The organism is Streptococcus sanguinis (assembly GCF_019929225.1).
Lineage (GTDB): Bacteria > Bacillota > Bacilli > Lactobacillales > Streptococcaceae > Streptococcus > Streptococcus sanguinis_J.
This window is the reverse complement of record NZ_JAHZPA010000004.1, coordinates 114,901-172,571: the sequence shown is the minus strand read 5'-3', so window position 1 is coordinate 172,571 and position 57,671 is coordinate 114,901. Positions and strand designations below refer to the sequence as shown.

General features: G+C 44.7%; 50 protein-coding genes (2 of these 50 only partly in view). 29 read left to right on the top strand and 21 right to left on the bottom strand.

Features of this window, described 5'->3' with window-relative positions:
- The 6 genes from K1I80_RS08185 to K1I80_RS12105 all read left to right on the top strand — a co-directional run.
- A protein-coding gene (locus K1I80_RS08185) for a MetQ/NlpA family ABC transporter substrate-binding protein (RefSeq protein ID WP_223313518.1) crosses the window boundary here: on the top strand, nucleotides 1-25 show its 3' end. The gene continues 848 nt to the left of window position 1, outside the view; the window shows 25 of its 873 coding nt (coding positions 849-873); its start codon lies beyond the left edge, outside the window; it ends in the stop codon at nucleotides 23-25.
- 136 nt (nucleotides 26-161) lie between these two features.
- Entirely contained in the window at nucleotides 162-1,229 is a 1,068-nt protein-coding gene (locus tag K1I80_RS08180; RefSeq protein WP_061589388.1) for a methionine ABC transporter ATP-binding protein, read from the top strand.
- Nucleotides 1,229-1,921, top strand: a complete 693-nt coding sequence (locus K1I80_RS08175; protein WP_002898357.1) for a methionine ABC transporter permease — start codon at nucleotides 1,229-1,231, stop codon at nucleotides 1,919-1,921. Before K1I80_RS08180 ends, K1I80_RS08175 begins: the two co-directional genes overlap by 1 nt.
- 137 nt (nucleotides 1,922-2,058) lie before the next feature.
- Nucleotides 2,059-3,330, top strand: a complete 1,272-nt coding sequence (locus K1I80_RS08170; RefSeq protein WP_223311852.1) for a TRZ/ATZ family protein — start codon at nucleotides 2,059-2,061, stop codon at nucleotides 3,328-3,330.
- A gap of 218 nt (nucleotides 3,331-3,548) precedes the next feature.
- Nucleotides 3,549-4,928: a CapA family protein gene (locus tag K1I80_RS08165; protein WP_223311851.1), complete on the top strand. Its 1,380-nt coding sequence runs from the start codon at nucleotides 3,549-3,551 to the stop codon at nucleotides 4,926-4,928.
- 177 nt (nucleotides 4,929-5,105) lie between these two features.
- Nucleotides 5,106-5,306 carry a RhtB family transporter gene (locus tag K1I80_RS12105; RefSeq protein WP_223313517.1) on the top strand — a complete coding sequence of 67 codons (201 nt, stop codon included), beginning with the start codon at nucleotides 5,106-5,108 and terminating at the stop codon, nucleotides 5,304-5,306.
- A gap of 152 nt (nucleotides 5,307-5,458) precedes the next feature.
- Here the strand turns inward: K1I80_RS12105 and K1I80_RS08160 are convergent, their stop codons facing one another.
- Nucleotides 5,459-6,331 (bottom strand): AraC family transcriptional regulator, encoded by an 873-nt coding sequence (locus K1I80_RS08160; RefSeq protein WP_061602599.1) that lies wholly within the window; start codon nucleotides 6,329-6,331, stop codon nucleotides 5,459-5,461.
- Between the two features lie 105 nt (nucleotides 6,332-6,436).
- Here K1I80_RS08160 and K1I80_RS08155 point away from each other — a divergent pair, with 105 nt between their 5' ends.
- The gene (locus tag K1I80_RS08155; RefSeq protein ID WP_317627768.1) at nucleotides 6,437-7,882 is read left to right on the top strand and encodes a glycoside hydrolase family 1 protein; all 1,446 of its coding nucleotides are present in this window, start codon (nucleotides 6,437-6,439) and stop codon (nucleotides 7,880-7,882) included.
- Between the two features lie 274 nt (nucleotides 7,883-8,156).
- Nucleotides 8,157-10,286: a transglutaminase domain-containing protein gene (locus tag K1I80_RS08150; RefSeq protein ID WP_223313515.1), complete on the top strand. Its 2,130-nt coding sequence runs from the start codon at nucleotides 8,157-8,159 to the stop codon at nucleotides 10,284-10,286.
- A 105-nt stretch (nucleotides 10,287-10,391) separates the two neighbouring features.
- Here K1I80_RS08150 and K1I80_RS08145 read toward each other — a convergent pair whose 3' ends face one another.
- The 3 genes from K1I80_RS08145 to K1I80_RS08135 all read right to left on the bottom strand — a co-directional run bounded on the left by K1I80_RS08145 (nucleotide 10,392) and on the right by K1I80_RS08135 (nucleotide 14,209).
- The gene (locus K1I80_RS08145) at nucleotides 10,392-12,116 is read right to left on the bottom strand and encodes an ABC transporter permease/substrate binding protein (protein WP_223313514.1); all 1,725 of its coding nucleotides are present in this window, start codon (nucleotides 12,114-12,116) and stop codon (nucleotides 10,392-10,394) included.
- Nucleotides 12,117-12,130: 14 nt separating this feature from the next.
- The gene (locus tag K1I80_RS08140; RefSeq protein WP_002898349.1) at nucleotides 12,131-13,321 is read right to left on the bottom strand and encodes a quaternary amine ABC transporter ATP-binding protein; all 1,191 of its coding nucleotides are present in this window, start codon (nucleotides 13,319-13,321) and stop codon (nucleotides 12,131-12,133) included.
- Nucleotides 13,322-13,567: 246 nt separating this feature from the next.
- A complete protein-coding gene (locus K1I80_RS08135; RefSeq protein ID WP_223313513.1) occupies nucleotides 13,568-14,209 on the bottom strand; it encodes a GntR family transcriptional regulator in 642 nt (213 codons plus the stop codon).
- Between the two features lie 184 nt (nucleotides 14,210-14,393).
- Between K1I80_RS08135 and K1I80_RS08130 the strand changes: the two genes are divergently transcribed.
- The 4 genes from K1I80_RS08130 to K1I80_RS08115 all read left to right on the top strand — a co-directional run bounded on the left by K1I80_RS08130 (nucleotide 14,394) and on the right by K1I80_RS08115 (nucleotide 19,754).
- Nucleotides 14,394-15,251, top strand: coding sequence for a Cof-type HAD-IIB family hydrolase (locus tag K1I80_RS08130; RefSeq protein ID WP_223313512.1), 858 nt, complete (start codon nucleotides 14,394-14,396; stop codon nucleotides 15,249-15,251).
- On the top strand, nucleotides 15,251-15,883 hold the full coding sequence (locus K1I80_RS08125; protein WP_223313511.1) for an SGNH/GDSL hydrolase family protein: 633 nt from the start codon (nucleotides 15,251-15,253) through the stop codon (nucleotides 15,881-15,883). The genes K1I80_RS08130 and K1I80_RS08125 overlap by 1 nt, the downstream gene beginning before the upstream one ends.
- A 312-nt stretch (nucleotides 15,884-16,195) precedes the next feature.
- Entirely contained in the window at nucleotides 16,196-17,971 is a 1,776-nt protein-coding gene (spxB, locus tag K1I80_RS08120) for a pyruvate oxidase (RefSeq protein ID WP_223313510.1), read from the top strand.
- 343 nt (nucleotides 17,972-18,314) lie between these two features.
- Nucleotides 18,315-19,754, top strand: a complete 1,440-nt coding sequence (locus K1I80_RS08115) for a 6-phospho-beta-glucosidase (protein WP_223313509.1) — start codon at nucleotides 18,315-18,317, stop codon at nucleotides 19,752-19,754.
- Between the two features lie 72 nt (nucleotides 19,755-19,826).
- Here the strand turns inward: K1I80_RS08115 and K1I80_RS08110 are convergent, their stop codons facing one another.
- From K1I80_RS08110 to K1I80_RS08080, 7 genes are all read right to left on the bottom strand, one after another.
- Nucleotides 19,827-20,774, bottom strand: a complete 948-nt coding sequence (locus tag K1I80_RS08110; RefSeq protein ID WP_223313508.1) for an alpha/beta fold hydrolase — start codon at nucleotides 20,772-20,774, stop codon at nucleotides 19,827-19,829.
- A 60-nt stretch (nucleotides 20,775-20,834) separates the two neighbouring features.
- Nucleotides 20,835-21,380, bottom strand: coding sequence for a hypothetical protein (locus K1I80_RS08105; protein WP_004188719.1), 546 nt, complete (start codon nucleotides 21,378-21,380; stop codon nucleotides 20,835-20,837).
- Entirely contained in the window at nucleotides 21,377-21,976 is a 600-nt protein-coding gene (locus K1I80_RS08100) for a TetR/AcrR family transcriptional regulator (protein WP_223313507.1), read from the bottom strand. Before K1I80_RS08100 ends, K1I80_RS08105 begins: the two co-directional genes overlap by 4 nt.
- Nucleotides 21,977-22,321: 345 nt before the next feature.
- The gene (locus K1I80_RS08095; RefSeq protein ID WP_223313506.1) at nucleotides 22,322-22,987 is read right to left on the bottom strand and encodes an HXXEE domain-containing protein; all 666 of its coding nucleotides are present in this window, start codon (nucleotides 22,985-22,987) and stop codon (nucleotides 22,322-22,324) included.
- 16 nt (nucleotides 22,988-23,003) lie between these two features.
- On the bottom strand, nucleotides 23,004-24,782 hold the full coding sequence (locus K1I80_RS08090; RefSeq protein ID WP_223313505.1) for a serine hydrolase domain-containing protein: 1,779 nt from the start codon (nucleotides 24,780-24,782) through the stop codon (nucleotides 23,004-23,006).
- Nucleotides 24,783-24,799: 17 nt separating this feature from the next.
- Nucleotides 24,800-26,581 carry a serine hydrolase domain-containing protein gene (locus tag K1I80_RS08085; RefSeq protein ID WP_223339030.1) on the bottom strand — a complete coding sequence of 594 codons (1,782 nt, stop codon included), beginning with the start codon at nucleotides 26,579-26,581 and terminating at the stop codon, nucleotides 24,800-24,802.
- A gap of 172 nt (nucleotides 26,582-26,753) precedes the next feature.
- Nucleotides 26,754-28,544, bottom strand: a complete 1,791-nt coding sequence (locus K1I80_RS08080) for a serine hydrolase domain-containing protein (RefSeq protein WP_223339028.1) — start codon at nucleotides 28,542-28,544, stop codon at nucleotides 26,754-26,756.
- Between the two features lie 259 nt (nucleotides 28,545-28,803).
- Here K1I80_RS08080 and K1I80_RS08075 point away from each other — a divergent pair, with 259 nt between their 5' ends.
- From K1I80_RS08075 to K1I80_RS08045, 7 genes are all read left to right on the top strand, one after another.
- Nucleotides 28,804-29,484 (top strand): response regulator transcription factor, encoded by a 681-nt coding sequence (locus K1I80_RS08075; protein ID WP_223313503.1) that lies wholly within the window; start codon nucleotides 28,804-28,806, stop codon nucleotides 29,482-29,484.
- Between the two features lies 1 nt (nucleotide 29,485).
- A complete protein-coding gene (locus K1I80_RS08070) occupies nucleotides 29,486-30,361 on the top strand; it encodes a sensor histidine kinase (RefSeq protein ID WP_223313502.1) in 876 nt (291 codons plus the stop codon).
- Nucleotides 30,362-30,405: 44 nt separating this feature from the next.
- Nucleotides 30,406-31,386 carry a Fic family protein gene (locus K1I80_RS08065; protein WP_223313501.1) on the top strand — a complete coding sequence of 327 codons (981 nt, stop codon included), beginning with the start codon at nucleotides 30,406-30,408 and terminating at the stop codon, nucleotides 31,384-31,386.
- A gap of 434 nt (nucleotides 31,387-31,820) precedes the next feature.
- The gene (locus tag K1I80_RS08060; RefSeq protein WP_223313500.1) at nucleotides 31,821-32,651 is read left to right on the top strand and encodes a CPBP family intramembrane glutamic endopeptidase; all 831 of its coding nucleotides are present in this window, start codon (nucleotides 31,821-31,823) and stop codon (nucleotides 32,649-32,651) included.
- Between the two features lie 275 nt (nucleotides 32,652-32,926).
- The gene (locus tag K1I80_RS08055; protein ID WP_209550621.1) at nucleotides 32,927-34,699 is read left to right on the top strand and encodes a serine hydrolase domain-containing protein; all 1,773 of its coding nucleotides are present in this window, start codon (nucleotides 32,927-32,929) and stop codon (nucleotides 34,697-34,699) included.
- Between the two features lie 59 nt (nucleotides 34,700-34,758).
- Nucleotides 34,759-35,592 (top strand): CPBP family intramembrane glutamic endopeptidase, encoded by an 834-nt coding sequence (locus K1I80_RS08050; protein WP_223313499.1) that lies wholly within the window; start codon nucleotides 34,759-34,761, stop codon nucleotides 35,590-35,592.
- A 109-nt stretch (nucleotides 35,593-35,701) separates the two neighbouring features.
- On the top strand, nucleotides 35,702-36,319 hold the full coding sequence (locus K1I80_RS08045) for a helix-turn-helix domain-containing protein (RefSeq protein WP_223311828.1): 618 nt from the start codon (nucleotides 35,702-35,704) through the stop codon (nucleotides 36,317-36,319).
- A 110-nt stretch (nucleotides 36,320-36,429) separates the two neighbouring features.
- On the opposite strand, the gene K1I80_RS08040 is transcribed toward K1I80_RS08045, so the two are convergent.
- The 8 genes from K1I80_RS08040 to pabB form a co-directional block, all read right to left on the bottom strand.
- A complete protein-coding gene (locus tag K1I80_RS08040; RefSeq protein WP_002910626.1) occupies nucleotides 36,430-37,152 on the bottom strand; it encodes a lantibiotic ABC transporter permease in 723 nt (240 codons plus the stop codon).
- The gene (locus tag K1I80_RS08035) at nucleotides 37,145-38,077 is read right to left on the bottom strand and encodes an ABC transporter ATP-binding protein (RefSeq protein WP_223311827.1); all 933 of its coding nucleotides are present in this window, start codon (nucleotides 38,075-38,077) and stop codon (nucleotides 37,145-37,147) included. Before K1I80_RS08035 ends, K1I80_RS08040 begins: the two co-directional genes overlap by 8 nt.
- 145 nt (nucleotides 38,078-38,222) lie before the next feature.
- Entirely contained in the window at nucleotides 38,223-38,918 is a 696-nt protein-coding gene (locus tag K1I80_RS08030) for an ABC transporter permease (RefSeq protein WP_223311826.1), read from the bottom strand.
- A 12-nt stretch (nucleotides 38,919-38,930) separates the two neighbouring features.
- A complete protein-coding gene (locus tag K1I80_RS08025; protein ID WP_223313498.1) occupies nucleotides 38,931-39,839 on the bottom strand; it encodes an ATP-binding cassette domain-containing protein in 909 nt (302 codons plus the stop codon).
- A gap of 144 nt (nucleotides 39,840-39,983) precedes the next feature.
- Nucleotides 39,984-40,676 carry an ABC transporter permease gene (locus tag K1I80_RS08020; RefSeq protein WP_223313497.1) on the bottom strand — a complete coding sequence of 231 codons (693 nt, stop codon included), beginning with the start codon at nucleotides 40,674-40,676 and terminating at the stop codon, nucleotides 39,984-39,986.
- Nucleotides 40,677-40,713: 37 nt separating this feature from the next.
- Complete coding sequence (locus K1I80_RS08015) at nucleotides 40,714-41,472, bottom strand: ABC transporter permease (protein ID WP_223313496.1); 759 nt, start codon at nucleotides 41,470-41,472, stop codon at nucleotides 40,714-40,716.
- Between the two features lie 16 nt (nucleotides 41,473-41,488).
- The gene (locus K1I80_RS08010; RefSeq protein ID WP_223311823.1) at nucleotides 41,489-42,397 is read right to left on the bottom strand and encodes an ABC transporter ATP-binding protein; all 909 of its coding nucleotides are present in this window, start codon (nucleotides 42,395-42,397) and stop codon (nucleotides 41,489-41,491) included.
- Between the two features lie 151 nt (nucleotides 42,398-42,548).
- Entirely contained in the window at nucleotides 42,549-44,270 is a 1,722-nt protein-coding gene (gene pabB, locus K1I80_RS08005; RefSeq protein WP_223311822.1) for an aminodeoxychorismate synthase component I, read from the bottom strand.
- Nucleotides 44,271-44,401: 131 nt separating this feature from the next.
- On the opposite strand from pabB, the gene K1I80_RS08000 reads away from it, so the two are divergent.
- The 10 genes from K1I80_RS08000 to K1I80_RS07955 all read left to right on the top strand — a co-directional run bounded on the left by K1I80_RS08000 (nucleotide 44,402) and on the right by K1I80_RS07955 (nucleotide 56,081).
- Nucleotides 44,402-44,773 (top strand): insulin activator factor, encoded by a 372-nt coding sequence (locus K1I80_RS08000; RefSeq protein WP_223311821.1) that lies wholly within the window; start codon nucleotides 44,402-44,404, stop codon nucleotides 44,771-44,773.
- Between the two features lie 87 nt (nucleotides 44,774-44,860).
- Nucleotides 44,861-45,958, top strand: coding sequence for an AI-2E family transporter (locus K1I80_RS07995; protein WP_223311820.1), 1,098 nt, complete (start codon nucleotides 44,861-44,863; stop codon nucleotides 45,956-45,958).
- A 39-nt stretch (nucleotides 45,959-45,997) separates the two neighbouring features.
- Nucleotides 45,998-46,981, top strand: a complete 984-nt coding sequence (locus tag K1I80_RS07990; protein WP_223311819.1) for a hypothetical protein — start codon at nucleotides 45,998-46,000, stop codon at nucleotides 46,979-46,981.
- 244 nt (nucleotides 46,982-47,225) lie between these two features.
- Nucleotides 47,226-49,478, top strand: coding sequence for a 5-methyltetrahydropteroyltriglutamate--homocysteine S-methyltransferase (metE, locus tag K1I80_RS07985; protein ID WP_223313495.1), 2,253 nt, complete (start codon nucleotides 47,226-47,228; stop codon nucleotides 49,476-49,478).
- A gap of 137 nt (nucleotides 49,479-49,615) precedes the next feature.
- Nucleotides 49,616-50,494: a methylenetetrahydrofolate reductase [NAD(P)H] gene (gene metF, locus K1I80_RS07980; RefSeq protein WP_002896521.1), complete on the top strand. Its 879-nt coding sequence runs from the start codon at nucleotides 49,616-49,618 to the stop codon at nucleotides 50,492-50,494.
- Nucleotide 50,495: 1 nt separating this feature from the next.
- Nucleotides 50,496-51,440: an AraC family transcriptional regulator gene (locus K1I80_RS07975; RefSeq protein WP_223313494.1), complete on the top strand. Its 945-nt coding sequence runs from the start codon at nucleotides 50,496-50,498 to the stop codon at nucleotides 51,438-51,440.
- Nucleotides 51,441-51,548: 108 nt separating this feature from the next.
- Complete coding sequence (locus K1I80_RS07970; protein ID WP_223313493.1) at nucleotides 51,549-53,786, top strand: alpha-galactosidase; 2,238 nt, start codon at nucleotides 51,549-51,551, stop codon at nucleotides 53,784-53,786.
- 245 nt (nucleotides 53,787-54,031) lie between these two features.
- Nucleotides 54,032-54,874 carry an HAD family hydrolase gene (locus tag K1I80_RS07965; RefSeq protein ID WP_223311816.1) on the top strand — a complete coding sequence of 281 codons (843 nt, stop codon included), beginning with the start codon at nucleotides 54,032-54,034 and terminating at the stop codon, nucleotides 54,872-54,874.
- An 11-nt stretch (nucleotides 54,875-54,885) separates the two neighbouring features.
- Entirely contained in the window at nucleotides 54,886-55,482 is a 597-nt protein-coding gene (locus K1I80_RS07960) for a histidine phosphatase family protein (RefSeq protein WP_223311815.1), read from the top strand.
- Nucleotides 55,479-56,081: a histidine phosphatase family protein gene (locus K1I80_RS07955; RefSeq protein WP_223313491.1), complete on the top strand. Its 603-nt coding sequence runs from the start codon at nucleotides 55,479-55,481 to the stop codon at nucleotides 56,079-56,081. Before K1I80_RS07960 ends, K1I80_RS07955 begins: the two co-directional genes overlap by 4 nt.
- A gap of 61 nt (nucleotides 56,082-56,142) precedes the next feature.
- Here the strand turns inward: K1I80_RS07955 and K1I80_RS07950 are convergent, their stop codons facing one another.
- Both K1I80_RS07950 and K1I80_RS07945 read right to left on the bottom strand, forming a co-directional pair.
- On the bottom strand, nucleotides 56,143-57,177 hold the full coding sequence (locus K1I80_RS07950) for a DUF4839 domain-containing protein (protein WP_009659602.1): 1,035 nt from the start codon (nucleotides 57,175-57,177) through the stop codon (nucleotides 56,143-56,145).
- A 159-nt stretch (nucleotides 57,178-57,336) separates the two neighbouring features.
- A protein-coding gene (locus tag K1I80_RS07945) for a hypothetical protein (protein ID WP_223310915.1) crosses the window boundary here: on the bottom strand, nucleotides 57,337-57,671 show its 3' portion. The gene runs 121 nt beyond the window's last position; only the last 335 of its 456 coding nucleotides appear in the window; its start codon lies off the right edge, out of view; its stop codon occupies nucleotides 57,337-57,339.

Genomic DNA, 57,671 nt, shown 5'->3' with positions numbered 1-57,671 from the left:
TGGCATGGATCAACCAGTTTGGTAATTTTTTACCGGCAGAAGGTCATTGTATTGAATAAATGAAATGATTAAGAAGGGCGGAGATTAGCTTCTCCAGCCCTTTATCTGCTATTATTGGACAAAATCTCATATTGGACAAATCAAGGAGTGAATCGGAAATTATGGGCAAAGAAATTATCAAATTGGATCACATTGATGTCGTTTTTAATCAAAAAAAGCAAAACATTAAGGCCGTAGAAGATGTGACCATTCATATTAATCAGGGAGATATTTATGGAATTGTAGGTTATTCTGGTGCCGGAAAATCTACTCTGGTTCGTGTCATTAACTTGCTGCAGGTGCCGTCTGCCGGTAAGATTACGGTGGATGATACGGTTTTCTATGATCATCATCAGGTTCAGCTTACTGCGGCTCAGCTACGTCAAAAGCGTAAGGATATCGGGATGATTTTCCAGCATTTTAACCTCATGGCTCAGATGACAGCCAAGGAAAATGTTGCTTTTGCGCTTAAGCATTCACCTTTATCAGCTGCTGAAAAAGAGAAGAAAGTTCACACTCTTTTGGACTTGGTAGGCTTAGCAGATCGGGCGGACAATTATCCTGCCCAGCTGTCTGGCGGTCAGAAGCAGCGGGTGGCCATTGCACGGGCCTTAGCCAATGATCCCAAAATCCTAATCTCGGACGAGTCCACATCCGCTCTGGATCCTAAGACCACCAAGCAGATTCTGGCTCTATTGCAGGATTTGAATCAAAAATTGGGTTTGACTATTGTCCTCATTACCCACGAAATGCAGATTGTCAAGGACATTGCCAACCGGGTAGCAGTCATGCAGAATGGTCGGCTGATTGAGGAAGGTTCAGTTCTGGATATTTTCTCTAATCCCAAGAATGAGCTGACCCAAGACTTCATTACGACTGCAACGGGTATCAACGAGGCCATGATCAAAATCAATCAGCAAAAGATTGTGCAAAACCTGCCGGAAAATTCCATTCTGGCCCACCTGAAATACTCAGGTGTGGTGACGGACACAGCCATTATAAACGATATTTACAAGCAGTATCACATATCTGCCAATATTCTTCACGCCAATATTGAGATTTTAGACCATGTACCAGTCGGAGAAATGGTCGTTATCTTATCTGGAGAGACCAAGCAACTGGCGGCGGTGCAGGAAAGTCTGCGCGAAGCAGGAGTAGAGCTGCATGTTCTGAAAGAAGGGAGTAACTAATGCTACAGCTGATTCAACAATTTATGCCCAATGTTTATAGAATGGGCTGGTCTGGGCAGGCTGGCTGGGGAACAGCTATTTACCTGACTCTGTATATGACTATCATTCCTTTCTTTATCGGAGGGATTCTAGGCTTTATCGCTGGTCTCTTGCTCGTCTTGACAGGGCCGAGAGGTATTTTGGAAAATAGACTGGTCTTTTTCGTCCTAGACAAGGTTACCTCTATCTTCCGGGCTATTCCCTTCATCATTCTCCTGGCCCTTATCAATCCTTTTACTCGGATTATTGTGGGAACTGGGATTGGACCGACTGCGGCCTTGGTGCCTCTTTCGCTGGCTGTTTTTCCTTTCTTTGCCCGTCAGGTTCAGGTGGTCTTATCCGAACTAGACCGAGGAGTCATTGAAGCAGCGCAGGCTAGTGGAGCAACCTTCTGGGACATTGTCGGTGTTTACCTGCGGGAAGGTCTGCCGGACTTGATTCGTGTGACGACTGTTACATTGATCTCTCTGGTTGGGGAGACTGCTATGGCTGGAGCGATTGGTGCCGGTGGACTGGGAAATGTTGCCCTGACTTATGGTTATCAGCGTTTCAACCATGATGTGACCATTCTTGCGACTATTCTTATTTTGCTGCTCATCTTCTTTATTCAGTTTGTTGGGGATTTCCTGACACGGAAGATTAGTCATAGATAATGATTGACAACTAGGGCCTCAGCTGGGGCTCTTTTTAATGCCATAATTTTATAAAAAGACTTGCGCAATTAGATTAGGCTTGTTATAATAGCTAAAATCTCTTGAAGCCAAGTGTTGGGAAAGTGAGGATATGGCGGATGAAAGCTTATACAAATGTCAATCTGGTGACCTGTGACAGCGCATTTCATGTTTACCGGGACGGGCTGCTGGTGGTTGAGGACGACCGCATTGCCTACTGCGGTCCCTATGATGAAAACTGGCTAGGGAAATGCAGTGAAACAGTGGATTATGAAGGGGCTTGGATCATGCCCGGGCTGGTCAACTGCCATACTCATTCGGCCATGACCTTGCTGCGCGGGATTCGTGATGACAGTAATCTGCATGAATGGCTAGAGGACTATATCTGGCCGGCAGAAAGTCAGTTTACAGCGGATCTAACGACCGAGGCTGTCCAGCTGGCTCTGGCTGAAATGCTGCTGTCAGGAACAACAACTTTTAACGACATGTATAATCCTCAGGGAGTAGAGATTGACCGGATTTATCAGACTGTGCGGCAGTCTGGTATGCGTTGCTATTTCTCACCAACCCTCTTTAGCTCAGAGGCGGAAACAGCAGAAGAGACTCTGGATCGTACTCGGACCATTATTGATAAAATTCTCTCCTATAATGATGAAGATTTTCAGGTCATGGTGGCGCCTCATTCGCCTTATGCCTGTGAAGAAGAGTTGCTCAAGGGCAGTCTTGAGCTAGCGCGTGAGCTGGATTTGAAGCTTCATATCCATGTGGCAGAGACCCAGGATGAAAATAAAATTATCCTTGAGCGCTATGGCAAACGGCCTCTGGCTTTCTTAAAAGGCCTGGGCTACTTGGAGCGGTCAGCCATTTTTGCTCACGGAGTTGAGCTGAATCCGTCAGAGATTACGGATTTGGCGGCTTCACAAGTCAGCATCGCCCACAATCCTATCAGCAACCTCAAGCTAGCTTCCGGTGTAGCTCCGGTGACAGACTTACTAGCTGCTGGGGTGATCGTTGGCTTAGCGACGGACTCTGTTGCTTCCAATAATAATCTGGATATGTTTGAAGAAGGTCGGACAGCTGCCCTCCTTCAGAAGATGCGGGCAGGCGATGCGACCCAGTTTACGATTGAGCAGTCTTTGAAAGCTTTGACTATTGAAGGAGCCAAGGCGTTGGGATTGGAGGACAAAATCGGTAGTCTGGAAACGGGCAAACAAGCTGATTTCATAGCCATTCAACCTAAGGGACGACTTCACCTCTATCCTTTGGAAAATATGCTGTCGCACCTAGTATATGCAGTCAAAGGCAGCGATGTTCAGGATGTCTACATTGCAGGGCAGCAGGTTGTCCGAAACGGCCAAGTGCTGACTGTTGATCTAGGAAGTTTTGTGTAAGAATGAAAGCTGAGTTTCAGCTCGGCAATCAGCTATTAGAATTGAAAAAATAGATAGTGAAGCAGGAGAATGGTGGAAGCATGCCGCAATTTGGAGATTGTAGCATGCTTCTCCCCGCTCCTGTTTTTTTTGCTTTTCTTTCCTTTTGGCGATAAAAATAGTACAATATAGTAAATGTTGATGCACTATTATCAAGTAAGAAAAAGCGGAGAAATGTGATGGATAAAAAATTTCTTTGGGAGAAGATTCAGACTTTTTTTCAGAAACTTTGGAAAAAGATATCTGATTTTGCTGCGGAGCATACTCTCCTGACAGATGCCTACCAAGCTTGGCGGGATTGGATTAAGAAGTTGCCGCTTCCTCGTCCTAAGTTCTTTCAAAAACAGCTTAGCAATCGCCAGTTTGTCGGAGTGCTTTTAACCGTAGTAGGGCTGTCAGCTGGATTAATTCTGCTGTCAGAGCATGTGCAGGATTTTACCTTTCTGTCTCCTAGTAAGAAAGAGCATCAGTCAGATTCCTCTCAGAATCAGACGGTTCGTATCATGGCGACTGGGGATTTGCTTTATCACGATGGCCTTTATCTGAGCGCTCAGAAAGAAGATGGCACTTATGATTTTTATGAGAATTTCCAATATGCTAAGGAATGGCTTCGGCAGGGAGATTTGGTCTTAGGGGACTTTGAAGGCACGATTCGGCCGGACTATCCCTTGAATGGCTATCCGCTTTTTAATGCTCCAGAAGCCGTAGTTCCAGCAATCAAGGATGCTGGCTATCAGGTGATGGACCTAGCTCATAATCACATTTTAGACTCTGGCTTGGAGGGAATTTTCACTACAGCTCAGGCTTTTGAAAAAGAGGGAATCACTCCCATCGGTGTTTATCCACATGAAAGCCGCAGTCAGGCACCACTCTTGATAAAGGAAGTTAAAGGCATTAAGATTGCACTGCTAGCTTACTCCTATGGCTACAATGGCATGGAAGGGCTTCTCAGTCAGGAAGACTATGATAATCGCCTGTCCGATCTGGATGAAGAAAAGATGCGGGCCGAGATTGAACGGGCGGAAAAGGAAGCAGATATTACAGTCGTCATGCCTCAGATGGGGATAGAGTACCAGCTGGAGCCAACCGAGGAGCAGATGGCCCTCTACCATAAAATGGTTGACTGGGGAGCAGATATCGTCTTTGGAGGGCATCCTCATGTGGTTGAGCCGGCGGAGATTTTAGAGAAAGATGGTCAGAAGAAGCTGATCATGTATTCTATGGGAAATTTCATTTCCAATCAGCGCATCGAAACTATGGAGGGAATTGAAAATGCTCATTGGACCGAGCGTGGAGTACTGATGGATGTTACCATTGAAAAGACAACAAAGGGCACGCAGATAAAAAGTGCTCAGGCTCATCCGAGCTGGGTCAGCCGAGTGGAAAAAGGCACTACTTCGGCAGACGGTCTACCTTTATACACTTATCAGACCTGGATTTTGGACGATTTTGTCGAAGGTGGCAAGTATCGAGACAAACTGGATCAAGAAACCAGAGCGAGGATTGATACCGCCTATCAGGAAATGAATTCTCATGTTGGATTGAATTGGCCGGGGTAATAAATTGCTTGAATATGATTTTAGCCAGATTGGATTTGCCAATCTGGTTTTTGCTGTTTTAAAATTGAGGACTTTGTTATAATTAAAAAGGATTATAGAACTGTTAGTGAATGAAACTGACCGCTTTCGAGCTCGTCTATTATGTTATTGGAAAGAAAATGAAATGCATTTTGGTTTGTGGCTGCTTTTGTATTTTATACCCATGTTTATCTTATTTTTGTTGCTAGTGTGCTCCCTGGTCTTGATGATTTTCTGCCTGTTTTTGCGAAAAAATTTCTTCAAGGAAAAGCAGGGACGCAATTTGTTGCTAGCTATCTTTTGGTTAGGACTCTTCAATCTCCTGCTGAACTTGCTAGTATAGAAATGATGAGTTCGTAAGGACAACAATCGAAACACTTAGGTCTTAGCTGACTTATATGTAAAAAGATACTATTATTTCTGTCCTTCTTGTGAAATTAGCATAAAAAACGAACACCTCAAAGTTCACTTAGCTTAGCAGGTATTCGTTTTTTATTTTCTAATTTAGCGCTTCATTTCTTCCGATACTGACTTGGTGTCATTTGGTAGTATTTTTTGAACTGGCGGTTGAAATTGGACAGGTTATTAAAGCCTGCTTGGCTGGAGATTTCCAGTACAGAGAGGTTGGAGTGTTGCAGGAGTTCGGCTGCCTTGCGCAGGCGGAATTGAATCAGGTACTCAATGCAGGAAACGCCCAGATGCTTCTTGAAGAAGTTCATGAAATGGGTGGAGCTGTAGCCACAGATGCTAGCCAGTTGGTCAATATTCAGGTCTTCTTGGTAGTGGGCATTGATGTAGTCGATGATGGAGCGAATCTTTTCTTCCTTGCGGTAGCCTTCTGGTGACAGGTCTTTGGAAATGACATAGCCATTCTCAAAGAGCAGGTAGAAGAGCTGGTTGAGCTGGGCTTTGAGTTGAAATTCGTAGTGAGATTTGCGGAAATAGCCTGTTTCCATAGCTGCTAAGAGGCACTGGCGAATCTCGGCATAGGCTGTATCCGTAGGCTTGATAACATGAGTCAAGTCCAACTGGCCATTGTAGAGGGGTTGCAGATAGTTGATGCTGGCCTGATCCATGGCAGAGTAGCCCATCAGATCCAGATGGAAATTAATGGCGTCCATATAATGGCGCTCGTCGTTGATGGGGTGGATGGAGTGCAGGGCATTGGGGCGAATCAGGATAATATCACCTTTTTCGCTGTTAAAGTAATCGTCGTCAATATGAAATTGTGCTTTTCCTTCGTGGACATAAATCATTTCAACATCGGTATGCCAGTGGAAAAGAATATCTGGATGACCATTTTCAGTGATGGTGCGGGTCAGAGAATAAGGGGTTCCTTGGTTTTTAAAAACGGTATTTTTATGTAGTTGGCCTAAATCAATCATGGGGACACTCTTTCGTAGAATAGTACAATTTATTAAGATAATTGTGTTAGAAAATATGTTTGACAACTATTATAATATAAATATAAAAAAAACGAAAGCGAGAAAATGCAAATGGGTAAATTTCCGCAGAATTTCCTCTGGGGCGGTGCAACTGCAGCTAACCAGTATGAAGGCGCCTATAATTTGGATGGAAAAGGCCTGTCTGTTCAGGATGTGACTCCAAAAGGCGGAGTGCCAGCCAAGCCAGGTGACCGCAATCCTTTGATTACCGAGGGGCCGACACCAGATAATCTCAAGCTGGAAGGGATTGATTTCTATCATCGCTATAAGGAGGACGTTGCTCTCTTTGCTGAGATGGGCTTCAAGGTCTACCGAACTTCCATTGCCTGGTCTCGGATTTTCCCAAACGGAGACGAGCCGGAGCCCAATGAAGCTGGTCTGCAATTCTACGACGATCTCTTTGATGAGCTGGCTAAATATGGCATTGAGCCTCTGATTACCCTCTCTCACTATGAAACGCCCCTGCATTTGGCTCGTCAGTACAATGGTTGGGCCAACCGCGATTTGATTGGCTTCTACGAGCGCTATGTCCGCACGGTTTTTACCCGCTACAAGGATAAGGTCAAGTATTGGCTGACCTTTAATGAAATCAACTCTGTTCTCCATGCGCCTTTTATGAGCGGAGGCATTGCCACGCCAGCTGAAGAACTATCCAAGCAGGACCTTTATCAAGCAGTTCATCATGAGCTGGTGGCGTCTGCCTTGGCAACGAAGATTGGTCATGAGATTAATCCTGATTTTAAGATTGGCTGTATGGTTCTGGCCATGCCGGCTTATCCCATGACGCCTAAGCCTGAAGATGTGCTGGCAGCTCGGGAATTTGAAAATCAAAACTATCTCTTCTCTGATATCCATGCGCGTGGGAAATATCCAGCCTATATCAATCGTTTCTTCAAGGAGAATGGGATTGAGATTCAGTTTGCGCCGGGCGACAAAGAGCTTTTAGCTGAAAATACTGTAGACTTTATTTCCTTCTCCTACTATATGAGTGTGGTTGCGGCTCATGATCCGGAAAATTATTCTTCCGGCCGAGGCAATCTTTTAGGTGGTATCCTAAATCCTCATCTGGCTAGTTCAGAATGGGGCTGGCAGATTGACCCAGTCGGCTTGCGCTTGGTACTAAATAGCTTTTATGACCGCTATCAGCTGCCTCTCTTCATTGTGGAAAATGGTCTCGGTGCCAAGGATGTCTTGGTGGAGGGTCCAACTGGCCCAACGGTTGAAGATGACTACCGCATTGATTATCTCAAACAGCACTTGCAGCAGGTAGGAGAAGCGCTGGAAGATGGCGTACAACTCCTTGGATACACGACTTGGGGCTGTATTGACCTGGTCTCAGCCAGCACGGCAGAGCTCAGCAAACGTTACGGCTTTATCTACGTTGACCGCAACGATGACGGTAGCGGAACTCTAGCCCGTTATAAGAAAAAATCTTTTGATTGGTACAAAGAAGTCATTGCGACGAATGGAGACAGCCTCTATCAGGATTGAATGACTTAAACAAAATAGAATGGCTCCTTATAGAAAGAACCAAGTCCTATCTGGCTTGGTTTTTTCTATATTTTAAGATGGGAATTTTGTCGACCCCTCTTGATTTTAAAAGCAACTAGAGGAAAAGCAGTGTTTTGAGGAAAGCTGTCTCTATAAAAAAGTAAGAATTTATTCTCAAAATTGCAGACATATGAATCCGTTTGCAAAAAACAAAGACGCCTCAAATAAAATATGGTATAATATGTTAAGAATATCTATTTCAGGAGGGAAAATCATGAGTAGGAAAATCCGTTTCATTTCTCTGCTTACTTTGTTGATTTGTTTTCTGATGGGCTGCAGTCTTTTTCAAAAGAACGGTGGCGGTCCAGGAGAGAAAGGCAGCCAATTTTCGGAAAGTGTTCGTAAGCTGAGAGAAAAATACAGCAAAAATACTCCTTATGATGTCCAAGAAAAGGTCATTCAGATCAAGGAAAATGAGCCTATTACATTTCCGACAGAGGTACAAAAGCCTAACGATTTTGAGACACTGCCACATGCAGGACAGACTGAGTTGATTTCTTCCTTTGAAATTTATGGAGACAGCAACTTACGAGCTATTTTAGGAGGTGACTTTAAGCTGAATGATAAGCGGCAGATAGTGATTGAGCCCGCTTATCATTTCTCTGCGACTAGAGTAGAGCCAAATGGAGAGCATACGGAATATGGTCTAGCCAAGCAAGGTGAGAGCTGGGGTGTCTTTGATACGGTCTATTTGCTGCAACGGGATGATGAGCGCACAGGTAAAAAGCTTAAAAAGCCAAAACTTTGGATCGTTAAGATAGATAAGAAAGGGCGCGATAAGCTAGCTCTGAAAACCAAGAGCAGTCTGCTCGGAGATGGTCGCTTGCAGCTGGAATGGACCGAAGTACCGGGAGCGGACTCTTATTCCATTATAAAAAGAGAGTATGTGACCATGCCTGGCAGCGATACGAAGACAGGTCTTTATAACTATAAAGAGGTCGATCGGGTCACTTCGACAGTGTATCGGACAGATTTGCCTACCCACTATGATAGCCGCAACGGCGGCCGTTCTGGTGATGATCCGATACTTGCCAGACAACGGTTGCTGCAGGCTTACGACCAGGATTACAGTAAGAAAACGGTTGAGAAAAAGCCTTATGAACTCCTTGTTGTTCCCCTTAAAGACAAAGAAGCTTTAGGAACTATCAGCAATCCTATCTCATCTGATAGCTTTGCGAAGCTGATGCCGAATCAAATCGATTTTCGGACTTTTTCTGACCAGGTTTCCGCCCTGCGGCAGAAGGGAAACATTCCTGAAGAAGCACCACTGCAGATGATGGATGGCCAGATTCAGAACTTTCCAATCGTCTATGAAAAAATTGAAAAAGAAGGTCGGGATGTCAGATGCCTGGTCTCTATCAAGGGCATGCCTACTGTCAAAACGGACTTTTTCATTGAACAGGCCAGTGTCGAAGAAGTGCAGCCTGTTGTAGATAGGCATAATGAAAAGGTCAATAAAGAGGAAAGTAAGTCTGGCGTTTCAGAGAAATATATCAGCGTAGAGCAGGCTGACTTGGATCTCAAGGGTAAAACAGTCGTTCATGATGTTAGTGATATTGAGGAAAGAGTGGCAGCCAGAAGTGCAGCGCAGGAATATTTTGCCAAGGCCCTTCTGTCCGATGCAGAATATGTTGATTACAGTGAGTTTCCAGAGCTGAGTGAAGGAGATGTCAGTGAATTGCTTCACGATGTTTTAGAGCAAAATCCAGTCATTCAGCAGGGAGTGCTCCCTACCATTGATGCTAAGCAACATGTGGTAAGTTTTAAATACGATGCTGATGAAACAGCCAAATATAAGAAGGCCCGAAAAAAAGTCAAAGAGATTGTTAAAGACATCATCAAAGACCAGATGAGCGACCGAGAAAAGATTGAGGCAATTAATCAGTATTTAATTGAGCATACTAGCTATGATAAAGCTGCTTACCAAGGCTTTTTGAATTACAAAAAATCTATTGAGAATAAAGAATCAGAAGAGGCTATTTCAAAAGCGTTTAAAGATATGCAGGACGGTATTCGCAAGTATGAATCTAGTTTTGATATTACTGGTCCACTATTTGAGGGTAAGGGAGTCTGTCAAGCTTATGCTGTAACCTTCCAGGCTCTAGCTCAGGAAGCTGGTCTCGAAACCATGTACGTGAGTGGAAATACAGATGATTTTGACCCGCATGCTTGGAACTTCGCAAAAGTAGATGGTCAGTGGCTGGCTTTAGATGTTACCTGGAATGACTCTGATGGAGACAGCAATAAAACAGAAAACGAATACTTGCTATTGGCCATGGATAATCCACTCTACGCACAGAGCCACTATGCCTTTGACAGATACGAAGATGCTATTAAAGAATGATGCTCCAAAAAGAAGCAATCATTAAAAGATGTTTAACCCTTGTAAGGAAAGGAAGAAGCCAATCAAAAACCCTGAGATAACAGTATCTCAGGGTTTTCTATGCTTTTATTTCTTCCAGCTTTCGACTTCTTTTTGGTGGTTTTTGATCCACTCTTTGGCTGCAGCTTCTGGTGAGCTGCCTTCGTTAATCTTAAGCATGACTTCTTCCATGTCCTTTTGGGTCCAGTTGAAGTTGTCTAGGACCTTGTTGACTTCTGGTAAGTCCTTGTCTAGATTTTTTCGAGTAATTGTGTGGATAGCTTCCTTGCCGCCCATGGTTCCCTTAGGATCCTTGAGGTATTTGAGATCGTACTTGGAGAACATCCAGTGTGGTGACCAGCCGGTTACGATGATATCTTCTTTATTCTTAATAGCCTGATCCAGAGCAGTGGTCATGGCTCCTGTTGAGGAAGAAGAAAGATTCCAGCCACTGAGATTGCTGTATTCTTGCATAGTCTTCTCAGTTGCGGTCATGATACCAGCGCCGGGCTCAATACCTGTGATGGTTTTCTTGGCTTGGTCTGACAGGTCTTCGATAGAGTCAGCATCCATATAACTTGGTACGACTAGCCCTGTCTTAACGCCCTCAAGGTTTGGCCCCAAGTCCACTAGCTTGTCCTTGTACTCTTCATAGAGAGCAGCGTGGGTGGTTGGCAACCAGGCTGAAACCATGGAATCGGCTTCGCCATTAGCAACGGACTTCCACATAACGGCATTGTCCAGCGGTGTGATGGTGACATCGTAGCCCATTTCCTTAAGAGCTTCCGCTACGACATTGGTTGAGGCAACTTCGGAGTCCCATTCAACATAGGCAAGGTTGACCCTTTCTTTTTTGCTTTGCTGAAGCTTGGTCATTTGATTTCCGACAAAGGCTGTCAGGATAACAGCAGCCAGAGCAGACCAGAGCATAATCTTGTTGCGTTTTTCCTTGGCAGTGACCGGTGTTTTTTTAGCCAGAGGCTGATTGAGCTTCTGGGTCAGGCGGTCAATGATAATGGCCAGGATAACCAGAGATACCCCATTGACAAAGCCCGAACCGATGTCGGCATGCTGCAGGGCAGAGAGGACGCCGCGGCCCAGTCCTGGCGCCCCAATCATAGAGGCAGTAACGACCATGGACAGAGCCAGCATGATGGTCTGATTGACCCCCGCTAGGATAGTATTTTTAGCCAGAGGCAGCTCGACTTTGAAGAGCTTCTGTTTGCCAGTGCCCCCGAAGGAATCTGACGCTTCAATCAGCTCGGTCGGAATCTGACGAATGGCTAGATTGGTAAAGCGGACAGTCGGTGGCAGGGCAAAGATGACAGAGGCAAAGACCCCAGGCACCATACCAATACCGAAGAAGGCCACGGCAGGTATCAGGTAGACAAAGGCCGGCATGGTTTGCATAAAGTCCAGCAAGGGCTTGATGACAGCTTCGACACGGTTGCTCTTAGCCATCCAAATCCCCAGTGGAATACCGATGATAATGGAAATGGCACTGGAGACGATGACCAAGGTCACAGTGTTCATAAGATTTTCCCAGAGGCCTTGGTTGTAAACAAAGAGCAGGCCTAGGAAGGTGAGCAGGGGCAGTCCCAGCTTACGCTTGGAAATCAAATAGGTAAAAATAGTGATGACTGCGATAAAGAGCAGGGGCGGAATGAAGAGCAGGGTGTCTGTCATTCCATTCATGATGGAATTTCCGATAGCTTGAAGGACCGAGAAAAGCCCGGAGAAGGTATCAGTTACCCAGTTAGTAAAGGCCTCAACCCATTGAGAAACGGGGATTGGCTGTTGTAAAATATTCAAAATGCGAACCTCCCTTATTCTTCAGATTCAGTAGTATTGGCCAAGGCTTCGATGACCCGACCTTTGATAATAACGCCGACTAACTTGTCCTTATCATCTACAACGGCCAGAGGCGCTGGTGAATCGTAGATCAGCGGGAAAATATCGGTAATCAGGGTTTCCTGAGTAACCTTGCGTACGTTCTTATCAATCACTTCAGCCAGTGCTTGATGTTGCTTACGGGCATCGCGGGCAGCTTCGGCAGTCAGACTGCCCTTGAGGTGCCGCTTCCTATCCACAGCCAGCAGCATACTGACCTCTTCTTTTTTCATCCGATTAAGAGCCACGGTTGGTCCGTCAATATCAATGTTAGTAGTCAGTGGCGTTGTCATGATATTCTGGGCAGTCAAGACCTTGGAGCGATCCACATCCTCAACGAACTCTCGAACGAAGTCGTTGGCTGGATTAGTCAGGATTTCCTCACCGGTGCCAATCTGCATAATCTGACCGTCAGCCATAATAGCAATACGGTCACCGATACGCAGGGCCTCATTGAGATCGTGGGTGATAAAGATAATAGTACGCTCATGCTCTGCCTGCAGATCTAGTAACTCATCCTGCATTTCTCGGCGGATAAGGGGATCTAGAGCTGAGAAGGCCTCGTCCATGAGCAGAATATCAGGATTGTTGGCCAAAGCTCGAGCTAAGCCAACCCGCTGCTGCATCCCACCGGAGAGCTGATCGGGGTATTGGTCCTTGAAGGACAGGAGACCGGCATTGTCTAGAGCTTGTTCAGCTAGGCGCGTGCGCTCTTCCTTATCAACACCTCGAACTTCCAGACCGAACTCAGTATTTTCCAGAATGGTCCGATGTGGAAAGAGGCCGAAGTTCTGAAAGACCATATTGAGCTTGTGGCGGCGAACGTCACGCAGCTCTTCTTCGTTCATCTTAGCCACATCCTGGCCGTCGATGTAAATGTCGCCTGATGTTGGGTCAATCAATCGGTTGAGCAGGCGGATAAGGGTAGACTTCCCACTACCGGACAGTCCCATGATGACAAAAATTTCTCCAGTCTGAACCTCAAAGTTTACATCGTAAACTCCGACAGTAGCACCGGTTTTTTCTAAAATTTCAGTTTTGCTTTTGGCTTGCTGCACCATTTCCAGTGCCTGCTTTTGCCTTTTACCGAAAATTTTAGTCAAATGTTTTACTTCTAGTTTATTCAACGTATTTCTCCTTTTGCACAAGTGACTACATATTTATTTTGATAAGTTGTCACTTAAAAGACCATCACAGTATAACATCGTGTGGTCACTTTGTCAAACCCAAAAGACCGTCAGACCGGTCTTTTTCGGATATTATAAAAAAGGAGGATGATTTTCTAGAATATTTCTGAAAGTCGCAAAAGGCTTGTCAGACAACGGATTCGCCTGTCTATTCTGTTTTTTGACAAAGAAAAAACAAGCGAAGATTCACTTGTTTGTTTCAATTTCATTAAAAAATAAATTATGCATCAAACCGACTGATAATTCGTTGCCAACAAAGTAGATGGTATTGCCGGCTTCTAGCTTGGTATAAGGACCAGGCGAGATTAGGAGTTGGTCACCCTGCTGGACTGCAACAATGGTAGCGCCAGTCGAGTGCCAGATATTGAGTTCATTGATAGATTTTCCTAGGTTGATAGCGTCTGCTGAGAGCTGGAGCTCGTAGGGATTGAAAGGGAAGCGCTGCTGGACATCTTTAGTTCGGCTGAGAAGCTGATTGAGCAGCTGGGAAAAGTTGGCAAATTCTTCCTCTTGGCGCTGGATGCTCTGGTGGAGCTTGCCTTTGAGGTCCTGCAGAGAGTTGACATCTTTATAGGTCTCGAGAAACTGCTGAGCTTTTTCCTTGGAGGAGATGAAGGCTCCACTGCCATGACGGACTTCCATGATTTCCAGATCTACCAGCACATTGATAGCCTTGCGGGCTGTCTCAGGGGAGACATTGAAGTTACTAGCTAGGGTAGAGCGGGCATAGATTTTGCTGCCGATGGGATATTTGCCGTCAACGATTCGCTCGGCAATGGCGACGGCAATCTGCTGGTAGCGTGGGAATGCGACTTCTTTTTTGCTCATGAGGACCTCCAATTTTACGACAGGAATATAGCTATGATTATAATATAAAACTGGAAGATTGAAAAGTGGCCTTTGTAAAATCGACCGTCTTATCCGCCTCTTCTTGCCTTTCTTTTTACTTTTTTAAGTAGTATAATATGTCTAAAAGTTAGAGGTCTTCTGGAAAAGGGGCAATCAAAATTGGATGATAAAGATAGAAATGGATAAAAAGATGACAGTAAAGATGATAGCGGCAGACATGGATGGAACCTTGCTGGACGGACAGGGACAGCTGGATTTGCCTCGTCTGACCACTATTTTAGATGAGCTGGAGAAGAGAGACATTCGCTTTGTGGTGGCTACTGGCAATGAAATTCCACGGATGCGTCTGCTATTGGGAGATTTGGTAGAACGCATGACCTTGGTAGTCGCCAACGGAGCGCGGATTTTTGAAAAGAACCAGCTAAGCATGAGTAGCTTCTGGGAACCTGGATTGATTAGGGATGCGCTGGCTTATTTTGCTGGGCGTGAAAGGGAGCTTCAGCTGGTTGTGACCTCCGAAAGAGGCGGATTTGTCCAGGAGGGTACAGAGTTTCCCTTGATTGAAAAAGTCATGACTAAGGAAATGGCCCGGCTTTTCTATAAGCGTATGAATTTTGTTCCTAGTCTTCAGGATTATCCCTTTGACAAGGTCTTGAAAATGAGTATGATGGTAGAAGAGGCGGCAGCAGCAGAGCATGCTCGTCTGATTAATCAGCATTTTGCAGGCCGATTGAGCGCGGTTGCTAGTGGTTATGGAGCCATTGACCTCCTCCAAGATGGGATGCACAAGGCCTGGGGCTTGCAGCAACTGATGGCTAAGTGGCAGATTCAAAGCTCGGAAATCATGGCTTTTGGCGATAGTGAAAATGACATAGAAATGCTTGAATTAGCTGGTATTTCTTACGCTATGGAGAATGGCGATGAGAGGGTCAAAAAGGTAGCAGACTACCTAGCACCGGTCAATACAGAATCCGGTGTTCTACAGGTGATTGAGCAATACTTAGAAGAGGAAAAAGAATAATGGCAGTACAATTATTAGAAGAATGGCTTCTCAAGGAGCAGGCAAAATTGCAGCAAAACTACAGAGAACTCAATCAAGTCTCCGTCAAGGAGCCAGACATCATCTTTATCGGAGACTCCATTGTGGAATACTATCCTCTCTATGATCTCCTGCAGACGGATAAAAGACTGGTCAACCGTGGCATTCGGGGCTATAAGACTGATTTGCTTTTAGATAATCTAGATGCCCATCTTTTTGGGCAGGCTCTGGATAAGGTCTTTATCCTGATAGGTACCAATGACATTGGCAAGGAGATGCCTCAGACAGAAACGCTAGCTAATTTAGAAGCCGTTATTCAGGAGATTTCTCGTGACTATCCTCTGGCTCAGATCCAATTGCTGTCGGTCCTGCCGGTCAATGAAGCTCCGGCCTACAAGAGCACGGTCTATGTCCGCAGCAATGAAAAGATTCAGGCACTCAATCAGGCCTATCGCCAGCTGGCCAGCGCCTACACAAACGTCCAGTTTATCAATCTCTACGCTGCTTTTCTGGACGAGGAAGGTCAGCTTCGCCCAGACTACACAACTGACGGCCTCCATCTGACCATTGCTGGCTATGCAGCCCTGTCCAAAGTTTTGCAGGAATATATGTAGTTTCTTCAAAAATACAGCTCTGTTTTACCACAACAGAGCCTTTTTTATTTTCTTAAACTTACAAAGTTTTTCTGTGAATGATGCTTGATTTCAAAGGGATTATGAAAATTATTATAAAACACATTGGACTTTGTGAAAAAATTTAGGACTTTGTGTTATGTAATAGTTCTATCTCATCTATGAGCATATTCTTATACAAGAGCGAAAAAACATGATAAATTGATAGAGTAAAGTTGCTTGAAGCGTTTTCATTCACAAGTGGAAATGTTTTCAATAACTGAAAATTTATTTTATTGAAGGGGAGTTATTATTATGACTCAAGGAAAAATTACTGCATCTGCAGCAATGCTCAACGTATTGAAAACATGGGGCGTAGACACCATCTACGGTATCCCATCAGGAACACTCAGCTCACTTATGGATGCTTTGGCTGAAGACAAAGATATCCGTTTCTTGCAAGTTCGCCACGAAGAAACAGGTGCTCTTGCAGCGGTGATGCAAGCTAAATTCGGCGGCTCAATCGGGGTTGCAGTTGGTTCAGGTGGTCCAGGTGCGACTCACTTGATTAACGGTGTTTACGATGCAGCTATGGATAACACTCCATTCCTTGCTATCCTTGGATCACGTCCAGTTAACGAACTCAACATGGATGCCTTCCAAGAACTCAACCAAAACCCAATGTACAACGGTATCGCTGTCTACAACAAACGTGTAGCTTACGCTGAGCAATTGCCAAAAGTAATTGACGAAGCTTGCCGTGCTGCAGTTTCTAAAAAGGGTCCAGCTGTTGTTGAAATCCCAGTAAACTTCGGTTTCCAAGAAATCGACGAAAACTCATACTACGGATCAGGTTCTTACGAGCGTTCATTCATTGCTCCTGCTTTGAACGAAACTGAAATCGACAAAGCTGTTGAACTCTTGAACAAGGCTGAACGTCCAGTTATCTATGCTGGATTTGGTGGTGTTAAAGCTGGTGAAGTGATCACGGAATTGTCACGTAAAATCAAAGCACCAATCATCACAACTGGTAAAAACTTTGAAGCTTTCGAGTGGAACTATGAAGGTTTGACAGGTTCTGCTTACCGTGTTGGTTGGAAACCAGCCAACGAGGTGGTCTTCGAAGCAGACACCGTTCTTTTCCTTGGATCTAACTTCCCATTTGCTGAAGTGTACGAAGCTTTCAAGAATACTGAAAAATTCATCCAAGTGGATATCGACCCTTACAAACTTGGTAAACGTCATGCCCTTGACGCTTCAATCCTTGGTGATGCAGGTCAAGCAGCGAAAGCGATTCTTGACAAAGTAGACCCAGTTGAGTCTACTCCATGGTGGCGTGCAAACGTTAAGAACAACCAAAACTGGCGTGATTACATGAACAAACTCGAAGGTAAAACTGAGGGTGAATTGCAATTGTACCAAGTTTACAATGCAGTTAACAAATACGCTGACCAGGACGCTATCTACTCAATCGATGTAGGTAACACAACTCAAACATCGACTCGTCACCTTCACATGACACCTAAGAACATGTGGCGTACATCTCCGCTCTTTGCGACAATGGGTATTGCCCTTCCTGGTGGTATCGCTGCTAAGAAAGACAATCCAGATCGCCAAGTATGGAACATCATGGGTGACGGTGCATTTAACATGTGCTACCCAGACGTGATCACAAACGTTCAATATGACCTTCCAGTTATCAACCTTGTCTTCTCAAATGCTGAGTACGGCTTCATCAAGAACAAATACGAAGATACAAACAAACACTTGTTTGGTGTAGACTTCACAAATGCTGATTACGCTAAAATTGCAGAAGCTCAAGGAGCTGTTGGATTTACAGTTGACCGTATCGAAGACATCGACGCAGTTGTTGCAGAAGCTGTGAAACTCAACAAGGAAGGCAAGACAGTTGTCATCGATGCCCGCATCACGCAACACCGTCCACTTCCAGTAGAAGTACTTGAACTCGATCCAAAACTTCACTCAGAAGAAGCAATCAAAGCCTTCAAGGAAAAATACGAAGCAGAAGAACTCGTACCATTCCGCCTCTTCTTGGAAGAAGAAGGATTGCAATCACGCGCAATTAAATAATTCCTCTCGTCGAAAATCAAATGTAAATATTGTAGATTTTATTCTATGATTTTCTTAGAGCGGATCTTGAAAAGATCGGAGCTATCCGGTCTTTTTAATCTTTATTATCGACTTCCGACAAGTAATACACTGGGCATCGCTTTTGGACTGGTTTTCCAGTCTTATTTTTCTAAATTTTAGGAGAACCTATTTTAGATGATTGAAGATAGAAGCAAAATGAAAAATCTGTTGGTTCAAATAGTGAAATAGTATCACTATTTAGCATCATTTCACAAGTAAAGGTGTTGAGATTGCGGTATACTATAAGTAGATAAAGAATCAAAATAAGAAAGCGAGTAGAGATATGACCGAAAAACTGACTTTTCCTGATGGTTTTTTGTGGGGCGGAGCGACAGCTGCCAACCAGTGCGAGGGCGCTTATGATGCGGATGGTCGCGGGCTGGCCAATGTAGATGTGGTGCCGATTGGTGAGGATCGTCTGGCCATCATCACGGGTAAGAAAAAGATGTTTGACTTTGAGGAAGGCTATTTCTACCCAGCCAAGGAAGCTATTGACATGTACCATCGCTTTAAGGAGGACATTGCCCTCTTTGGCGAGATGGGCTTTAAGACCTATCGTCTGTCCATTGCTTGGAGCAGGATTTTCCCTAAGGGGGATGAGCTGGAGCCCAATGAAGCTGGCCTGAAATTTTACGAAGACCTCTTTAAGGAATGCCACAAGTACGGCATTGAGCCCTTGGTGACCATTACTCACTTTGACTGTCCCATGCACTTGATTGAGCAATATGGTGGTTGGCGGAATCGTCGCATGCTAGAATTTTACGAGCGTCTCTGCTGCACTCTCTTTACCCGCTACAAGGGATTGGTTAAGTACTGGCTGACCTTCAATGAAATTAACATGATCCTCCATGCACCATTTATGGGAGCGGGGCTCTGCTTTGAAGAAGGCGAAAATGAGGAGCAGGTCAAGTATCAAGCAGCCCATCATGAGCTAGTCGCGTCAGCCATTGCCACCAAGCTGGCTCATGAGATTGATCCAGAAAATAAGGTCGGCTGTATGTTAGCGGCGGGTCAAAATTATCCTAACACCTGTCATCCACGCGATGTATGGGCTGGTATGGAGGAAGACAGGAAAAACTATTTCTTCATTGACGTGCAGGCGCGTGGTGAATATCCTAACTATGCTAAGAAAGCTTGGGAGCGCGAGGGCATCACTGTCGAAATGACAGAAGAAGACCTGCAGCTGCTCAAGGAACATACGGTGGACTTCATTTCCTTCTCATACTACTCTAGCCGAGTGGCTTCGGGCGACCCTAAGGTCAATGAGCTGACGGAGGGTAATATCTTTGCTTCTCTCAAGAACCCTTATTTGGAAGCTTCTGAGTGGGGCTGGCAGATTGATCCGCTGGGCTTGCGTATTACGCTAAATACCATCTGGGATCGTTATCAAAAGCCCATGTTTATCGTGGAAAACGGTCTGGGTGCAGTGGATACTCCAGATGAAAATGGCTATGTGGCTGATGATTACCGGATTGGCTATCTGGCGGCCCATGTCAAGGCCATGCGGGAAACCATCGATGAGGACGGCGTGGTGCTTTGGGGCTACACGACCTGGGGCTGTATCGACCTAGTATCAGCCGGCACTGGCGAGATGAAGAAGCGCTATGGCTTTATCTACGTGGACCGGGACAATGAAGGAAAGGGAACACTCAAACGTTCCAAGAAAAAATCCTTTGACTGGTACAAGGAAGTCATCGCGACTAACGGAGCATCTGTGAAATAAGAAAAAGGCTGAGATATGAATGTCTCAGCTTTTTTCAAGGATGTATTTTTATTAAATACTTTACAAGATTCATTAATTCAAGAATTCTTTTATTTGCTGGGCGATTTCCTCTGGCTTTTCATCATGGATATAGTGGGAGCCTTCTAATGTCACAAGTTTGGCTTGGGCATTCTGCGCGACAAACTCTTTTTCCAGCTTGGGAGCTTCTCCGCCTTTCTGGACAGCCGCAAAGATAAGGGTCGGAATCTGCGGCACAGGTTCTTTGTTAATCGTTTCAACATTTTTCTTCCGATTCTTGACTTCGTTCATGACCGCCTGGGTGATTGACCGCTGGTGGAACAAGGCTTTAAAGATAGCTTTTTCCTGATCATTGAGGGCCCCAGACTTTATGGCTGGGCTGCTATTTTCATCAAAGAAAATCGGTAGGCGGGCTAAGCCTAACATTCTCCCCAGCTGGATAGTCTGATAAGAACCATAAAATTTCTGCTGGTCGGCCACCTCTGTATGAGGCATGGTCATATCCAGCCCGATAATAGCTTCTACTTCTTCTGGGTAATGATTGGCCCAGTGAATCGTTTCTAAACCGGCAATCGAATGTGGTACCAGGACATAAGGACCGGATATCTTAGCAGCTTTGAGGGCAGTACGTGTCTGCTCCACTTGTTTATCTAATGAGCGGTCATCGTTTCCATCATCGCTGTAACCATAGCCCAGACGTTCTACCACGACGATACGATAATCATCCTCCAGCTTGGAATAAAGAGCTTTGAAATCCAGCACCGGAGCATTGGTGCCCAGTCCTGCTAGAAAAACCAAAGTCTTCTTGCCCTTGCCAGCAGTGTAGACATTAAGCTTCTTACCCTCTACCTCGACTAGCTGACCAATCGGCTTCTCAATGAGTTTGCTTTCCTGAGCTATTTGAAAGCGGTGATAGAGAAAGATAGCCAATAAGGCCAGAGCTAAGAGTCCTACCAGCCAAGTGATTGTTTTAAGGACAAATATAAAGATTCTTTTCAACATAGGGATTCCTTTCTGTTCATCATATTTTAGACTCGCATACTTTTATTTATAATCTTTACTTCAAGCGGTCATATCGTGATTTACACTAAAAGCGAATAGAAGTTTAATCAGGTAAAGTGATAAAAGAGCTGTCATACTGATTGGCAATTTACTGTAACTAATAAGAAGAATGCAACCCAACCCCGCCATAGAAGCACCAGTTAATGCTTGCTCCCTGCAATCTTTCAGTAGTTCGCTAACAAACAGAGCGCCTATCATCGCACCAAGCCAGACCATAGTACAGGTTAGTAAAGATTGATTAAAAAGTAGAGCTAGAAGTAAGGGCTGAATATGAATCAGGAGGAAAATACATCGTCGTTTTACAGACTCTTGATAATAATGATTAGTCCCTTGAGATAAATTAGCGATCACTCCTCCGCTGATATCTACAGATAAGAGGCAAAAAGTGAGGATTTGCCATAATGGCCAATTCTGATCTGGCAAGGAAAGACGCCAGAGTAATCCAGTTACCAGAAAAGAGAAGGTCATCGTGATAACTATGGTCATCAGGCTTGTTTTCCGTCCAAATAGTTCCTGTAAAAACTTAGGTGTGCAAATATCTCTCAATATTTTATTCCTCCCTGCCCCATGATAAATTCTATCTGTTCCAATCCTTTTTCCATTAAAAGTGATGGTGGCATATCCGTATAAAGATATCGGATTACCAAAAGCCCTAAACTGTTATAAAGTATTTCCAGCAGGAGATCGATTGGGTAGTTTTCTGGCAGAAGATGAGCCTTGCTTTCCAAGTAAGTCTTAATTGATTGAAGATATTGACTATCAAGATACAGCAAGTTGCTCAAATATTGACTGGAATCAGTATCAGAGGTGAGGATTTGAAAAATGCTCTGCCAGTCGGACTTCTCAACTTCAGTTATAGTTCCAACATCAGATATAATCTGTTTTTTAATACTTGCCACAAGCTCTGTATAAGTCTCAGCATTTTCATCAAATTTTGTAGTCAGCTTAAACTGCTTCTGGATAACTATTTCAATAAAAATTTGCCCCTTGCTTTTAAAATAATTATATAGAGTTCCAGTAGCTATATCACAGACTTCTGCAATCTCTCGCATAGAAACTGCTCCAAAGCCCTTAGAGCGAAACAGCTCCCCTGCCACTTCTAAAATAGCTTGACGATTTTTTTCTTTTTTACTTACTTTCATTTTTAAATCCCTTTTCAAAATATGAATACGTTCATTTTATGAACTTGTTCATATTATAGTAAATAAAAGATAAAAAATCAAGAAAAAACTAAATACAATTTAGTGGTCAAAAAGTAGAAAGCCAGAGAGACTGGTCAGGTGTGTCTATATTATTGTTTCTGTCGCGACAGAGTTGGAAATAGCAGCTAACAAACATTAGATATGTCTGGTTGGCCGCAAGGCCAAACTTAAAATAGCAGAATAGAACTAGGCCACTTTTTGATTTTCGGTGAGTATTAGTCGCTCAGTTATGCCTTTGACTTCTCATAGAATTTTTAAAGAAGATTATGAAATAGGGAAGGGAATTCAGTTTTTTTCCCTTGCAATATATTTTTCATAATAACGATTGCTATCAAAAGGATAAGGGGTCTCTTTTGATTTGAACAGTTGCTCAGGGATAAGAACGACACTACTTACAAGAACTATTCCACTGATAATGGCTAAAATGATTATTGGCAAACCGGGGAGATTTGTAGGATACTGGCTCAGAACATAGTAGAGAGCATGAAGCGTAAAGACAACCGCTGTCGCAAAACCTGGGTTATAAATGGTTCTTTTTCCTACTGTACGAAAACGTCGGTACATACTGAACCCAAAAATCAGGTGGCCAATCATTTCAAAAAAGCAAAAGATAAGATTCCAGATGACAATGATCTGATTGACACCGTAGAAAAGACAGACAATACCAATTAATTCAGCTAACATAATAGTCAGCATATCAGAAAATTGATTCATAGGATAGCGATCGGGCTGTTGAGAGCGCCGAAGCATGTTGTAGTTATAATGAAAACCGCCAGGAAATCTCCATTCTTCTAGACAGTGCAAAGGGAGCATGACATAGATTATAGCGACAAATCTGCTTCCAGCATCTAGTGTAGTCCAATGTGTGGTAAGATATAAGAGAATACCGATTCCCATAGCAAAGAGAATGGGAATCCAGATTTTTAACCAAGCAGAAATCAGTTTGAACATAACAACACCTCATTTATCAAAGTACCCACCACTGGTAAAGAGACCAGTAAAGGATATTAGCGACCACTGCCAAAGCAGATAGACTAGTCATGGCCGTCAGGAAGAGGCGGCCTTTGCTGAGCTTTTCTCTGGATTTTCTGAAGAGCGGCAGCAGAGCAGCAGCGGTTAGTAGGAGTCCCAAGGCAGCAAAGAGCATATAGCGCCAATGAGCTAGAGAATCAAGGTCATCTGACATCAAAGGTATCATAATCATTAGCAGGTTTAGGGGAACAGCCAGAATACCAAGAGAAGTCAGTAGATTCCAGACCTTCCAAGTGCGGTCTGTGCGCTCAACCGTTTTTCGGGAAATCAAGCGATAAGCTCCTAATAAAAGGCTGATGATGAGCGTTCCAAAACCATAGACAATTCCAAGGATGCCTAATCCTAAGATGATATAGTCTTTATAGAAGTCAAAAGCAGAGATTTTCTCATAGTCTACCACAGCGACGGGGATTGTAATCTTTCCCTTGCTCTCATAGATAGTCCAAAAATTGGTACTCAAGATTCGGTTCTGAGCAGGATTGTCAATCTTCTCTATTGAGGGCATCATGAGTCTAAGAAAGGATAAGGGGCCATGGAGAAAGGTACGTGGAGAACGGTAGTAGCCTGGTGTAAACTGTTTTTGAGTCTCTTCGTCAGCTGTTTTACGTTTTCCGAAAACCAGTTCAGGCATTTGGTAGTTGTAATTCTCTTCCATGCTTTGATTGGTCATGACTATGTAGCCGATGCCACTTTCCAAGTCTAGCATGAGACGAGAGCTGAAACCATCAGTATTGCCACCGTGGCCAATGATGCTGACTCTGTATTCATTGATCCAAAAACCGTGGGCATTGCGAGCAATGTCTGTACCTGGATAAGTCGAAGTGGGATTGTAGAGGGTATTCCAAGTTTCTGGACGTTCAAAGAGAACCTTGCGCCCCAGCAGAGCCTGAGCAAATTTCTGTAAATCCTCCAAGGTACTGGCTGCTTGGCCAATTGAGTAGAGACCATACTCATAAAAAGCTGTCCCTAGTGAATTTCCCTTTGTATCATAGGCCTTAGATTCTTGACGTTTTTTCTGAACATAGGGATTATCAGATAAGTCCGGTAGGAGAGCTGTCTTGTCCATGCCAAGCGGCTGGAAGATATGCTCGTGGGTATAGTCAGCAAAGGTCTGGCCGGAAATCCGCTCGACAATCAGAGAAGCGAGCCCAGCACCATAGTTGGAATAAGAGGTTACTGTTCCAGGTTCAAAGGACTGGACAGGCTGGAGCATGCGTAGATTTTCCTCTATATTCTTATCACCTTTTGTGTAAGACAGGGATTCATCAAATCCCGTCTGATGATTCATGAGATCCAGCATTGTGATAGCTTTGTCGAAGTGCAGATTTTTAAGAAAATTCTCTGGCAGATAGGTCTTGATATCTTCCTCTAGGTCAATCTTTCCTTGTTCCCAGAGTTGCATGACAGCTATCCAGACGGTCAGCTTGGTCACAGAGCCCCAATCAAAGACGCTGCTGTTGTCAGCTTTGATGCCTTTTTCTTTATCCATATAACCAAAGTTTCCTTGGTAAATGGTGCTATCCTTGTCAAAGACTGCTGTTTCCATAGCGGCAGTCGTCTTTTCATGCTCCTTGACATAGTCTTGGATTTTCTGGCCGATCTGGTTCCGTTCGATACCAGATGGGAGTTTCTGCTCTTCAGCCAGTGCGGTAATTGGTCGAAAGAGTCCTAGAGTCAACAGAGTTAAAAGGATTAGGGAAAATGTTTTTTTCATAGCTGGCTCCTTTCATATTAGAATACCCACCACTGATATAGAGACCAATAGAGGATATTAGCGGCCACTGCTAAGGCAGATAGGCAGGTCACGGATGTTAGGAAGAGGCGGCCTTTGCTGAGCTTTTCTCTGAACTTTCTGAAGAGAGGTAACAGAGCGGCTGAGGTTAACAGGAGTCCCAAGGCAGCAAAGAGCATGTAGCGCCACTGAGCGATTTCGCTGAAATCTCCTAGAATTGCTGACATAAATAGCAGAAAGAGATTGATTGGAACAGCCAAAATACCAACAGCTGTTAGGAGGTTCCAGACCTTCCAAGTGCGGTCTGGCTGGTCTTGTTTCTTGCGAAAGATAAGCCGATAGACTCCTAGAAGCGGGCTGATGATGAGCAGGCCGAGGGCGTAGATGATACCAAGTCCGGCCAAGCCTAGAACAACATAGTCTTTAAAGAAATCAAAGTCAGAGACTTTCTCATAGTCTGCGACAGCCACTGCGATACGGGTCTTGCCTTGGCTCTGATAAATGGTCCAGAAGTTGTTTGGCAATCGCTGATCGTCAGATGGTTCCTGCAAGTAGTCTGCGGAGGCTGGAATCATTTTAAAGATAGCCAGAGGCCCTTGATTAAAGTTACGCAGAGTGCGATAATAGCCTGGACTGAACTGCTCTTGGGTTTCCTTACTGGCTGTTTTGCGCGGTCCAAAGACGAGCTCTGGCATTTGGAAATTATAATTTTGCTCTGTACCTTGATTGGTCATGACGACATAGCCGATACCGTGCTCCAAGTCCAACATTATCCGTGAAGTAGAGCCAGCTGTATTTCCGCCGTGGCCCAACACAGTAGTACCGTATTCGTTGGCCCAAAAGCCATGAGCATTGCGGATGATATCCGTGTCAGGGTAGGTGGAACTGGCAGTATAGAGGGTGTTCCAGGTCTCTGGGCGCTCAAAGAGCGTCTTGCGAGCCAGCAGGGCTTGGGCGAACTTCTCCAAGTCTTTCAAGGTGCCAGTAGCCGCTCCGATAGGATAGATGCTAGTGATGAAATGGTCCTTGCTCAGTAAGTTTCCTTTAGTGTCGTAACCTTTGGTTTCTTGACGCTTTTTCTGAACGTAGGAATTGTCTGATAGATCCGGCAAAATAGCCGTTTTATCCATGCCCAGTGGTTGGAAAATATGCTCATGGGCATAGTCGGCAAAAGTCTGACCAGAGATCCGCTCGACAATCAGAGCAGCCAAGCCAGCACCGTAATTTGAATAAGCTGTGACTGTACCGGGTTCAAAAGACTGAATAGGTTGTTGTTCTTTAAGGATTTCTTCGATACTTTTGTCACTTCGCATGTAGAAGGTAGTCTCGTCAAATCCTGCCTGATGATTCATCAGATCCAGCATGGTGATAGGTTTGTCATAGCGGAGATTTTTGAGGAAGCCTTCTGGCAGATAGGTGCGGATGTCTTCTTCTAAGTTAATCTTACCTTGCTCCCAGAGCTGCATGACAGAGATCCAGACGGTTAGCTTAGTCACGGAACCCCATTCAAAGACGCTATCGTCATCGGCCTTGATGCCTTTTTCTTTATCCATATAACCGAAGCTTCCTTGATAAATTGTACCATTCTTGTCAAAGATAGCAGTCTCCATGCCGGCTGTTGTCTTTTCATGTTCCTTGACATAGTCCTGGATTTTCTGGCCAATCTGGTCACGTTCGATGCCAGATGGTAGCTTTTGAGCCACCTCAGCCAGCGCAGTAGCTGGCTGGAAGAGCCCCAGAGTTATAATCGTTAGAAGTGTTAGAATAAATGATTTTTTCATAGCATTTCCTTTCTGTTCAACTTTCGGATTCACGTAAGCTGAGTTCAGATATTCGGTGCAGTCTCCTTTTAATTTAGAATTAGGTTATTCTTGTTTCATTGGTCATAGGATTTTCTCCTTTGCAGAATGATGCAGACGAAGCCCATCTCCCCTAAGGAAGATAGGCTCTTCATCATAATACCCACCACTGATAGAGGGACCAATAGAGGATATTAGCGGCCACTGCTAAGGCAGATAGACTAGTCATGGTCGTCAGGAAGAGGCGGCCTTTGCTGAGCTTTTCTCTGAACTTTCTGAAGAGAGGTAACAGAGCGGCTGCGGTTAGCAGGAGTCCCAAAGCAGCAAAGAGCATGTAGCGCCACTGAGCGATTTCGCTGAAATCTCCTGAAGTTGCTGACATGAATAGCAGAAAGAGATTGATTGGAACAGCCAAAATACCAACAGCTGTTAGGAGGTTCCAGACCTTCCAAGTGCGGTCTGGCTGGTCTTGTTTCTTGCGAAAGATAAGCCGATAGACTCCTAGAAGCGGGCTGATGATGAGCAGGCCGAGGGCGTAGATGATACCAAGTCCGGCAAAGCCTAGAACAACATAGTCTTTAAAGAAATCAAAGTCAGAGACTTTCTCATAGTCTGCGACAGCCACTGCGATACGGGTCTTGCCTTGGCTCTGATAAATGGTCCAGAAGTTGTTTGGCAATCGCTGATCGTCAGATGGTTCCTGCAAGTAGTCTGCGGAGGCTGGAATCATTTTAAAGATAGCCAGAGGCCCTTGATTAAAGTTACGCAGAGTTCGATAATAGCCTGGACTGAACTGCTCTTTGGTTTCCTTACTGGCTGTTTTGCGCGGTCCAAAGACGAGCTCTGGCATTTGGAAATTATAATTTTGCTCTGTACCTTGATTGGTCATGACGACATAGCCGATACCGTGCTCCAAGTCCAACATTATCCGTGAAGTAGAGCCAGCTGTATTTCCGCCGTGGCCCAACACAGTAGTACCGTATTCGTTGGCCCAAAAGCCATGAGCATTGCGGATGATATCCGTGTCAGGGTAGGTGGAACTGGCAGTATAGAGGGTGTTCCAGGTCTCTGGGCGATCAAAGAGCGTCTTGCGAGCCAGCAGGGCTTGGGCGAACTTCTCCAAGTCTTTAAAGGTACCAGTAGCCGCTCCGGTAGGATAGATGCTAGTGATGAAATGGTCCTTGCTCAGCAAGTTTCCTTTAGTGTCGTAACCCTTGGTTTCTTGACGCTTTTTCTGAACGTAGGAATTGTCTGATAGGTCCGGTAAAATAGCCGTTTTATCCATGCCCAGTGGTTGGAAGATATGCTCATGGACATAGTCGGAGAAACGCTGACCGGAGATTCGCTCAACGATATAGGACGCCAAGCCTGCTCCAAAATTAGAATAGGCTGTTGTTGTGCCAGGTTCAAAAATCTGAGTTGGCTGACTAACCGACAAAATCTCCTCTATCGTCTGCCCCTTATTTTCCAGATAAGCAGCATGAGCCCCCTCTTCAAAACCCGCCTGATGGTTCATCAGATCCAACATGGTGATAGGTTTGTCATAGCGGAGATTTTTGAGGAAGCCCTCTGGCAGATAGGTGCGGATGTCTTCTTCTAAGTTAATCTTACCTTGCTCCCAGAGCTGCATGACAGAGACCCAGATGGTTAATTTGGTTACGGAGCCCCATTCAAAAACGCTATCATCATCAGCCTTAATGCCTTTTTCCTTATCCATGTATCCAAAGTTGCCTTGATAAATGGTACCATTCTTGTCAAAGATAGCAGTTTCCATGCCAGCTGTTGTTTTTTCATGTTCCTTGACATAGTCTTGGATTTTCTGGCTGATCTGGTCACGTTCGATACCAGATGGCAGCTTTTGAGACTCCTCAGCCGATGCAGTAATTGGCCGGAAGAGTCCTAGAGTTATAATCGTTAAAAGCGTTAGAATAAATGATTTCTTCATGCGAGTCTCCTTTTTCCTTAGCCCTCAAGAGCGAAAGTAATACTTTTAAAAACGATTTTGCAAAAAATTTTAAACATATTGAGCCTCCTTTTTATAGTACATACATTTCTTATTTCTTTCTATTTTAAAGTTCGATTCTCAAATATCCTTCAAGTAATTCTAAAATATTTCTAAAGTTTTTCGAATAGTCCATCTTTTATTGACTTAGCCTCTTATCCTTGCTACACTAGTGATAGGAAATTTCTGGAGGCGAGTGTTTATGGCTCATATTTTACTCATCGAAGACAATAGTGATATTCATGAAATTCTAAAAGAACTTTTTCAGAAGGAACACACGGTTTATTCTGCCTATTCGGGGACGGAGGGCATTTCGCTGTTTGAGCGGGAGGAGATTGATTTGGTTCTTCTGGACATCATGCTGCCGGGTAAGAATGGCGATGAAGTGTTGAAGGAAATTCGCAGCAGCAATGCTACGGTGCCAGTGGTTATGCTGACAGCCCTTGGTGAGAAAGCGCTGGTTAGCCAGTATCTGCTGAATGGTGCTAATGATTATATTGTCAAACCCTTCAATCTGGATGAGGTTTTTGCCCGTATCACCGTGCAGCTGCGCAGCCAGCAAGCTTTGACTGGCGAGGAAGAAGGCCAGTCCTTTAAAAATATCCGTCTGCTCAAGGCTACCTTTGAGGCGGTCTGTGGTGAGAAAAGCGTCCGTCTGAGCAAGAAAGAATATCATATCCTCCAGCTCTTGCTCCGTCATCCCAAGAAGATCTACACCAAGGAAGAGCTCTTTGAGCAGGTCTGGGAAGAGTGTTATCTGCCTGGGGATAATACCCTGAATACCCACCTCAGCAATCTACGTAAGAAACTGGCCCAGTTGGACCCAACAGAGGAATACATAGAGACTGTTTGGGGACTGGGTATCCGGCTCAAGGAGGACTGATATGTTGGTGTTAGTCATTTTATTTGCCCTTATCAGTCTGTTTCTGGGCATTGGTTTCATACGCTATCATCTGGCGGTCAAGGATGTGGCTCAGCAGATTCGTCGGAAGCGGCAGACAGGGAGCCAGAATCGTCTGGCTCCTGCTGCTCATGCCCCCAGTATTTTGGAATTGACAGAGGAAGCAGAGCTGCTCTTTCGGGAGCTAGAAAAGACGACCTTTGTCGTCCAGCAGGAAAAGAAGACGCTGGATATGGCTATCAGTAATATTGCCCATGATATCCGCACCCCTCTGACCATTGCCAGTGGCTACACCCAGCAGCTGCTGAAGGATGATAGTCAGGAAAGTCAGCAGCTAGTCAAAATTGCAGATAGTCTGGGAATGGTATCCAAACGACTAGAAGCCTTGATGGAGTACCGCCGGCTGATGGAGGGAGCTATACGAGCCAATGTCCAGCCGACAGATATATCTCAGCTGGTAACCCAGCAGCTTTTTACCTATTATGATGCCTTTCAGAAAGCCCAGATTGACCTGCAGGTAGAGCTGGCTGAAGGTCTAGAGCTAGAGACAGACCCAGAAATTTTAGAGCGCATTGTCCAAAATATGATAAGCAATGTCCTCAAGCACGGCCGTAAGTCCGCCAGCATTTCTCTGAAAAAAGAGGGCGAGCATTGTATCTTTACCGTCAAAAATATCGTCCAGCAGCCTATCCAATATCTGGATAAGCTGACCAATCGCTTTTACTCAGAAAATCTATCCAGCAGTGAGGAGTCTTCAGGGCTGGGGCTCTACATCACCCAGCAGTTAGTCGAAATCCTAGGCGGGGACTTGACAATGAAAGCCGAGGCCGACTGGTTTGAACTAGTTGTGACTTTGTAGAGGATAGTGTATGATGAGTGAAAATACTTTTTTAAAGGAGTGAAATGCAACCGAATTATCGTATTACAGAGAAGATATTAAACCTAGTTCAGAAAATATCTGAACTGACGACTCAACTTTCGATTGAAAAACGTAAGCTGTATTTGCGGAAGGAAAACCGAATCCGATCTATTCAATCATCACTTGCTATTGAGAATAATAGCTTATCACTAGAACAGGTAACGGACATCATTGAAGGCAGGCATGTACTTGGTCCGTTAAAAGATATTCATGAGGTGCAAAATGCCTATGAAGCCTATGAGCGAGTGTTCAGGCTCAACCCTTATAGTCTGGATGATTTTCTCCTAGCACATGGCTTGCTGACTAAGGATTTAGTCAAGCGGTCGGGACAGTTTCGGCTAGGGGATGTTGGAGTCTATGATGGCGAGGGGAGAGTAGTTCATGTTGGGGCTAGACCACAGTTTGTCCCCAATTTGGTCAAGGATTTATTCAAATGGGCAGAGCAAAGCGAGGTCTCGGCCATTGTTAAGTCCTGTATCGTTCACTTTGAGTTAGAGATTATTCACCCTTTTGAAGATGGTAATGGGCGAATGGGACGTCTATGGCAGAGTCTGATTCTCAGTCAATGGAATCCAATTTTTGAATGGCTACCAGTAGAATCAGTTATTTATGCTCATCAGCAGGGGTATTATGATGCCTTGACCATCAGCAATGATACCAATGACTCTACAGTATTTACCGAGTTTATGTTGCAGGCCATACTAGAAACACTAGAAGAATACCAAGAAAAAGCAGATGAAGATGCAGACAGGATACTTCACAAGACATTAAAGCCAAGAGAGTTAGAAATTTATCAGCTGATAAAAGCTTACTTGGAGGAACATTCACAAATAGCTAATGCAAAAGTACAAGAGATTACAGGATTAAGCGAGGCTACAACCCGTAGATATTTGAATATATTTGTAGAATTCGGTCTTCTGAAAACAAGTGGAACAACGCGGGATAGGGTCTATCAGTTAGCTTAAAAATCCGCTCAAAATCCGCTCAAAATCCGCTCAAAATCCGCTCATAAACCTCAGCCAATTTTCGAATTGGCTGAGGTTTATTTTTAGATTAAATCAAAGAAAGCTATGATAAATATGCCTTTTTGTTTTGTGATCTGAAAAGCAAGTCATCTCAGCGAGGTCATTTTACCAGTCAAAGTGAAAAATCAGTCAACTGCTCTAAACCCTTGATATAACTGACTTGCAACTGACAGTTGACAATGATTCCAAGTTCAATCACTCAAAAAGCAACTAGATTTTTTCTTTATTCCAAGTCCAGTCGCTAGAAAGGCAACTGGCTTTTTTGTTAATCTGAAAGCAGAAGCCAAGTTTTTGATTTCGGAATGAACGAGTCGCTGTCTTTGAAGATTTGGATCAAAAACTTGAGTTTAATTATATTATAAGGAGGTATTCTCATGAATATAGAAACAACTATCAAACCACAACCCAAACTAATTTTGCCTTTCCTGGCCTGGAATTTCGGCTGGACCTGGGGCTTTTTGCTGACGGCCATCCTGCTCAAAAATCTCTGGCTGGAAAATCCTCCGACAGCCTACCTAGTATTTGAAGGTATCGTGGCCAGTCTGGCCTTTTTCGGCCCGCTAGTAGCCAGTCTGATTGTGCTCAAAGTGAAAGGTTTTAATGCTATCTTTTCCTTTATCTTCTCAGGCAGGAAGGGAACTTGGCTCTACCTGCTCATCTTTAGCGGGGGGATGGCCGCGACTTTCGCTTTGGCTGCTGGCGGCAGAATAGAGGGCAGTATTTTGGCTGGATTTGTCGGATCTTTTCTCTACCTTACGATTATGGCAGGCGGCATTGAAGAGCCGGGCTGGCGGGGTTTCCTGCAGCCGGCCTTGGAGCAAAAGTTTTCTTTTCCTCTGGCCAGTGCCATTACCGGTATCATCTGGGCCGTCTGGCATCTGCCTCTTTGGTTCTATGACCGAGTTGCCGACCGAAGCCAGGACCCCTTCCTGATTTATCTGGTTTTCTGCATCATCTTATCCGTCTGGCTGGCCGCATTGTATAAGAAGACCAAATCGGTCATCGCCTGTGATATTTTTCATGCACTCTATGACATCCTTGTCGCTCTCTTTATTGGTATTAGTCAAGCTTATAACCTTGATTTTTCTCAAGCCAATCCCCTCTTTTTCCTTGGCGGGGTGGCCGTTTTGACCCTTTACAGCATCTATCTCTGGTATCGAACCGATAAGGAGGAAAAATACCTGACAGATGATAAAAAAGAATAGTAATGGCTGGCTTCTATTTCTCATTCTTTAGAAATATTTTAGAATTGCTTGATAAATATTTGAAATTTAGCCCTTATAATAAAGAGAAAGAAGTGTTAGACAGAAAGGAAACCGCCTATGCTTAAAATTTTGTGCAAAATTGTTTTTAGAAGCCTTGCTTTTGCTATAAATGATTAGGATAAATTGCTTAAAATCCTCGCTTTTACTATAATTTGTTAGGGAAAATGCTGTAGAATCCCACTTTCACTATAATGGATTGGGAAAAAGGAGAAACCATGAATAAAACCATTTTTATCTGGCTCTTGACAGTCTTTAGTCTGGGCCTGCTCAGAGTCGAGAGTGTCCAGGCAGCAGAAGTACAGCTGCCGTCAGGCACGCCGGCCAGTCAAATCAGTCAGAAAATCGAGGACTTTGTCAAGGAACACGAAAAGACGACTGCCGGTATGGAAACGGCAGTCTTCGACACCAAGGGCAGCATCTACCGGGGCAACTTCGGCTACATGGACAAGGAAAAGGGCGTCAAAGCCGATGACGATAGTGTTTTCGAGTGGGGCTCCGTTACCAAGCTGACCGTCTGGGTTTCTGTCATGCAGCTCTGGGAAGAGGGCAAGATCGACCTTGAAGAAGACATCCGCACCTATCTGCCGGAGGGCTTTCTCAAAAACCTCCGCTACGATAAGCCCATCACTGTGCTGGATCTGATGAACCACCAAGCAGGATTTGAGGAGTCTTCTCATGCTTTTATGGAAAATAAAGGTCAGACTCTTGAGGAGATCTTGGCGGTCGGTCAGCCGGCCCAGATCTTTGAGCCCGGTACCATGACGGGCTATTCTAACTGGTCTACCGGCCTGGCTGCCTATATCGTGGAGCGGCTTTCCAGTCAGAGCTTCGCCGACTATGTTCATGAGCATATCTTCCAGCCGCTGGACATGGATAAAACCTCACTCTTACCCGACTTTGCCGATAATGCCTATGTGCAGGAAAAGCGCAAGGAAGAACTGACTTATGATACAGAAGGGAAATCTCTGGGCCTCAACTACATGAAAATGGGTCTCTATCCTGCTGGCGATGCAGCTGGCACCATGGAAGATTTCCTGAAGTTTGCTCAGGCGCTTTTGAAGAAAGAGAAGCTCTTCCAACGTTCTGAGACTTGGACCACCCTTTACACAGCGACCTCGACCTATCCGGAGACCGATCTGCCGCTCAATCTGCACGGCTTCTGGACCCAGGAGTATGGTACGACAGTTGTCGGCCACGGCGGGAATTCTTTTGGCTTCTCCTCTTATCTCCTGCTGGACCTGAAAAATGGCATCGGCATGACCATCATGACCAATCAAAAAAATGAGCAGGTTTATAATTATGAGATGCCGGAGCTGGTCTTTGGCCCCAAGAAAAAGACGGATAAGGCTACCTTTGAAAATTTCCAGCCCGGCTATTATCAGTCAGCCCGCTATTTTGCCAGCGGTCCTCTGTCTATTTCCAGAGCCATTACCCCATATGTGGGGAAATCGGCGGACAATCTGCTCTTGGCCCAGAACTATGCGGTCGTCAGTGGTCAGGGAGACCAGGTCAAGGTGACGGCAGCCTACGGTGATTTCTTCAGAATCAAGGACAGTGATCTCTTGAAAGACTGGGGCATGCTAGCCCTGGCTGCTATGGCAGCAGTCGTGAGCTTGCTGACCTTCCTCCTGCGGGGCGGCCTGGACCTCTTCCGCTTGGTCTTCAAAAAAGGTCCGTCCAAAACACCGAAAAATCTGCGGGTCTGGACCTATGTAAGCTCGGCGGCTGTCTTGGCTGTAGTTCTTAACCTTGCCCTCTTATTTACTGCTCAGCCTACTGATACCAGCATTTTAGCCAGCTGGCGCTTCATGGTCTTTGCCGGACTGGGCTTGTTACTGGCCGGCTGTACGCTTTATCCGCTGGTAAGCAAGACTAGGAAAGGACTGAGCAAGGGCCGAATTTTCCTGACAGCCTTGACCAGCCTGTCCGCCCTGGCTGTTGTCGCCAATATTCTTTATTGGTCCCTCTATCAGTGGTGGGTGCTGTAACTTTGAAAATTATGTTTATATTCCTAGAAACTCAAAACTAAAAATGAAAGGAAAGTCTCATGATGAATGAAACAACGATCAAACCACAACCAAAACTAATTTTGCCGTTCCTAGCTTGGAACTTCGGCTGGACATGGGGATTCTGGCTGCTGGACATTATCCTCAAAAACCTTTGGCCAGACAGCCCACCTACAGCCTATCTTGCTCTTGAAGCTATTCTAAATGGTATTGCTATGTTTGGGCCTATGCTGGCCAGCCTGATTGTACTGAAAAAGAAAGGCTTCAAGGCCATTTGCTCCTATCTCTTTTCAGGCAAGAAAGAGACTTGGCTCTACTTGCTAATCTATGGTGGCGGTTTGACCGCCTTCTATGCCCTAGCTTCTGGTGGCAAGCTGGTAGACGGCGCTTTAGTAAGCTTTCCTTGGTTTTTTATCTATTGTATTGTCCTATCGGGCGGGATTGAAGAATTCGGCTGGCGTGGCTTCCTACAGCCGGCCTTGGAGAAAAAGTTTTCTTTCTTTGTCTCTACCTTGATGACCGGTATTATTTGGGCCATCTGGCATATTCCTCTCTGGTTTTACGATCGCTTTTATGATCGAAGCCATGATCTTTTCTCAGTTTTTATCGTTTTCAGTATCCTTCTCTCCTTCTGGCTTGCTGCACTTTATAAGAAGACCCAGTCTGCCCTTGCTTGTAATATCTTTCATGCGCTCTCCAACACCCTCATTCCGACTTTTGTTGGGATAGCTCAAGCTAACAATCAATTGGATTTCTCTCAAGTCAATCTCTTCTTTTACTTTGGAGGTGTGATTCTCCTGACGCTTTATAGTATCTATCTCTGGTATCGGACGGATAGGGAGGAAAAAGCTCTTCCGTCTAAAGAAGAAATCTAGCATTTTACGAAGAGGTGACAATCAGACTTTGCAGTCTCTCCGCCTTGTGCTATAATAAGTGTCAATGAAAGAAAGTATAAAAAATAAGAAAGAATAGGTAAAACAATCCATGAATCTATCAGACAGAATCCAGTACCTGCGAAAAGCGCGGGGCATTTCTCAGGAGGGGCTAGCCGACCAACTCGGTGTGTCCAGACAGGCCGTTTCCAAGTGGGAGAGCGAGCAGAGTATGCCTGATTTGGATAAGATCATTTCCATGAGTGACTATTTTGAGGTGACCACAGACTATCTGCTCAAGGGAATTGAGCCTGTAGTCCAGAAAGAGGAAGAGCAGTCAATCAAGTACAGGAGAATAGCCAGCAATATTTGCTATCAGCTCTCTCTTGGCTTTATCGGTCTGGGCATCATCCTCTCCATTATCCTAGCTGATTTTCTCAAGATTAGTGTCTTGCTAACGCCGGTGCTGATTGTTCAGGGAGTAGGGCTGCTGGTGTGGGGAACGGGCCGCAATCTATCCGAGGTAAGACCTTCTTTTCAGGTTAAGCTAGCCTTGATTTTATTCTTGCTCTTTGTCCCCCTCGGATTTCTATCTAATGTTCTTTTTCCTATGGGCAAGATCTTTCCATATCCGACCAGTCTGGCAGCTAGTCTTGCCTTTGTCACTTTCTACCTTATCCTAGGAGTCTGCATCAGTCTGTTCTTGAAAAAGCAAGATTGGAAGCAGTGAAAGAAAGCCGATAAAGAGGGCTAGACCAGAAAGGGTGAAATCTGCTCATCATCCAATTAAAATCCGCTCAAAAAAACTCAGCTAATTTAGTGATTAGCTGAGTTTTTATTTTACAAATCTCTCTTTTTCAGTGTAGCCAGTCCTGCTAAGCTAAAGACCGTGATCAGACTGAGAGCAAAGATAGCTGTTTTGATGATGACACTTGGTATTGAAGCGTCTCCGTAGACGAACTCCATCTTGATAGCCTTGAACCATTCATTATTGGCATCAACCATTTGACTAGGGAGGCCGAGTAAGATGTAGGTCATGATATAGGTGATAAAGACGACACTATAGTTTCGAGTCAAGTAGAGGACAAAGCTGGTAATGCAGTACCAAGCATAGGTACAGATGACCTGCATGACAAAGAGTATTGCGAATTGTCCCCAGAAATTATCTGGCAGGGTTCCCATATTACCACCGGTTCGGACAAATTCGATGACAATACCAAAAATGTAGAGTAGTATGAACTGCATAGGAAGTAAGCTACCGATAGTCAGTGATTTAGAGAAGTAATACTGGGTCCGAGTCTTGCCTGTAGTCAGGTTATTGTGATAAAGTTTGTCATTGAGATCAACACCGAGAAGCAAGCTAGTCATGACATTGCAGGCAATAAAGAGCATGCCGCTGTTGTAGGAGACGACATCTATGGCAAAAAAGATACCGTTGTCGGAACTAACAACTTTGGAAGTGAAAATGCCGAGGAGAATTCCAAAGATGCAGAAAGCCTGCACTCCCCAGAATCCTACGGAGCGGAAGAGACGGTAGTAATCCGCCTTGATACTATTAAACATGAGTGTTTCCTCCTTGTTGGTTGATTAAGTCTGTAAAGTATTTTTCTAAGTCTTTGTGGGCGTAGTAGATTTCCCCGATTGGGATGTCGGCTAGGACTAGTTCCTTGGCAATCTTGCGAATTTCTTGTACTTGGCCAGAAATATGCAGCTCATCTTCCTTGTTACTTGGTCTGAGCTGGTAGCCGAGCTTGTCTTGCACTAAATGAGCAGCTTGCTTGATATTATCCGTTTTGAGGATGATATAGTCGCCGCTTTCTCGGTCAAATTCTTCCTTAGACAGCTCCTTGATGAAATGCCCTTGATTGATAAAGCCAAAGCGAGTTGCTACTAGATAAAGCTCGGACAGGATATGGCTGGAAATGATGATGGTGATGCCTAATTCTTGATTGAGGCGCTTGACCATTTCTCTAAATTCCTGAATCCCAACTGGGTCTAAACCATTAATGGGCTCGTCCAGGATGAGCATGTCGGGACGCCCCAAAATGGCAATGGCAATGCCCAACCGCTGTCTCATCCCCAGAGAGAAATTGCGGAATTTCTTCTTTCCAGTATCGGTCAGGCCGACATATTGAAGGGTTTCTTTGATGACTTTGTCAGCATTTGGAATGCCCCGGTCGGTACAGTAGTAACGCAAGTTTTCATAGGCCGACATGTGGGCATGAGCTACAGGGGTCTCGATAACAGATCCAGTATGGCTGAGGGCTTTTGTCCATTCCTGTTGGTTTTGAGAGCCCAGAACAGACACGGTCCCTCCGCTAGGATAGATGACTTGCGTGATGATTTTGATCAGAGTGGTCTTACCAGCACCGTTTTTTCCGATGAGACCGTAGATCTCTCCTTTCTTGATGGAAAGACTGACATCTTTCAGTGCATATTGATCTCCGTATTTTTTAGTGAGTCCTTTCACTTCTAAAACATTTTGCATGATGTTTCTCCTTTAATTACTTTGTTTATACTTTTAGTATACAAACTAAATTTCAAATATTTCTCAAGAAATTCTAAAATATTTCTAAAGAAATTTAAAATTGAAAAGATTAAAATGAGCCAGTCAAGAACTAGCTCATTTTCAACTATAAATCCTTTTTGTGGAAAGTATAAAGACTTGCTGCGGTGAAGACTGTTCCTAAAAACAGGGCGATTAGAACAATTCTCAAGGTTACACCGTTGCTTTGGAGCGTCTCAAAATCAAAGCTCATGGTGAAATGCTGTAGCCACAGAGACTTGGGATAAAGTTGCGCAAGAGCTCCGGTTAGGGATGCGCAGAAAAGGTAACCTCCCAAAGCAGCAATCATAGATTTACTCAGATAAAGAATAAAGGAGATAATAGCTGTCCAAGCAATGACAGTCAGACACTGCACAAAGAATAGAAGAATAAACTGAAGCAGGAAGGTGGCGGATAAATCACCAATACCGTTTAGAATGGCCGCCAGGATAAAGTTGATGCTATAATAGAGAGCCAACTGCAGGAACGTTACGCAGACCATGACTAGGGCTTTAGAGACGAAGAAACTGGTACGGGAAACGCCGCTGGTTAAAGTATTCTTGTAAAGCTGCTTGTTCAGATCTGTCCCGATGACGACCATAGAGAGGATAATGATGATAAATGTATTATTACCGATAGCGTTGGACACCGCTTGTATAAGCTGGACGGCATTTAATTTGCCAAAGACTGCGCTCAAGGTCGTCAGTAGAAAGATGAATTCGGTAATCCAAACAGCCTTGGAACGAAAGAAACGGTAAAAATCTGCTTGAAAAGTATGTAACATGTTTTTTTCTCCTTACTGGACTAAATCTGTAAAGTATTTTTCTAAATCTTTGTGAGCTGCATAGATACCATTGACATGAATGTTGGATAGGACCAACTCCCTGTTGATGTCATTTAGTTCCTGTTCTTGGGCGACAATGTGCAGTTCGTCAGGCTTATCAGCATCCTTGAGCTGATAGTGGAGCTTGCCTTGGATGAGGTTGGCAGCCTGGTCTCTATCGCTGGTTTTGAGGACGATATAATCTTCGCTGGCTCGGTCAAAGTCGTCTTTGGTGAATTCTGCAACAAGTCGTCCTTGGTCAATCACTCCAAACTTGGTGGCTACCAGATAAAGCTCAGACAAGATGTGGCTGGAAATAATAAAAGTAATCCCTAACTCTTGGTTGAGTCGCTGAATCATCAGTCGAAATTCCTTGATGCCAAGCGGATCAAGGCCGTTGATGGGCTCGTCTAAAATCATGAGTTCAGGCTTACTGATAAGTGCAATAGCGATTCCTAGACGCTGCTTCATTCCTAGCGAAAAGTTGCGGAATTTCTTTTTACCAGTATTGCTCAATCCGACATAGGCCAGGGTTTCCTTGATGAGCTGGTCAGGTTTGGCAATCTGGTGGACCTTGCAGTAGTAGTTGAGATTTTGATAAGCAGTCATCTGATTGTAAGCAACTGGTGTTTCGATGACGGTTCCTATCTTGCGCAGGGCTTCATTCCATTCCTTAGAGTTCTGTGAACCAAAGACAGAAACGGTTCCGCTGTTGGCATGAATGAGCCGGCTAATGGTCTTGAGAAGAGTGGTTTTGCCAGCTCCGTTCTTGCCAATCAGTCCATAAATATCGCCTTTCTGGATCGAAAGGCTCACATGATCAAGGGCATATTGCTGGCCATATTGTTTGGTAACTTGCTTTACTTCTAAAACAGTTTGCATGGTATATTCTCGCTTTCTTAGGTTTGATTTTAGTATACAAGCTAGATTTCAAATATTTCTCAAGAAATTCTAAAATATTTCTAAAGAAATGCAGAACCAATCCAAAAGCAATAAAAAAGCAGCCAAAGGGCTGACTGCTTAAATTTATAAGTCCCTGTGCTGGAAGGCTTGGTAACCACCTAAGAGAGAACCAGCTAGGATTAAGAGTAAAAATAGTTCAGAATTTAACTGAGGGAAAACGATGACGAGGCTAGACTGAAGCATAATCAGGGCGAAAAAGCCGAGATAGCTGGCTAGGGTGGAGCGGGTCAGATAGAGGAGACAGGTAACTACGGAACTGCAGGTCATAATAAAGAGAAAGGAGCGAAAGAAAGACAAGGAAAAGCTCCATAAAAAGTTCTTTGGCATAGTCCCAAGTCCGTGGAAGAGGCTCCCAAAGATAAAGGCTATAGCAAAGGCTGCCGCCATTTGCAAGATGATAATTGTGACAAGAACAGCTATTTTGGATAGGTAAAATTCTTTCCGAGAAATCCCGCCGGCTAATATATTTTTGTATAGTTTTCTGGTCAGGTCGCGACCTAACAGAAAGATGATAAGCACAAGGACAGTAATCATGACAAAGGGCAGGAAGTCTTTAGCAAGCTGCCCGAGAGCTTCAAATCCTGTCCAACCTTGGATGACTATATCTTCTGGATCAGAAGACGTAGAGATATAAAAATTAAAGTTGCTTTCACCAAGAGAGCTGATGAAAATGAGAAAAAAGAGCAGCCCTTCTATTAGCCAAAAAGGTTTGGAGCGGACAAGTTGGTAGAGTTCCGCCTGAATAGTATGTAACATGAAATCTCCTCTGAATGATTAAGATTGTTCCTGCTTTTTATAAATCTTTCTTTTTGAAAACCATCAGCCCGCCACCTAGAAAGAGCAGGGTGACCGTTACCACTGTCAGGATAGCCTTGATAACAGCCCCGCCATCTGCTGCCATATCTGTGTTAAAACGCATGGTCAGATAGATCAGCCATTCATTGTCCGGATAAAAGATGAGGGGAATAGTCAGTAAGGTACCGCCAAGGAAATAGGTCAGAAAGATAGATACAATCGAGTGACTGGCATAGAGTACAAAAGAAATGATGGCAATCCATGTAATCGTGCTGAGAAATTGAACGAAGAGAGCAGCTCCCAGCTGAGGCAAAAAAGAGCTGGGGGCGCTGCCAATTCCGTTGGACAGACTAGCGGTCACAAAGGAGATTGATAAAATCAGCAGGAAATGAAAAGCTGCGATGCTAACGCAGACAAAGAATTTAGAAAAATAATAGCTGAGCTTAGAGATGCCGTAGCTCAGACAGTTTTTATAAAGTTTCCGAGACAGGTCCACTCCAAGGACCATACCGATACCAATGATGGTGAAAAAGAGCAGACCGTCTGTATTGCCTGCAAAATAGTCCAGAGCTTGAAGTCCAGTTAGTTTTCCTAGAGCTTGAGTAGCAGCCTCATTTCTGGAGATATTTGCTCCAAAATGAATATTTGCTTGGAAGAAAGTTGCTGAGAAAATCACACAGAATAATAAAAACTCAGTAATCCAAAAGCCTTTTGAACGCATGAGCCGGTAAAAATCGGCTCGAATGAAATCCATCATGATAAACCTCCCTTTTTCATTCGACCAGGTCAGTAAAGAAGTTTTCTAGGTTTTGTCGTGCATAGTAAATCTCCTGCACTGGTATATCTGCAACCGCAAGTTCCTTGACAATCTTGCTAATCTCATGCGAATGGGTGAAGATATGAATCTCGTCAGAAGCATTGACCACCTTGATACGATGCATGAGCTGGTCGTGAATCAGCCGGCTGGCTTCTTCCAACTGCGACGTTTTAAGCACGATATAGTCTTCGCTCTGTTCTTCAAACTCCGCCTTGGAAATCTCGCGAATCAGCCGTCCTTCCTCGATAATGCCGAACCGGGTCCCCACTAAGTAGAGTTCAGACAGGATATGGCTGGAGATGATAAAGGTCATGCCCAACTCTTCGTTTAGCCGCTGCACCAGCTGGCGGAATTCCTTGATGCCGACTGGATCCAGGCCGTTGATAGGCTCGTCCAGTATCATCAGGTCAGGTCTGGTAAGAAGCGCGATAGCCAGACCCAGCCGCTGTTTCATTCCGAGTGAGAAGTCGCGGAATTTCTTCTTGCCCGTATCTGTCAAGTCCACGTATTCTAAGGTTTCACGGATGACCTTGTCCGCATGGGGAATATGGCGGAGCTTGCAGTAGTAGCTAAGATTTTCATAGGCTGTCAGGTGGTTGTGAGCGACCGGTGTTTCGATGACCGATCCGACCCGTTTGAGGCTCTGCGTCCATTCTTGATAGGTCTGAGAGCCAAAAAGGGAGACATTGCCACTGCTTGCTTCCAAGAGCTGGGTGATGACCTTGATCAGAGTGGTCTTTCCGGCCCCGTTCTTGCCAATTAAACCGTAAATATCTCCTTTTTTTATCGTCAGACTCACATCGGTCAGAGCGTACTGCCGGCCGAATTTTTTGCTGACTTGCTGTAAAACCAAAACATTTTCCATGATCAATTCTCCTTTTCATGATGTTAGGAGAGAAAACTCCTCTTCTTATTAATTAGTATAGCGCCAAATTTTCAAATATTTATAAAGAATTTCTCAAATATTTCTAAAGTTTTTGATGAGGATTAAAAGCAAGTGGCAAATTGTGGAACTCTTAATCTTCAATCTCCAGCTCGTACAGTCCTCTGACTGCATTGCAGGCGTAGATTTTCTCAGCCTGAGCTAGGTCAGCCAGAGTTAAAACTTTCTCAGTAGCTTGACCCTTATCTAATAACTGCTGACGGTAGATACCCTTGAGCAGGCCAAGTTCAGTTGGAGGCGTGTAAAGCTTGCCATCTAGCTCCAGCAGCAGATTGCCGATAGAAGTTTCCAGTAGCTGGCCTTGAGCATTGTAGTAAATCTGTTCTTGCTGCTCCAAGGTCAGATGTGGCCGATGACTGGTTTTGAAATAGGTAAAGGGCTGGGCTAGATTGGCTGGCTGCTCGACCAGTTTTGCCTTTCTGAAAGTATCCGTTAGTGGAAGTAGAGGAGTCGTTTCTAGTTCAATACTGCCGTCTTTTTTTAGAGCTATACGCAGCCTGTAATCCTGTTCTTTATTCAGCTGAGTGCAGGTTTCTTCTAGCTCTTGCTTCAGTTTGTCTTGGTCAAAAGGATAGGCGAAGTAGCCGGCTGCTTCTGTCAGTCTTTGCAGGTGCTGCTCTTGCCAGGTTAACTTTCTATTTGTCACTTTTCCTGTAGAAATCAGGTCGAATCGCGGATTCTTTCGATAGAGGACGGCAGATTTTTGCTGGGTTTCGATGTATTCAGATTTCCAGGTGCTGTCCCAAGTGATGCCGCCGCCAACGCCATAGATGGCTTTCCTTCCCTCCAGCTGAATGGTGCGGATGGCGACGTTGAAAATCCGTCTCTGGTCTGGCAGGCAGATGCCGACTGTACCGCAGTAGACCCCGCGGGCGGCTTTTTCTGTTGCCTTGATGATTGCCATGGTCGAAATCTTAGGCGCGCCTGTGATGGATCCGCAAGGAAAGAGCGCTCGGAAAAGCTCAGCCAGCCCGACTCCCTCATGTAGCTGGCTTTTAATGGTAGAGGTCATCTGCCAGACTGTAGAGTATTGCTCAACGCTGCAGAGACGCTCAACCTGCTCGCTGCCCGTCTGAGAAATGCGATTCATATCATTACGCAGCAAATCGACAATCATCATATTCTCTGCTCGGTTTTTGGCATCCTGGGCCAGCCATGCAGCCTGCTCTCTATCCTGCTCTAAAGTCAGTCCCCGATTGGTGGTTCCTTTCATCGGACGAGTGGTCAGTTGACCTCGGTGCTCCTCGAAAAAGAGCTCGGGACTGATGGACAAGATGGCGGTCTCATCATGCTCTACATAGGCATTGTAGGCCGCATTTTGCTCAACGACCAGCCTGTTGTAAATAGCCAAGCTATCCTCAGGATTGAGCTCCGCGCACAGCTGTACCGTGTAGTTGACCTGATAGGTATCGCCCTGGCGGATATGATGATGAATAGTCTCGATAGCCTTCCGGTACTCTTGCTCAGAAGTCAGCCCCTGCCAAGCTGCTGGCATTTCCACTTCCTCATAGGTCAAGGGAATGGCAGCCTGTTCGGCCTTATCATGGATAGTAAAGTAGAGGAGGTATTCTTTCTGGAGCGGATCCGAATAAACTTGGAACTTTTCCTCAAAGGCTGGAGCTGCTTCATAGCTGACATAGCCGACAGCATAGTATCCTTTCTCCTGCCAACCCTCAATCTCTGTCAAAAGTTCTTCCACCTGGTCAAGACGACGAGTCTTTAGCTCCTTGATAGGATTCGTAAAAATCAGGCGTTGGCCTAACTGCTTAAAATCAATAATTGTTTTCTTGTGCATAAAGTTATTTTATCATAAGATAATTTGAATGAAAACGGATTTATCGGATGTGACAGTCATTCTTTTATAATGGTTGACAGATTAGAAAGTAGCTAGGTATACTATTTTAAAAAAGAAAGAATGAGATTGCTATGAAGTCAAAGAAATTGTTATTGGTAAATGGAATTACTGGAATTTTAGGAGGCCTCATCATCCTTTACGCTTCTTCTCAGAGATGGCACTGGGAAATAGTTGCTTTAGTTCCCAAAATGGTCGAAAACTCTGACTGGGGCGTCCTGATCATACTGATCAGCTTGCTGTTTCTTTGTCTTTCCCTAGCCGGAATGGCTCATTATAGTGAAGAATCAAGAGTCAATAAGACAAGCCATAAGTTTCTCTTCTTTGCTTTTCTTGCAGGAGTTATTCCATTTTTTGGGGACTTGGCCGGCGTTCTAGCTATCATATCGGGGATTTTTTATCTTCAAGATGTACTCAAATTCAAGAGCGATGACAAAACAGACTGACCTCTATGTTCCATCCTTCCTCCCGCTCGAAAGGCCTAGAAAATTATGATAAAATAAGGAAATGACAAAACCTTAAAAGGAAGCCTTATGAAAAAAATAAATGAATCTTATAAACTGATTGTCTTTGCGGCGCTCGCTCTGGCTCTGGTTCTCTATATCGGGAACATCTGGTCTGGTCTGCAGAGTCTGACTTCGGTTTTTTCGCCCATTATATTAGGTGGAGTTCTAGCCTTTATCTTTAATGTCCCGATGAAGAAACTGGAAGACTTCTTGGACAAATGCCGAGTCCCTCAGAAGTTGCAGCGCGGTTTGGCCTTAATTTTAGAGGTGCTGATTTTAGCTCTCATTATGACAGGGATTGTTTCTATTGTCGTGCCGACTTTGACCACAGCGGTCAATCAGCTGAGCGCAACAATCGGCAAGGTAGCGCCTCAGGTAGCCAAGTGGCTGCAGCAGTCTGGCTTGCTTTCCTCTAGCCAGCTGAAAGATTTGACAAAGCAGCTGCAAAATAGCGATATTGTCAACCGAGCCATCTCTCTTCTGGGCAGTCTGACAGGCAATATCTCTGCCATCTTTGGCAATTTCTTCTCTGTCATCATGTCTATCTTCCTCATGTTTGCCTTCTTGAGCAGCAAAGAGCATTTGCAGTCAATCACTAGCCGCCTCCTGCAGGTACTGCTTCCTGAGAAGGCTGTGAAACGCCTATCCTATGTCGGTTCTGTCATTGTTGAGACCTATGATAAGTTTCTGATGGGGCAGATGATCGAGGCCGTCATTGTCGGTGTTTTGGTCTTTGTCGCCTACTCTCTGACAGGCCTGCCTTATGCAGCCTTGACAGGAGTTTTGGCTGGAGTGCTCTCTTTCATTCCCTACATCGGGCCTTTCTCAGCTTGTGCTCTAGGAGCTATCTTTATCTTCACCGACAGCCCTTGGAAAGCTCTTCTTTCAATCGCAGTCTTTCAGGGAGTGCAGCTGATTGAGGGCAATGTTATCTATCCGCGCGTGGTCGGCCAGTCCGTCGGTCTCCCAACTCTCTTTACCCTAGCCGCCGCCCTGATTGGGGGCAACCTCTTTGGCTTGGTCGGCATGATTTTCTTCACGCCTATATTCGCAGTTATCTACCGCTTGGTTAGAGAGTTTGTTGTGGAGAAGGAGGAGAGGAATGAAAGTGGAGAAGTTGCCTAATTACTTAGACGATAAATTTTCAAAAATAGGAGCTTAATTATGAAATGGAGTAAAACCAAGAGTCTTATTACACTGCTAGTATTAGCAGGTTTATCTTTGGTATCTTGGACTCTCTACCTCTACTGCAATAAACAATATTACGGACAGTTCTTTCAGTATTCGGGTAAAGCAAAGATTGATAATTATGAAATTATTGCGGATGGTGCAGGCGCTATTGTCCATTGGACTTCAATAACCCCAGAAGAAGATAAAAAGATGGCTGAGTTCGGTAGTCATTTTCGTGACAAAATTGACCAAAAAAGTTCTCGCTATATTCTGCGGCAGAACGTTAAACTGAAAGAGCTTCCCTATCGTCTGATGGAAAGACCATCTGACGGTGCCTATTGGACTCTTAGTGTCTATCGTATCAATGACAAAAAACTTGAAGAAGAAAAGGAGATAGATCTCTACAAAGTTGTAGAGAATTACAATTCTAATTATTTACCAGCAGAACTAGGAGGAATTTACACTTGGCAAGGTCAAGACTATTTATGGATACAAATACGAGATTTAGAGAATCCTCAGGAAACAAGGCCGCTTTTCCTTAATCTAAAGAGTAGAAAAATGGAGGAAATTGAGATTTTAGCTCAAGATTACGTGAGAAAACCTTTTATAAGGCTAGCGACTAATTGGGACCAAAAAGCAAGTGGCATTTATACCACTACTCCCGGTGGAGAAGTTCGAATAGATAAATCCGTTTTAGGACAGACTCAGTTTGATAGTAGTTCGAAGGCTTACAAGCTTCTAGAAAAAAAAGGAACAACAGTGTATTTATTACACTCGCAGAACAGTGCAGAAGGTTTTAGTAGGGAGGCAGCTGTCTACAGTCTACTTATGCCGGATACTGTGAATGTATATGAAGCTGTGACCATTCCTCCAGAGGTGTCTGTCGACAGTCAGGAGCATATCGTCAACTCTAAAGAAGAGTTTGACAGATACTATGATATTGAAAAGGCTAAAAAGCTGTATCATGAAACAGAGTAAGTAATACAAGATATTATAGAAACCAACGAGATTTTATTCTCGCTGGTTTTTCTTTTTCCAAGGTCATAACTTCTACCTATAGCAAACAATAATTTTAGTCAATGGAAGTTGAAAAATAAGCTTTTGTGTTTGTAGAGAGAATCGGGTTATAGTTTTAGGCTATATCAAACTCTGGGAAATTCCAATTATACAGAGGGGAGATTTTCTGATAAGATAAAATCAAGAAAAATTTTGGAGGACGTTTATGTCAACGACTATCATTGGTTTCCCACGTTTGGGCGAATTCCGCGAATTGAAATTTACAACAGAAAAATACTTTAGACATGAAATCTCAGCAGAAGAGCTTCTGGCTGCAGCTAAGGAGCTGCGCGCTAAGCACTGGAATATTGTTAAGGAAAAAGGAATTTCAGAGATTCCGTCAAATGACTTTTCTCATTATGACAATGTGCTGGATGCGGCCTTTCTCTTTAACGTGGTGCCGTCATCTGTGCAAGGCTTAGATCTGACTGACTTGGAGCGGTATTTTGCCTTGGCTCGTGGCTATCAGGGCGAAAAAGGGGATGTCCGCGCCCTTCCGATGAAGAAATGGTTCAACACTAACTACCACTATATCGTCCCTAAATTTGAAAAAGAAACCCAAGTCAAACTGGCTGGGCATAAGATTTTTGATGAATTTGCAGAAGCTAAAGAGTTGGGCTTGGTAACCCGTCCTGTTGTGGTCGGTCCATTCACTCTCCTGCAAGTATCTGACTTTGAAGATGGTGTAGCGCCGGCTGACTTTGTAGATGCACTAGCTGCAGCTTATCAAGAAGTTTTTGCAAAATTAGCAGAGCTGGGCGCAGAGCGTATCCAGCTGGATGAGCCAAGCTTGGTCAAAGACCTGTCAGCAGAAGAAAAAGCTCTCTTCTTGGACCTTTATAAGAAGCTTCTGGCAGACAAGAAAGGTCTTGAAGTCTTGGTTCAAACCTACTTTGGTGACGTTCGTGACATCTATGCAGATCTTGTAGAGCTACCGGTAGATGCGATTGGTTTGGACTTTGTCGAAGGCAAGAAAACACTTGACCTTATCAAAGGCGGTTTCCCAGCTGACAAGACTCTTTATGCGGGTATCGTCAACGGAAAAAACATCTGGCGCAACAACTATGAAAAGAGCTTGGCAGTGCTTGAGCAAATCCCAGCTGAAAATCTTGTTTTGACAAGCTCATGTTCACTGCTCCATGTGCCATTTACAACAGCTAATGAAGATTTTGAACCAGCAATCTTGAACCACTTTGCCTTTGCGGTAGAAAAATTGGATGAAATCCGTGACTTGGATGCTATCCGCAATGGCGGCGGTGCAGAAGCACTTGCTGCTAACAAAGAACTCTTTGCGACTGAACGTGTTGGTGAAAATGCCGAACTTCGTGCGCGCATCGCTGGTTTGACTGACGCAGATTACACTCGTTTGCCAGCCTTTGCAGAGCGTGAGGAAATCCAGCACAAGACGCTCAATCTGCCACCGTTGCCAACTACCACGATTGGATCCTTCCCTCAAACCAAGGAAGTCCGTGCTAAGCGCTTGGCCTTCCGCAAGGGTGAGCTGTCGGCAGAAGACTATGACAAGTTCTTGGCTGAGCAAATTGATGAATGGATCAAGTGGCAAGAAGAAGTTGGATTTGATGTATTGGTGCATGGTGAGTTTGAGCGTAATGACATGGTTGAGTACTTCGGTCAAAACCTGTCAGGCTACCTCTTCTCTAAGAATGGTTGGGTACAATCATACGGTATGCGTGGGGTGAAACCACCGATCATCTGGGGTGATGTTACTCGTCTCAACCCAATCACTGTTAAATGGTCTAGCTATGCACAAAGCCGTACAGACAAACCTGTTAAGGGCATGCTGACTGGTCCTGTTACCATCCTCAACTGGTCATTCCCGCGTGAAGACATCTCTATCAAGGATTCTACCCTTCAAATCGCTCTGGCAATCAAGGATGAAGTGCTTGATCTTGAAGCTGCTGGTGTGAAGATTATCCAAATTGACGAGGCTGCTCTTCGTGAGAAATTGCCACTCCGTCGCAGCGACTGGTACGAAGACTACCTTGACTGGGCAATTCCAGCCTTCCGCTTGGTACACTCTACAGTAGCGCCAGACACACAAATCCACACTCACATGTGTTACTCAGAATTTACAGATATCATCCCTGCTATCGACAACATGGATGCGGACGTGATTTCCTTTGAAGCTAGTCGCTCTAACTTGGAAATCCTGGATGAGCTCAAGGCTAAGAACTTCCAGACAGAAGTAGGACCTGGAGTTTACGATATCCACTCACCGCGCGTGCCGAATGAAGGAGAAATTGACCATACGATCGAAGCTATCTTGGCTAAGGTGCCAAGCAGCAAGGTCTGGATCAACCCTGACTGTGGTCTTAAAACTCGTGGTATCCCAGAAACTAAGGCTAGCTTGGTGCGCTTAGTAGAAGCAGCCAAAGCAGCTAGAAAACACCTGAAATAATCCTCCTCGAACCTCAACAGTTGATCTTGATGGAGGAACATACCAAAATTGAAGCAGAGCTGACAATCCTGCAGAAGCTGTTCTTCTAGGATTGTCCTCGGCTATCACTACCATCATTGAAAGGAACTTTTAGTTATATGGTTCGTCGTCACACACCCAGTCTCTCATTTGAAGTATTTCCTCCCAATCCGGCAGTAGGCAATGATAAGATTTTTCAGGCGTTGAGAGAGATGCAAGATCTGGCTCCTCACTTTATCAGTGTGACAGCCAGCAATAATAAGTTTGACATTGAGGAGACGACGGTTCGTTTGACTGAGTTCATCGCCAACGACCTCAAGATTCCGACGATTGCTCACTTACCCGCGGTTTATCTGACCAAGGACATGGTGTCCAACATTTTGCAGTCTCTAGATCGGGTTGGTGTCCATCAGATTTTAGCTTTGCGAGGGGATATTTTTCCAGATGTAGCACCTAAGGATGATTTTACCTATGCGACTGACTTGATCGAATACATCAAGACAGAAGCACCGCATTTTGACATCATCGGAGCCTGCTATCCGGAGGGCCATCCGGATTCGCCAAATCAGATTTCGGATATTCAAAATCTCAAGAAAAAGGTGGATGCTGGCTGTTCTAGCCTGGTGACCCAGCTTTTCTTTGACAATGAGCGCTTTTATGATTTTCAGGACAAGTGTATTTTAGCGGGTATTGAAGTGCCTATCCATGCTGGGATTATGCCGATTCTCAATCGCAATCAGGCTCTGCGCCTGCTCAAGACCTGCGAGAATATCAAGCTTCCGAGAAAATTCCGGGCTATTCTGGATAAGTACGAACATGACCCAGAGTCTCTGAGAGCAGCAGGTTTGGCTTATGCTGTGGATCAAATTGTTGACTTGGTGACTCAGGATGTGGCGGGCATACACCTTTATACTATGAATAACGCTGCAACAGCCTACCATATCTATAAGGCTACCCATGCTCTCTTTAATCATAACCCATCCGTTCAATCTTTTTAAGATGAATGAAGAAACCACTAATCAGATTCAGTTGCTGTTTAGTGGTTTTTGTTTTATAATAAGGATAAAAAAATTATCCAAATCTAAGGAGGAGCTGATGGAGCATTCGCTGACCTTGGTTAAGTCTATGCAGTTTGGGCAAGAAGATTGTTTTTTTGCCTTCTGCGGTTATTCAAAAACGGAAGCCCATCATAGCTTTGGGCCGGCTGTTCGGGATGTTCATGTCATTCATATCGTACTGGAGGGGCGGGGGACTTACTCAGTTGGCAATCAACGCTATGATTTGCAGGAAGGGCAGGGCTTTGTGGTGCCGCCGGGTCAGTCGGTCTTTTATCAGGCTGATGGAGAAGAACCTTGGTCTTATGTCTGGATGGGACTGGGGGGGCGCCTCTTGCCTCCTTATCTGCAGGCTCTGGGACTACAGTCAGGCCAATGGTCTTTTGAGCTGACTTCTTTCCAGGAATTTAAGGCCTTGGTCTTTGAAAGTCTGGCCTATGAGGGTAGCGGAATAACAGCTGAACTAGCTCTGCAAAGGCAAGTTTATCGCTTTCTAGAGCTCTTGTCCCAGCGTCTCAAGCAGACATCCTTAATCATGGAAAGCCGTCAGGTCAATCCTTATGTCCAGCAGGTCTTGGAACTGCTGAGCAGTCATCTGCCAGAAAGTTTATCTGTGCAGGACTTGGCGCAGAAATTGGCTCTGCATCCTTCCTACCTATCTCGGCTTTTCAAGGATGAAGTAGGCAAGGGAATTAAGGAGTACAGTAATGATTTGCGGCTCAATATGGCAGCTGATTTGCTGACGAGCAGCCAGCTTTCGGTGGAAGAGATTGCTAGTAAGACAGGCTTTTCCGGGACACAGAGCTTTTCAAAAGCTTTCAAGAAGGCGCGTGGCCAGTCGCCCTTGAATTTTCGCAAGGCTAGCTCTCATCTGGGACAGGAGCTGTAAAAAGTCACATTTGGATAAATAATACTAGAGAGAAAGGCTTACCAAAAGTGGTAGCCTTTTTTATAATGAAAGGAGAAGCATGATTGCGTACTACGAAAGGAGAAGGTCATGAATAAAGCGAGTATTTTGTTTAAGGAAGAGTGCAGGCAATTTCATCTGACTAATGGTGAGATTTCTTATATCTTTCGGGTTTCGGAGGATGGTAAACTCTTGCAGCTTTACTACGGAGCGGCTGTACCGGAGCGGGATTATTCTTATTTGGTAGAGCTGCAGCATCGACCCATGACGACCTATCGGAAAGAAGGAGATTTACGTTATTCTTTGGAGCATGTGCGGCAGGAATTTCCAGAATACGGCACGACAGACTTTCGCCGTCCCGCTATCTGTCTGCGGCAGGGAAATGGCTCGCGTATTACTGACTTTGTCTATGTCAGTCATCAGATGGTAGATGGTAAGCCAGCTTTAGAGGGGCTGCCCGCTACTTATACAGAGACTCAAATGGAGGCTAAGACTCTTATTCTAACCCTGCGAGATGAGTTGACAGAAGTTGAAGTTCAGCTGTTTTATACGATTTTTGCTGATTGGCCGGTTATCGCTCGCTCCAGCAAAGTGATTAATCAAGGTAGGGAAACTTGCTATTTGGAATCCCTAGCTAGTCTGTCGCTGGATCTGCCAGATGCTGATTATGACTGGCTGCAGCTATCGGGAGCATGGGCCCGGGAACGCCATATCAAGGAGCGGCCGCTTCAGCAGGGGATTCAGTCCATTGAGTCAACCCGCGGCATTTCCAGTCCCCACCACAATCCTTTTGTAGCTCTCAAGCGAGCGGAAACAACAGAGTTTTCAGGTCCAGTGCTAGGAGCGGCCTTGGTGTACTCAGGTAATTTTCTCATTCAGGCTGAGGTGGATACCTATGATGTGACTCGGCTGCAGCTAGGCATCAATCCTTTCGGTTTTGAGTGGAAGCTGGCTGCGGGCCAGTCCTTTACCAGTCCAGAAGCTCTGCTGGTTTACTCTGAGCAGGGTCTCAATGGCATGAGTCAAGTCTTTCATCAGCTATTTCGTCGACGTCTAGCTAGGGGCTACTGGCGCGAGCGAGTGCGTCCTGTTCTCATCAATAACTGGGAAGCTACCTATTTTGACTTTAGTGAGGATCAGCTGCTGGAGCTTGCTGAAAAGGCTCAGGAAGTAGGGGTGGAGCTCTTTGTGCTAGATGACGGCTGGTTTGGCCAGCGGACTAATGACCGAGCTGGGCTGGGTGATTGGTTTGTCAATCCAGAAAGGCTGCCGCAGGGGCTGGGCTCGCTAGCAGAGCGAATTCACGGTTTGGGCATGAAGTTTGGCCTTTGGTTTGAGCCGGAAATGGTCAATAAGGACAGCCAACTCTACCGAAGTCATCCTGACTGGCTGCTGGCAGTGCCAGATAGACAGCCCTACCATGGTCGGAACCAGTTTGTTTTGGACTATTCTCGGTCGGAAGTAGTGGATGAGATATTTGAGCGTCTATCGGCGGTTATCAAAGAAGCGCAGCTTGATTATATCAAATGGGATATGAATCGCCCTCTGACAGATGTCTTTTCAGCCGCCTGGCCAGCTGATCAGCAAGGAGAGATTTTTCACAGCTATGTCTTGGGTGTTTATGACTTGTATGAGCGTTTAATCAGTCGCTATCCAAGCTTGTTATTTGAGTCCTGCTCTTCAGGTGGAGGCCGCTTTGATCCGGGTATGCTCTACTATACTCCTCAAGCTTGGACCAGCGATGATTCGGATGCGATTGAGCGCTTGAAAATCCAGTACGGGACCAGCCTTCTCTATCCGCTTTCGTCTATGGGAGCCCATGTCTCCATCGTGCCCAATCACCAGACCAATCGTCTGACTCCGTTGAAGACGCGGGGCAATGTCGCCTTTTTCGGTTCCTTTGGCTATGAGCTGGATTTTAATCAGCTAAGCCCAGAAGAATTGGCTGAAGTCAGGGAACAGATAGATTTTTACAAGCGCCATCGAGAGCTGATTCATAATGGAACTTTTTATAGATTGCAGTCGCCATTTAAGGGAGATGGACAGACAGCTTGGATGGTTGTCAGTCAGGATCAGAACACTGCACTTTTAGGCACTTTCAAGGTCCTCAATCAAGTCAATCGCTCTCATCAGCGTTTGCAACTGAAAGGACTGTCTGTGGATAAGGTCTATCGGCTAGAGGAGCGTGACTATACTGGGGCTGAGCTTATACGAGTTGGGCTGGTTACCACGGACGCTTCCAGCGGTCAGCTACTGGAGGATTCTGAGCAAAAGCCAAGCTATGACTTTGATTCCAAACTCTGGCTGTTTGAAGCAGAGGATGAGTAGATAAGCTGGGAAATAAGAAGAGCAGAAGGAACAAGCTGATTAAAAGCTGTCCTTCTTGCTTTTTCCTCTGAGAAAAAAAGGATAGTACCATTATCTCTGATAATTCTATAGGAAAAGGCTTTCAAAAAGATATATAATAGGATGAAGCTTTTATAAAATAAAGCTGGGTCAGAATGGGAGAATTTGTAAAAAATGAAGAAAGCATTCAGCAAATGCCAGGAAAAAAAGAGAAAGAAGGGAGCATTATGACGAGAAAAATCATCTTTCTTGATGTGGACGGTACCCTCATCGACTATGATAATCATATACCGGAGTCTGCTGTGGTTGCCATTCGGAAGGCACGGGAAAAGGGCCATTTGGTTTATGTATGTACAGGTCGCAGCAAGGCTGAGATGCCGCCGGAAATTTGGGATATTGGCTTTGATGGTATGATTGGTGGTAACGGCTCCTATGTGGAGCATGAGGGGCAGGTTATTTTGTACCAGCTGATTCCGCGAGATATCGCTAAAAGGCTAGTCGACTGGCTTCAGGAGAGAGGGCTAGAGTTTTACCTGGAGAGTAATAACGGTCTCTTTGCAAGCAGGGGCTTCCGCGAAGCAGCGCGACCAGTGCTTCAGACCTACGTCCTTGGAAAAGGTGCCAAGCCAGAAGAAGTCGTAAATATGGAGGCAGAAGAAGCCCTTCATGGCTTGGTTTATGGTGGGGAGCTCTACCGAGACGATCTGAACAAAGTCAGTTTTATCCTAAAGAGTTACCAAGACCATCTGGATTCCAAGGCAGCTTTTCCTGAGCTCAAGGCAGGTACGTGGGGTGGCAAGGGCGAGCATGCTCTCTTTGGTGATTTAGGAGTCAAAGACATTACCAAGGCGCATGCCATTGAGGTTCTGCTGAAGCATCTTCATGCTGATAAGGCGGATACTCTGGCTTTTGGCGATGCCAAGGTTGATATTCCTATGCTGGACTATTGTCAGGTCGGCGTTGCTATGGGAAATGGCGGAGCGGAAATCAAGGCCATGGCCGATCTGGTGACAGACTCGGTCAGTCAAGACGGTCTCTACAAGGCCTTTGAAAAGTTAGGACTCATCTAAAGGAGATATGAATGATGGCAAAAACTCTTTATCTGATGCGGCATGGCCAAACGCTTTTTAATCTGCGCCATAAGGTGCAGGGCTGGTGCGATGCTCCTCTGACCGATTTTGGCGTCTATCAGGCCAAGGTGGCAGGGCAATATTTTAAGGATGCCGGTATTACTTTTGACGATGCTTATAGCTCTACTCAAGAGCGGGCCTGTGATACCTTGGAATTGGTAACGGACGGTAAGCTTCCCTATAAGCGTGTCAAGGGGCTCAAGGAGTGGAACTTTGGCACCTTTGAAGGGGAAAGCGAAGACCTCAATCCACCCCTACCTTATGGAGATTTCTTTGTGACCTATGGCGGTGAATCACAGGAACAGGTACAAGCGCGTATGGCAACGACCATTCTTCAGCTCATGCAGGAGACGGATGGTCAGTCTGTCCTCATGGTCTCCCATGGCGGAGCTATGGCCAATTTTGCCAGAGCTTGGCAGAAAAACTGGCGTCTGGATGACCTAGGTCACATGACCAACTGCGGAATTTTGAAGTTTACTTTTGAAAATGACCAATTCTACCTAGAGGAGGCTATTGGTCACGATTTTAGCGATTGGGAGGGAAAATGAAAGATCTATATTTGATGCGGCACGGCCAGACCTTTTTCAATCAAGAGGCCTTGGTACAGGGAGCTTGCGACTCTCCTTTGACAGAACTGGGGCAGGATCAAGCCCGGCAGGCAGGAGCTTATTTGCAAGGGCGGGGCATTCGTTTTGGTCAGCTCTACTCCTCCACCCAGGAGCGGGCTTCTGATACTCTGGAACTTGTCTCTGGTCGGACCGACTATACTCGCCTTAAAGGCATTAAAGAATGGAACTTTGGCCTTTTTGAGGCTCAGCCCGAACGCCTGCAGCCGAAATTTCGACCAGGAGCCACCTCTTTTGAAGACCTTTTTGTTCCTTATGGTGGAGAAGGAGTGGACCAAGTCGGTGAACGCATGCTGGTCACTCTGACTGAGGTCATGGAGCAGGCAGGAGCAGAGCCAGTCTTAGCTGTTAGCCACGGCGGTGCCATGTGGGCCTTCTATCTCAAGATTGCAGCCCAAGCTCTGGATCCTAAGGTGCGCTTTGGCAACTGCGCCATCTGCCATTACCAATATGAGCAGGGACACTTTAAGCTGGCAGAAGTCATTGACCCGCTGACGGGTAGTGTGTATGAGTGTGAATAAAAAAACTGGTTTCTTATAAAGAAACCAGTTTTTTTATTCTATAAAGATAAAGCTAGTTATTTTATCGTTTTGTTACCTCAACTGGTTCAAGAATCAAAAGCTCTCCTTTAGTAAACTCTCTCATGCTAGCTTTTATGTGCATATTTTGTCCAATGCCAACGCCATCTCCACCGAAATTTTTAAATACTGAGGTCGGAGCAACATCATTAAATTGAAAAGCTGGGCCAGGAGTAGCAAGATCAGGTCCAGGATAATCACCTGCATAAATTAGAATATCATAGCGAGTTTTATAATTAGCATGGGGATTAAAATAGGCGATATAACCATTAAACTCTACTATTTTTCCTTTGTATTTTTGAACGAAAGAAGAAATTGCCGTTGGATCTTCAGTTTGTAAGATAGCAGCAAATTCTGGACTGTTTTCAGGAGTAATAGTTTGTGGTTCAGTTTTTTTTGATGATTCAGATGAGCTTGAGGAAGATTCGGAAGAGCTAGAAGATGATTTGGTATCAATTGAAGAGGAACTGGAATTTTCCTTTTTTTTATTAACTTCTTGATTCTTTTCCTCTTTTTTAAAAGTGTGATAGGTGACTGTAATATGAGCATTTTTAGGAAGTTTTTCTCCCTTTTGAAACTCCGTCTTGCCTTGAATAGAGACACTTTCAATTTGTCCGTCTTTTATAATCCAGCCGTTGATAAGATCTTCAATTTTCTCAGTTTTCACATTTGTAAAACCAGTATCCTCTAGTTGACTGACAATCACTTTATAATTTTTTTGATTAATGTTTTCTGACTCTATTGGTAAAGAAAGTTCGTTAGAATCCTCTTTAGAAGACGAAAAAATACCAATACAAACAAATGCAAATATTGCAATTGTTACTCCAACAATCATAAAAATTTTCTGATACTTTTTATTCAGAATTTCTTTTTCAGTAAGTGGCCTAATATCTACTATAGCTTCACTAGCAAATAAACCAAAGACTCCAGTATTCCCTTGATGTTTAACTTCGATTTTAACTTTATTTTTATCAAGTGCTAAATCTTTTAAACCTTTTTCAATTGCGTCCTCAGTTGTTTTTCCTTTATATATAGTCATAATATCTCCCACCTTTTTCAATTTAAATTTATATAAATCTCTGATACTATATATAATACAGAAACATGTTTATGTCAATAATTTTTTTACATTATTATCTGATTTTTTATATTTTGACATCGAACTTATCCCCTCCATTTAGCTGAAGGGGATGATTTTTTATGCTCTTTCAAATTCTGTATGTGTAAAATCTTTTCTCTTTTTACTGATTTCCCCTTCTGCCTTCCACTCACTTCGAGTAAAGACCATGGAGAGTAGTGCCAGAGCCGCAAAGGCTGCTCCTAGGTACCAGTAGGGCATATCCAGCGTTGTGGAGCGGCCAGATAGGTTGACGATGCCACGGAAGAGCATGCCGGCTGTCATAATGGCTACAGCTGAGTTCCAGAGGTTGAGGCTGAGCCGAGAGAGATTAGGGATGCCCTTCATAAAGAGCAGGAGGAGGATGCCACCCACCAGAGGAATGGTGAAGAGATAGTGCATATGGCTAGATGTTT

Coding starts and splice junctions, on each gene's coding strand:
- K1I80_RS07955 (WP_223313491.1), top strand. CDS start 55,479: ATGAAAGATCTATATTTGATGCGGCACGGCCAGACCTTTTTCAATCAA.
- K1I80_RS08000 (WP_223311821.1), top strand. CDS start 44,402: ATGAAGTCAAAGAAATTGTTATTGGTAAATGGAATTACTGGAATTTTA.
- K1I80_RS08175 (WP_002898357.1), top strand. CDS start 1,229: ATGCTACAGCTGATTCAACAATTTATGCCCAATGTTTATAGAATGGGC.
- K1I80_RS08010 (WP_223311823.1), bottom strand. CDS start 42,397: ATGGAAAATGTTTTGGTTTTACAGCAAGTCAGCAAAAAATTCGGCCGG.
- K1I80_RS08160 (WP_061602599.1), bottom strand. CDS start 6,331: ATGATTGATTTAGGCCAACTACATAAAAATACCGTTTTTAAAAACCAA.
- K1I80_RS08100 (WP_223313507.1), bottom strand. CDS start 21,976: ATGAAAGTAAGTAAAAAAGAAAAAAATCGTCAAGCTATTTTAGAAGTG.
- K1I80_RS08070 (WP_223313502.1), top strand. CDS start 29,486: ATGTTGGTGTTAGTCATTTTATTTGCCCTTATCAGTCTGTTTCTGGGC.
- K1I80_RS08020 (WP_223313497.1), bottom strand. CDS start 40,676: ATGTTACATACTATTCAGGCGGAACTCTACCAACTTGTCCGCTCCAAA.
- K1I80_RS08125 (WP_223313511.1), top strand. CDS start 15,251: ATGGCAGTACAATTATTAGAAGAATGGCTTCTCAAGGAGCAGGCAAAA.
- K1I80_RS07975 (WP_223313494.1), top strand. CDS start 50,496: ATGAATGAAGAAACCACTAATCAGATTCAGTTGCTGTTTAGTGGTTTT.
- K1I80_RS08080 (WP_223339028.1), bottom strand. CDS start 28,544: ATGAAGAAATCATTTATTCTAACGCTTTTAACGATTATAACTCTAGGA.
- K1I80_RS08060 (WP_223313500.1), top strand. CDS start 31,821: ATGAATATAGAAACAACTATCAAACCACAACCCAAACTAATTTTGCCT.
- K1I80_RS08130 (WP_223313512.1), top strand. CDS start 14,394: ATGATAAAGATAGAAATGGATAAAAAGATGACAGTAAAGATGATAGCG.
- pabB (WP_223311822.1), bottom strand. CDS start 44,270: ATGCACAAGAAAACAATTATTGATTTTAAGCAGTTAGGCCAACGCCTG.
- K1I80_RS08170 (WP_223311852.1), top strand. CDS start 2,059: ATGAAAGCTTATACAAATGTCAATCTGGTGACCTGTGACAGCGCATTT.
- metE (WP_223313495.1), top strand. CDS start 47,226: ATGTCAACGACTATCATTGGTTTCCCACGTTTGGGCGAATTCCGCGAA.
- K1I80_RS08050 (WP_223313499.1), top strand. CDS start 34,759: ATGATGAATGAAACAACGATCAAACCACAACCAAAACTAATTTTGCCG.
- spxB (WP_223313510.1), top strand. CDS start 16,196: ATGACTCAAGGAAAAATTACTGCATCTGCAGCAATGCTCAACGTATTG.
- K1I80_RS08065 (WP_223313501.1), top strand. CDS start 30,406: ATGCAACCGAATTATCGTATTACAGAGAAGATATTAAACCTAGTTCAG.
- K1I80_RS08085 (WP_223339030.1), bottom strand. CDS start 26,581: ATGAAAAAATCATTTATTCTAACACTTCTAACGATTATAACTCTGGGG.
- K1I80_RS08180 (WP_061589388.1), top strand. CDS start 162: ATGGGCAAAGAAATTATCAAATTGGATCACATTGATGTCGTTTTTAAT.
- K1I80_RS07960 (WP_223311815.1), top strand. CDS start 54,886: ATGATGGCAAAAACTCTTTATCTGATGCGGCATGGCCAAACGCTTTTT.
- K1I80_RS07970 (WP_223313493.1), top strand. CDS start 51,549: ATGAATAAAGCGAGTATTTTGTTTAAGGAAGAGTGCAGGCAATTTCAT.
- K1I80_RS08015 (WP_223313496.1), bottom strand. CDS start 41,472: ATGATGGATTTCATTCGAGCCGATTTTTACCGGCTCATGCGTTCAAAA.
- K1I80_RS07995 (WP_223311820.1), top strand. CDS start 44,861: ATGAAAAAAATAAATGAATCTTATAAACTGATTGTCTTTGCGGCGCTC.
- K1I80_RS08135 (WP_223313513.1), bottom strand. CDS start 14,209: ATGAGCAAAAAAGAAGTCGCATTCCCACGCTACCAGCAGATTGCCGTC.
- K1I80_RS08045 (WP_223311828.1), top strand. CDS start 35,702: ATGAATCTATCAGACAGAATCCAGTACCTGCGAAAAGCGCGGGGCATT.
- metF (WP_002896521.1), top strand. CDS start 49,616: ATGGTTCGTCGTCACACACCCAGTCTCTCATTTGAAGTATTTCCTCCC.
- K1I80_RS08095 (WP_223313506.1), bottom strand. CDS start 22,987: ATGTTCAAACTGATTTCTGCTTGGTTAAAAATCTGGATTCCCATTCTC.
- K1I80_RS08030 (WP_223311826.1), bottom strand. CDS start 38,918: ATGTTACATACTTTTCAAGCAGATTTTTACCGTTTCTTTCGTTCCAAG.
- K1I80_RS07965 (WP_223311816.1), top strand. CDS start 54,032: ATGACGAGAAAAATCATCTTTCTTGATGTGGACGGTACCCTCATCGAC.
- K1I80_RS08165 (WP_223311851.1), top strand. CDS start 3,549: ATGGATAAAAAATTTCTTTGGGAGAAGATTCAGACTTTTTTTCAGAAA.
- K1I80_RS08055 (WP_209550621.1), top strand. CDS start 32,927: ATGAATAAAACCATTTTTATCTGGCTCTTGACAGTCTTTAGTCTGGGC.
- K1I80_RS07990 (WP_223311819.1), top strand. CDS start 45,998: ATGAAATGGAGTAAAACCAAGAGTCTTATTACACTGCTAGTATTAGCA.
- K1I80_RS08040 (WP_002910626.1), bottom strand. CDS start 37,152: ATGTTTAATAGTATCAAGGCGGATTACTACCGTCTCTTCCGCTCCGTA.
- K1I80_RS08025 (WP_223313498.1), bottom strand. CDS start 39,839: ATGCAAACTGTTTTAGAAGTAAAGCAAGTTACCAAACAATATGGCCAG.
- K1I80_RS08155 (WP_317627768.1), top strand. CDS start 6,437: ATGCAAATGGGTAAATTTCCGCAGAATTTCCTCTGGGGCGGTGCAACT.
- K1I80_RS08035 (WP_223311827.1), bottom strand. CDS start 38,077: ATGCAAAATGTTTTAGAAGTGAAAGGACTCACTAAAAAATACGGAGAT.
- K1I80_RS08115 (WP_223313509.1), top strand. CDS start 18,315: ATGACCGAAAAACTGACTTTTCCTGATGGTTTTTTGTGGGGCGGAGCG.
- K1I80_RS08075 (WP_223313503.1), top strand. CDS start 28,804: ATGGCTCATATTTTACTCATCGAAGACAATAGTGATATTCATGAAATT.
- K1I80_RS08150 (WP_223313515.1), top strand. CDS start 8,157: ATGAGTAGGAAAATCCGTTTCATTTCTCTGCTTACTTTGTTGATTTGT.
- K1I80_RS07950 (WP_009659602.1), bottom strand. CDS start 57,177: ATGACTATATATAAAGGAAAAACAACTGAGGACGCAATTGAAAAAGGT.
- K1I80_RS08090 (WP_223313505.1), bottom strand. CDS start 24,782: ATGAAAAAAACATTTTCCCTAATCCTTTTAACTCTGTTGACTCTAGGA.
- K1I80_RS08110 (WP_223313508.1), bottom strand. CDS start 20,774: ATGTTGAAAAGAATCTTTATATTTGTCCTTAAAACAATCACTTGGCTG.